The sequence below is a fragment of the Rhodobium gokarnense genome (genome assembly GCF_025961475.1).
Classification (GTDB): domain Bacteria; phylum Pseudomonadota; class Alphaproteobacteria; order Rhizobiales; family Rhodobiaceae; genus Rhodobium; species Rhodobium gokarnense.
Genome location: NZ_JAOQNS010000012.1, coordinates 170368 through 210968, shown reverse-complemented (window position 1 = coordinate 210968; position 40601 = coordinate 170368). Strand labels below are relative to the sequence as shown.

The 40601-nt window shown below is 64.4% G+C and carries 39 protein-coding genes, 1 tRNA gene and 1 pseudogene (1 of these 41 running past the window's edge); 14 read left to right on the top strand and 27 right to left on the bottom strand.

Annotated elements, in window-relative coordinates:
- From M2319_RS19245 to M2319_RS19235, 3 genes are all read right to left on the bottom strand, one after another.
- The coding region (locus M2319_RS19245) for a leucine-rich repeat domain-containing protein (RefSeq protein WP_264603083.1) at positions 1-604 on the bottom strand (604 nt) is incomplete at its 3' end.
- Between the two features lie 205 nt (positions 605-809).
- Positions 810-1463 (bottom strand): LysE family translocator, encoded by a 654-nt coding sequence (locus M2319_RS19240; RefSeq protein WP_264603082.1) that lies wholly within the window; start codon positions 1461-1463, stop codon positions 810-812.
- Between the two features lie 164 nt (positions 1464-1627).
- The gene (locus M2319_RS19235) at positions 1628-3019 is read right to left on the bottom strand and encodes an FAD-dependent oxidoreductase (protein ID WP_264603081.1); all 1392 of its coding nucleotides are present in this window, start codon (positions 3017-3019) and stop codon (positions 1628-1630) included.
- A gap of 282 nt (positions 3020-3301) precedes the next feature.
- On the opposite strand from M2319_RS19235, the gene M2319_RS19230 reads away from it, so the two are divergent.
- Positions 3302-4969, top strand: coding sequence for an MCP four helix bundle domain-containing protein (locus tag M2319_RS19230; RefSeq protein ID WP_264603080.1), 1668 nt, complete (start codon positions 3302-3304; stop codon positions 4967-4969).
- A gap of 70 nt (positions 4970-5039) precedes the next feature.
- On the opposite strand, the gene M2319_RS19225 is transcribed toward M2319_RS19230, so the two are convergent.
- Positions 5040-7103: an ATP-dependent helicase gene (locus tag M2319_RS19225; protein WP_264603079.1), complete on the bottom strand. Its 2064-nt coding sequence runs from the start codon at positions 7101-7103 to the stop codon at positions 5040-5042.
- Positions 7104-7241: 138 nt separating this feature from the next.
- Between M2319_RS19225 and M2319_RS19220 the strand changes: the two genes are divergently transcribed.
- Entirely contained in the window at positions 7242-8258 is a 1017-nt protein-coding gene (locus M2319_RS19220) for a hypothetical protein (protein WP_264603078.1), read from the top strand.
- Positions 8259-8398: 140 nt separating this feature from the next.
- On the opposite strand, the gene M2319_RS19215 is transcribed toward M2319_RS19220, so the two are convergent.
- The 6 genes from M2319_RS19215 to mobA all read right to left on the bottom strand — a co-directional run bounded on the left by M2319_RS19215 (position 8399) and on the right by mobA (position 14968).
- Entirely contained in the window at positions 8399-10438 is a 2040-nt protein-coding gene (locus M2319_RS19215; protein WP_264603077.1) for an ATP-binding protein, read from the bottom strand.
- A 65-nt stretch (positions 10439-10503) separates the two neighbouring features.
- Positions 10504-11493 (bottom strand): NAD(P)-dependent oxidoreductase, encoded by a 990-nt coding sequence (locus M2319_RS19210; protein WP_264603076.1) that lies wholly within the window; start codon positions 11491-11493, stop codon positions 10504-10506.
- Between the two features lie 27 nt (positions 11494-11520).
- On the bottom strand, positions 11521-12282 hold the full coding sequence (locus M2319_RS19205; RefSeq protein WP_264603075.1) for a transporter substrate-binding domain-containing protein: 762 nt from the start codon (positions 12280-12282) through the stop codon (positions 11521-11523).
- Between the two features lie 115 nt (positions 12283-12397).
- Positions 12398-13699, bottom strand: coding sequence for a molybdopterin molybdotransferase MoeA (locus tag M2319_RS19200; RefSeq protein ID WP_264603074.1), 1302 nt, complete (start codon positions 13697-13699; stop codon positions 12398-12400).
- A complete protein-coding gene (gene mobB / locus M2319_RS19195; RefSeq protein ID WP_264603073.1) occupies positions 13686-14249 on the bottom strand; it encodes a molybdopterin-guanine dinucleotide biosynthesis protein B in 564 nt (187 codons plus the stop codon). The genes M2319_RS19200 and mobB overlap by 14 nt, the downstream gene beginning before the upstream one ends.
- Positions 14246-14968, bottom strand: coding sequence for a molybdenum cofactor guanylyltransferase MobA (mobA, locus tag M2319_RS19190; RefSeq protein WP_264603072.1), 723 nt, complete (start codon positions 14966-14968; stop codon positions 14246-14248). Before mobA ends, mobB begins: the two co-directional genes overlap by 4 nt.
- Before the next feature lie 304 nt (positions 14969-15272).
- Between mobA and apbC the strand changes: the two genes are divergently transcribed.
- On the top strand, positions 15273-16397 hold the full coding sequence (gene apbC, locus M2319_RS19185; protein ID WP_264603071.1) for an iron-sulfur cluster carrier protein ApbC: 1125 nt from the start codon (positions 15273-15275) through the stop codon (positions 16395-16397).
- A 294-nt stretch (positions 16398-16691) separates the two neighbouring features.
- Here the strand turns inward: apbC and M2319_RS19180 are convergent, their stop codons facing one another.
- The 3 genes from M2319_RS19180 to moaA form a co-directional block, all read right to left on the bottom strand.
- Positions 16692-17909: a multidrug effflux MFS transporter gene (locus M2319_RS19180; RefSeq protein ID WP_264603070.1), complete on the bottom strand. Its 1218-nt coding sequence runs from the start codon at positions 17907-17909 to the stop codon at positions 16692-16694.
- A gap of 142 nt (positions 17910-18051) precedes the next feature.
- Complete coding sequence (locus M2319_RS23230; protein WP_264603069.1) at positions 18052-19008, bottom strand: DMT family transporter; 957 nt, start codon at positions 19006-19008, stop codon at positions 18052-18054.
- Between the two features lie 92 nt (positions 19009-19100).
- Entirely contained in the window at positions 19101-20129 is a 1029-nt protein-coding gene (gene moaA / locus M2319_RS19170; RefSeq protein WP_264603068.1) for a GTP 3',8-cyclase MoaA, read from the bottom strand.
- Positions 20130-20356: 227 nt separating this feature from the next.
- Between moaA and M2319_RS19165 the strand changes: the two genes are divergently transcribed.
- Entirely contained in the window at positions 20357-20725 is a 369-nt protein-coding gene (locus M2319_RS19165; RefSeq protein ID WP_264603067.1) for a DUF971 domain-containing protein, read from the top strand.
- Between the two features lie 297 nt (positions 20726-21022).
- Here the strand turns inward: M2319_RS19165 and M2319_RS19160 are convergent, their stop codons facing one another.
- The 6 genes from M2319_RS19160 to M2319_RS19135 form a co-directional block, all read right to left on the bottom strand.
- The gene (locus M2319_RS19160; RefSeq protein WP_264603066.1) at positions 21023-22096 is read right to left on the bottom strand and encodes a hypothetical protein; all 1074 of its coding nucleotides are present in this window, start codon (positions 22094-22096) and stop codon (positions 21023-21025) included.
- 112 nt (positions 22097-22208) lie between these two features.
- Positions 22209-22817, bottom strand: a complete 609-nt coding sequence (locus M2319_RS19155; protein ID WP_264603065.1) for a L,D-transpeptidase — start codon at positions 22815-22817, stop codon at positions 22209-22211.
- A gap of 308 nt (positions 22818-23125) precedes the next feature.
- Positions 23126-24745: a fumarate hydratase gene (locus M2319_RS19150; RefSeq protein ID WP_264603095.1), complete on the bottom strand. Its 1620-nt coding sequence runs from the start codon at positions 24743-24745 to the stop codon at positions 23126-23128.
- A gap of 249 nt (positions 24746-24994) precedes the next feature.
- The gene (locus M2319_RS19145; protein ID WP_264603064.1) at positions 24995-25585 is read right to left on the bottom strand and encodes a YceI family protein; all 591 of its coding nucleotides are present in this window, start codon (positions 25583-25585) and stop codon (positions 24995-24997) included.
- Positions 25586-25613: 28 nt separating this feature from the next.
- Complete coding sequence (locus M2319_RS19140; protein WP_264603063.1) at positions 25614-26201, bottom strand: cytochrome b; 588 nt, start codon at positions 26199-26201, stop codon at positions 25614-25616.
- Positions 26202-26326: 125 nt separating this feature from the next.
- Positions 26327-26914, bottom strand: a complete 588-nt coding sequence (locus tag M2319_RS19135; RefSeq protein WP_264603062.1) for a YceI family protein — start codon at positions 26912-26914, stop codon at positions 26327-26329.
- A gap of 275 nt (positions 26915-27189) precedes the next feature.
- On the opposite strand from M2319_RS19135, the gene M2319_RS19130 reads away from it, so the two are divergent.
- Positions 27190-27822 carry a LysE family translocator gene (locus M2319_RS19130; RefSeq protein WP_264603061.1) on the top strand — a complete coding sequence of 211 codons (633 nt, stop codon included), beginning with the start codon at positions 27190-27192 and terminating at the stop codon, positions 27820-27822.
- Positions 27823-27837: 15 nt separating this feature from the next.
- Here the strand turns inward: M2319_RS19130 and M2319_RS19125 are convergent, their stop codons facing one another.
- The 4 genes from M2319_RS19125 to M2319_RS19110 all read right to left on the bottom strand — a co-directional run bounded on the left by M2319_RS19125 (position 27838) and on the right by M2319_RS19110 (position 30447).
- The gene (locus M2319_RS19125; RefSeq protein WP_264603060.1) at positions 27838-28467 is read right to left on the bottom strand and encodes a LysE family translocator; all 630 of its coding nucleotides are present in this window, start codon (positions 28465-28467) and stop codon (positions 27838-27840) included.
- A complete protein-coding gene (locus M2319_RS19120) occupies positions 28467-28778 on the bottom strand; it encodes a cupin domain-containing protein (RefSeq protein WP_264603059.1) in 312 nt (103 codons plus the stop codon). The genes M2319_RS19125 and M2319_RS19120 overlap by 1 nt, the downstream gene beginning before the upstream one ends.
- Before the next feature lie 17 nt (positions 28779-28795).
- The gene (locus tag M2319_RS19115; RefSeq protein ID WP_264603058.1) at positions 28796-29353 is read right to left on the bottom strand and encodes a Spy/CpxP family protein refolding chaperone; all 558 of its coding nucleotides are present in this window, start codon (positions 29351-29353) and stop codon (positions 28796-28798) included.
- Between the two features lie 125 nt (positions 29354-29478).
- Positions 29479-30447: an SLAC1 anion channel family protein gene (locus tag M2319_RS19110; protein ID WP_264603057.1), complete on the bottom strand. Its 969-nt coding sequence runs from the start codon at positions 30445-30447 to the stop codon at positions 29479-29481.
- A 260-nt stretch (positions 30448-30707) separates the two neighbouring features.
- Here M2319_RS19110 and M2319_RS19105 point away from each other — a divergent pair, with 260 nt between their 5' ends.
- Both M2319_RS19105 and M2319_RS19100 read left to right on the top strand, forming a co-directional pair.
- Positions 30708-31220, top strand: a complete 513-nt coding sequence (locus M2319_RS19105) for an Rrf2 family transcriptional regulator (RefSeq protein ID WP_264603056.1) — start codon at positions 30708-30710, stop codon at positions 31218-31220.
- Between the two features lie 562 nt (positions 31221-31782).
- Entirely contained in the window at positions 31783-32061 is a 279-nt protein-coding gene (locus M2319_RS19100) for a hypothetical protein (protein ID WP_264603055.1), read from the top strand.
- Positions 32062-32188: 127 nt separating this feature from the next.
- Here the strand turns inward: M2319_RS19100 and M2319_RS19095 are convergent, their stop codons facing one another.
- A complete protein-coding gene (locus tag M2319_RS19095) occupies positions 32189-32566 on the bottom strand; it encodes a hypothetical protein (protein WP_264603054.1) in 378 nt (125 codons plus the stop codon).
- 151 nt (positions 32567-32717) lie between these two features.
- Here M2319_RS19095 and M2319_RS19090 point away from each other — a divergent pair, with 151 nt between their 5' ends.
- A complete protein-coding gene (locus M2319_RS19090; protein WP_264603053.1) occupies positions 32718-33089 on the top strand; it encodes a DoxX family protein in 372 nt (123 codons plus the stop codon).
- A 230-nt stretch (positions 33090-33319) separates the two neighbouring features.
- Here M2319_RS19090 and M2319_RS19085 read toward each other — a convergent pair.
- Both M2319_RS19085 and gph read right to left on the bottom strand, forming a co-directional pair.
- Positions 33320-33394: transfer RNA gene (locus M2319_RS19085), tRNA-Val, on the bottom strand.
- 87 nt (positions 33395-33481) lie between these two features.
- Positions 33482-34168 (bottom strand): phosphoglycolate phosphatase, encoded by a 687-nt coding sequence (gene gph / locus M2319_RS19080; RefSeq protein ID WP_264603052.1) that lies wholly within the window; start codon positions 34166-34168, stop codon positions 33482-33484.
- Between the two features lie 349 nt (positions 34169-34517).
- Between gph and M2319_RS19075 the strand changes: the two genes are divergently transcribed.
- From M2319_RS19075 to M2319_RS19055, 5 genes and pseudogenes are all read left to right on the top strand, one after another.
- A complete protein-coding gene (locus M2319_RS19075; protein WP_319801800.1) occupies positions 34518-35960 on the top strand; it encodes an NAD-dependent succinate-semialdehyde dehydrogenase in 1443 nt (480 codons plus the stop codon).
- A 142-nt stretch (positions 35961-36102) separates the two neighbouring features.
- Positions 36103-36792: a ribose-5-phosphate isomerase RpiA gene (rpiA, locus tag M2319_RS19070; RefSeq protein WP_264603051.1), complete on the top strand. Its 690-nt coding sequence runs from the start codon at positions 36103-36105 to the stop codon at positions 36790-36792.
- Positions 36793-36836: 44 nt separating this feature from the next.
- Positions 36837-37373: a DUF2059 domain-containing protein gene (locus M2319_RS19065; RefSeq protein WP_264603050.1), complete on the top strand. Its 537-nt coding sequence runs from the start codon at positions 36837-36839 to the stop codon at positions 37371-37373.
- An 88-nt stretch (positions 37374-37461) separates the two neighbouring features.
- A pseudogene (gene gor, locus M2319_RS19060) lies at positions 37462-38826 on the top strand (glutathione-disulfide reductase); the annotation flags it as partial.
- Positions 38803-39399 (top strand): GNAT family N-acetyltransferase, encoded by a 597-nt coding sequence (locus tag M2319_RS19055; protein ID WP_319801801.1) that lies wholly within the window; start codon positions 38803-38805, stop codon positions 39397-39399. The pseudogene gor and the gene M2319_RS19055, both read left to right, overlap by 24 nt.
- A 165-nt stretch (positions 39400-39564) precedes the next feature.
- On the opposite strand, the gene M2319_RS19050 is transcribed toward M2319_RS19055, so the two are convergent.
- Positions 39565-40155: a gamma-glutamylcyclotransferase family protein gene (locus M2319_RS19050; RefSeq protein ID WP_264603049.1), complete on the bottom strand. Its 591-nt coding sequence runs from the start codon at positions 40153-40155 to the stop codon at positions 39565-39567.
- 134 nt (positions 40156-40289) lie between these two features.
- On the opposite strand from M2319_RS19050, the gene M2319_RS19045 reads away from it, so the two are divergent.
- A protein-coding gene (locus M2319_RS19045; RefSeq protein ID WP_264603048.1) for an aminotransferase class V-fold PLP-dependent enzyme crosses the window boundary here: on the top strand, positions 40290-40601 show its beginning. 864 nt of this gene lie beyond the right edge of the window; the window shows 312 of its 1176 coding nt (coding positions 1-312); its start codon is at positions 40290-40292; the stop codon falls past the right edge of the window.

Here is a 40601-nt window from a genome sequence, read left to right as displayed (position 1 = left end):
CGAGGGGCGCCAGGTCGCTGACCTGTGTGCGGCCGCAATCGACCGTTTGGAGGTTTTGGAGGCCGGCGAGGGGCGCCAGGTCGCTGACCTGTGTGTTGCTGCAATCGATCTCTTGGAGGTTTTGGAGGCCGGCGAGGGGCGCCAGGTCGCTGACCTGAGTGCGGCTGCAATCGACCGTTTGGAGGTTTTGGAGGCCGGCGAGGGGCGCCAGGTCGCTGACCTGTGTGCCGCTGCAATCGACCGTTTGGAGGTTTTGGAGGCCGGCGAGGGGCGCCAGGTCGCTGACCTGTGTGCCGCTGCAATTGATCGCTTCGAGCTGCGCCAGTGCGATCGGTATTGCGTCGGGCAACGCGCGTAACGCGTTGCAGCTTTTTTTGTCTTCTTCGTAAAGCGCAAAATACGGTTTTCTGCGGGCTGCCTCCGACAAGCCAAGGTAAAGACGTTTCACCCAACAGAGCTGCTGAAGGGCTTCCAAGAGCGCGTCTGGAAGAGACTCGAGCGCAAGACCGCCGAGATCCAGTTCTTCTGCGTGTTCGTCGCGGCAAAGCGCGATACGTCGCAGCGCTTCCTCCAGGCCCCCCTGTTCCGCTTCCCCCAGCGCCATTGCGCCCCTTTCATCTGCCGGGACCTGCCCGAACGACAACCACAGCCTTTATCGCCGACCGACACCTTAAACTGACGGTAGCTGTCTGCGTCAAGCGAGGGGAAGTCGGCTTCGGCCGTCTCAGTATGACCTGCCGCGCGGCCGATCCGCGCGGCGCGACCGGTACCCCGCCCCTGGCGGGACAGTGCTCCACCGGCAAACGCCGCTAGACGGTCGAGGCGGTCTGCCGGCTGAACAGCACCCGCATGGCCAGCCCCGCGAACACCCCGGCGACGATGCGCCGCTGCCAGCGCAGGACGCTCGGGTTATGCGCCAGCCAGGCCGAGGTCTTGCCGGCGAACAGGCACAGGGTGGAGATCACGGTGAAGTTCATCGCGTTGATGATCGCGATCAGGAGGAGGCTCTGAACGAAGACGCTGCCCCTGGCCGGATCAAGGAACTGCGGGAAGAGCACGATATAGAAGAACACCGCTTTCGGGCTCAAAAGGGCGTTGAGCGCCCCTTCCACGATGAAGCGAAGGCCGCTCTTGCCCGGTCGGGCGATGGTGCCGGGGCATTCCGCCGGCAGTCCGCCGGTTTCATGAAGCGATTTCCACGCCAGCCAGAGCAGATAGCCGGCGCCGACGACGCGCAGCACGTCATAGGCGATCGGGAAATACTGGAACAGCTTGGAAAGCCCCAGCCCGGCGGCGCCGGCATGGACGACGAGGCCGATGCAAACGCCGACGGCGCTCATCACCCCGGCGGACGGGCCGCCGATGATCGCCTTTGAGACGCAGAAAATCATGTTCGGTCCGGGCGTGAAGACGAACACTGCCACAGTGGCGATGAACAGGGTGAGGGTGACCGGATCGAGCATCGGCGTTTTCTGCTTCTCGGGAAAAGGACCCTTGGTGCAATCTCTCGGGCGTCGCGGCGGGCGGGCGACATCAGCTTCCGGCTTCTAGCAAACGGAGCGCAGCCTGGTAAGGGGGAGGGCGCGCCTTGAGCGATGCGCGCTCGAACCGATGTCGACGCGCCGCATCACCGGTAGCGCACGCCCTGCCGATCCAGCTCCTTCTGCACCGCCCCGATATCGACGGCATCGAGCTCGCAGCCGGCCTTGATCGACAGCGCGGCGGCAATGCCCGCGCCCTGGCCGGTGACGGCGCAGGCGGCCATGTTGCGGGTCGCGGCGTGGGCGATCCGGTCGCCGCCGATGGCGCGGCCGGCAACGAGCAGCCCGCGCACGGTCTTCGGCAGGAGGGACCGATAGGGGATGTGCAGGTAGCGCCCGGTGGTCGGCAGGACGAGGAGGCCGTAGCCGTCGATGAATTCCGGATAGATGCCGATGGAATCCTCGAACCGGCCCTCGTTGCGCGTGTCGTCCTCGGTGAGGTTGTAGACCGCATCGATCTTGCGGGTGTCCCGGATGCCGAGCGTCATGCCGAAATTGCGCAGCCGCGCGCCCGCGCAGCCCGGCGTGAAGCGGCGCAGCGCGTCGATCGCCAGCATCGCCTGGCGTCGCCCCTCGATCTCGAAGCGCGTCAGGTCGTCCGGGTCGGTGCCGTCGCAGCCGGCCATGTGGAGGAGGTTCATATAGGTGAGTTCGCCGCTGTCGTGGATCGCGCCCCAAGTGCCGGCGATGGTCGTCAGGTCCGGCGGGATCAGCCCGGCGTCGATCGCTTGGCGGAACGGCTTTTTCAGGAACGGCGAGAACATCTCGTCCTCCTTGCCGGAGGTCTCCATGTCCCACTCACCGCCGCCGCGCCAGTCGGCATAGCGCTGCGGGTCGGCTGCGACGCCGGCAAGGAAGGCGGCCTTGTCGACGCCGGCAAGATGGAACATCACCGAGGCGGCCAGCATCTCCTCCTTGGGCGTCATATGCGTCGGCGCACCGGCCCGCGCGGCGATGTCGGCATCGCCCGTCGCATCGATCACCCGGCGGGCGCGGATCGCCTCCCGCCCGGCCTTCGATTCCACGATAATGCCGGCGATACGATCGCCCTCCAGGATCGGCGCGACGAACATCCGGTGCAGCATCGGGTGGATGCCGGCCTCCTCGACCAGCACGTCCGCCACCCGCTTGAACCCCTCCGCGTCGATCTCGAAGGAATCCGACTGGGACTCCGGCACGGCCGCGCCCATCTCAAAGGCCCGCGTCTCGAACTCCCGCCCGATCCCGTTCGCCTCAACGGTCGCCTCGTGCCGATACCAGCCGATGCCCTCAACCCCGACGACGGTCAGATTCCCCCCGAAACACCCGAACCGCTCCACCAGCGTCACTCCAACCCCCGCCCGCGCCGCGGCCAGCGCCGCCGCAAGCCCGCCGGGGCCGGAGCCGACGACGAGGACGTCCGTTTCGTGGATGACGTCGATGTGGCGTTCGGGTTCTAGGATGGTGTTGGGGGGGGTGTTTTTGGAGTGTGCGGTCACAGAGTTCTCCCCAGCGCAAAGGCCGAGCTGTGGCGTGTTCGCTTAGTCGGGTCAAGGGGAGGGGAGGCGGAGGCCGTACCAATCGACAATCGAAGGCATCAGGCGTTTATTTGCGATTGCGGCCGCTAACAGTGTGTCCCAGTTGATTACCACAAATCTAATCGATAAATTGTTCTTATTCGTCTTCGCCGACAGCGTTTCAAAGAATTATTGGATTCAAGTTGGTTGCAAGACAAAAGGCGATTTGGGCATATGACAACAAATTGTCGATGAGGTATTTCCATGGCTGCCGAATCCAATGATGAAACTGAGGCGGAAATGCAATGGCGTCTAAACGTTTTAAAGCTGATGGCAGAAGAGGGGAAAATTCACATTTCTGAACATCTTTGGCAAGAGACCAAAGAAAGCTTGGAAAAAATCAGATATCGCCCCAATGGAACCATCGATTTAGATACCGTCGACGGACGAATTCGTTCGATGGCGCTTATGGCAGCGCATGTTCATGAAAGGGAGCAAGCCAAGCAAGCGATATCTTTATTTGATATTTCTTCCTATTATTTTGAAACTATTGAAAAAAATTTAGGATTTTTGAAAAAAGAAGCTGATGATCGTGGGTTGAATGCTTATGAATTTGCAAGCTTAGCGATTCGCAGTCAAGAATTTGTCGATGATGTTTCAGATAATGCGCCAAGGATAATAGAGTTTCTGGAGAGTTTCTGGAAAGACGTAGCTGATTCAGCGTACTACCACCTCCAAGACCTTCGGGGAACAAAAGGTGTTTTTGGGGGCGATTTATTCCCTAGTCATAAACATAATATATCGAGTAGTCTAAGTTTATATATCGATACGATTGTTCTTTCAGACCCGTTTTTACACAGCCGCCCTATTTTTCAGCACGCCGAGCCTGCAAATAAGGCATTCTTATTAGTGAAGCATGCGCTCAATGTGCTTCAGTATAAGAATCTTGCGGAAGCTGACGTCGGTGTCCCCATCGTAACGCTGGTTCCATTTAAGTCCACTATTGATGCGGATGAGAATGAATTTTTACAAAGCGTTGCTGCCGCCGACGCTCTCAAACACGCATCAAGGTTGTTTGGGAGAACTTTCACCGAAGAAACCGAGCTGTGGGAGTTTGTAGAGCCCTTAAATACGCCGGATCAAGTCGTTAGTTCGCTCGTGGAGCCCAGCCGGCTTCTCTTTGATACCGAATGGACCGAAGACTTGGAGAGCCAAATCAGGCGGTCTATCGAGACTGACTGGTCGGGCACGTTTGGAAGTGCCTTAGATGCCGGTGCGATGGTCGCGATCCAGTGTTTTGGAAGAATGGGTCAGGCTACCGATTTGCTTTTCAAGAGCAGATATCTTGGTGGCGTACCAATTGTTGATGCTCCGACGTCGTGGGAATACTTCAATTGGAAACTGGAATACAATTCTGCCGTAGAGCCAGAAAGTGATGTTCATCTACACATGGTCAAGGGCCTGCAACATGCGTCGACTTCGGACGAAAAGTGGCTTGGCAACATTCCTCCTGAGGCGATAATTGAGATGCGTCGGAGTGGTGCATTTCAAGAAATCCGGTCGGTTCTTTCTCAAGGCGTAGATGAGCTTTCTCAAGCCAATCCGAATAATTTTTTTAGGGCAAGCGATCAGATTGTTGAGAATATTAGAGATGCATTTGAAAAGCACACAAAAGAAGTACAGTCGCTTCGGCGTAAAACGGTAAAGTTCGCGGGACACGATATTGGGACAATGCTCGTCGCAGGTGCTATTGACATTGCGTCGATTGTCACTGGCACGCCGACGTTCGGCGCTGCCAGCTTCTGCGTCAATCAATTCATCGATGTGCCGAAGTTACGCCAGATTCCAGCCCGTTTCAGAGAGTTGAAGGGTGCGCACAAAGAATTAAAAAAATCACCTATAGGCTTATTGTTTAGACATAGGTCGGGTTAGATCAAAGTGCGAGGCCAACATAGTCGGGGTTTTATTTAACGAACGATCGCCACTATGTCCTATTTCTTTCCTACCCCCACATCCCGCGCATCCTCCCCTTCAAATCCACCCGCACCGCCCCTCGCGGCGCCGTCTCCCCCGCCGTCTCCGCCCTCGGCCAGGCCCCCTGCTCGAACCGCCCCAGAATCCCCTCCGGGATGAACCGCGTCCTTGACGCATAGACGTGGCGGTCGCCGCGTTGGCCCTGGACGTAGAAGCGTTGGGGGGTGATGAGGGCCAAAGAATCCTTGGCGCGGGTCATGGCCACATAGAGGAGGCGGCGTTCTTCTTCGATGTCGTCGCGCTCGCCGACGGCAAGGTCCGAGGGGATGCAGCCGTCGACGGCGTTGAGGACGAAGACGTTGGACCATTCCTGGCCCTTGGCCGAATGGATCGTGGAAAGGATCAAAAAATCCTCGTCGAGGAGCGGCGGGCCGGCCTCGTCGCTGGTGGCCGACGGCGGATCGAGGGTGAGGTCGGTGAGGAAGCGCTCGCGCGAGGGATAGTTGCCGGCGATCTGTTCGAGCTGGGAAAGGTCCGCCCGGCGCATCCGCGCGTCCTCGTGGAGGCGCTCCAGATGCGGCTCGTACCACAGGCGCACGGCTTCCAGGTCCGCCGGCCAGCCGGGTTTTGCGCGCAAGCGTGAGAAGAGCTCGGCAAAGGCCGGCCAGTCGGCCTGCGCCCTCTTCGGCGGGCGAAAGAGCTGCAGGCCGAGGGCGGGGTCCTCGAGCTGGCCCATGGCCTCCAGCGCGGCGCCGGCGCTCGTCGGGCCGATGCCGGGAAGGAGCTGGAAGGCGCGGAACGCGGCGACCCGGTCGCGCGGGTTTTCTGCGAGGCGCAGGACCGCGAGCACGTCCTTGACATGGGCGGCATCGAGGAATTTGAGGCCGCCGAACTTCACGAACGGGATGTTGCGTCTTGTCAGCTCGATCTCCAGCGCGCCGGAATGGTGCGAGGCGCGAAAGAGCACGGCCTGGTGCTTCAGGGCGGTGCCTTCCTCGTGCGCCGCAAGCACGCTCTCGCAGACGAAATCGGCCTGGCCCGCGTCGTCCTTGACCGTGACGATGCGCGGCTTGGCGAGAGAGGTCCGGCTCGACCAGAGGTTCTTGGTGAAGCGCTCCGGGGCCTCGGCGATGACGGCGTTGGCGGCCTCCAGGATCGCGTCGGTCGAGCGATAATTACGGTCGAGCGTGACGATGTCCGCGCGCGGCGAAAAGAGGTCAGGAAAATCGAGGATGTTGCGCACTTCCGCGGCCCGGAACCCGTAGATCGACTGGGCGTCGTCGCCGACGACGGTGACGCCCCGCCCGTCCGGCTTCAGCCGGGTCAGGATCCGCGCCTGCAAGCGGTTGGTGTCCTGGTATTCGTCGACCAGCACATGGTCGAAGCGCCCGCCGATTTCTTCCGCCAGCGCCGGCTCCGCGCACATCTCGCCCCACCACAGCAAGAGGTCGTCATAGTCCAGCACGTTCTCCGCCTGCTTGGCCGCCACATAGGCGCCGAAGAGGGCTTTCAGCTCCTCCGCAAAGCCCGCGCACCAGGGAAAGTGCTTGTCGAGCACGGCTTGCAGCTCGGCCTCGGCGTTCACCGTGCGCGAATAGATCTGCAGGCAGGTGTTTTTTTTCGGAAACCGGGTCGCGGATTGGGAAAGGCCGAGCTCGTGGCGGACGAGGTTCATCAGGTCCGCCGAATCCTCCCGGTCGTGGATCGAAAAGTTGGGGTCGAGGCCGACCGCAGGGGCGTATTCGCGCAGGAGCCGGGCGCCGATCGAATGGAAGGTGCCGGCGAAGGTGAGGCCCTCGGTGAGGACGGTTGCCTTCGGTCCCATGACCTCGCCGGCGATGCGCTCCACCCGGCGCGTCATTTCCGCCGCCGCGCGGCGCGAGAAAGTCATCAGCAGGATGCGGCGCGGATCGGCGCCGGCAACGATGAGGTTCGCGACCCGGTGGGCGAGTGTGTTGGTCTTGCCGGTGCCGGCGCCGGCGATGATCAGCAGGGGCCCGGCGATTTTTCCCCCACCATGCTCCACGGCCTGGCGCTGTTCGGCGTTGAGGCCGGCGAGGGGATCGGCGGGCGAATCGGTCGGGGCATCCATGGCCTCACGAAACGTTGTTTTGGTTTTGTTCGCAAGGGTGGGAACCGGTTGACCGATTTCAGTGAAAGGGGCCGGGGAGGGGACTAGCGTTCCGGCTGTCCCAACCAAGACCGTGTCCCGTTCGCGAAGGAATTCGCCATGTCGTCCCCTATTGCCCGTCGCCTCTGGCCGGCGCTTCTCCTCGCCCTCCTCGTCGGCGCCTGCGACCGGGAGCCGCCGAAGCACTGGATGACGGACACCAAGGTGCCGTTCGTCGACTACGGCCTCTTCTGGATGGACAACGACCGGCTGCTGTTCCAGCGCATGGAGTACGACGCCAAGCGGGCCGACAAGGACAACCCCTGGGCTGCCTTCACCTTTCCGCTGACCGTCTGGTCGGACAGCGGCGAGAAGACTCTGGCGACAAGCGACCTCACCAAGCCCTGCTATGCGGGCGGCATGATTTCTTATCGGGTCGAGCCGGACGGCGAAGAGGGAACGTTCTTCTTCGGCAAGCCGGGAGCGATGGCCGAGACGCCGCTTTCGGCAGAAGAGGAGGGGCAGGTCTTCAACCCCTTCACCTGCGGCTTTGAAAAAAGGCCGGAAGGCCTCGACGAGCACATCCTGGTGCCCCTGAGACCCGGCGACGGCATCGTTAACCTGGGGCGCCGGCGCACGGCCGATCCGGGCCGGCTGATGACGCCGGACGGGCAGGCGATCCCCCTGCCGTTCAGCCAGGGCAACGTGAAGCCGGAGGGCATTTCCGTCGACGGCGATAGTTATCTCGTGTTCGCCCGCACCAAACGCGGCGCGGAGTGCCGCCATGTCTGGCGGCTTGTGCCGGGCAAGGGCGCGGTGGAAGAAATATGCCTGCCGGAAATGAAGTCCTCGCGCGTGGTGAAGACCGCGCTCGGCTGGGCCCTCGACAAGCGCGAATACGACCGCGACGGCGGCATCGGCGATTCCGGCATTTTTCTGGTCCCGCCGGGTGGCGACCCCATAAAACTCGCCGCCGGCTTCACCGAAAACCTCGCCGTCTCCCCCAACGGCTGCCGCCTCGCCTTCGGCCAGGCCAAAGACCTCAACACCTCGTGCATGGACGGCACCTACAAGCAGAAGACGGTGAAGGTGATCGATCTGTGTGGGTTGAAGGGGGAGATTTTGGCGGGGGAGTGAGGGGTTGAGTTCTACTCTGCGGGCGTATATTAGCCGGTGTTCAACGCTCGGCGTCATGCTTGGCAGCTAGAGAGCAAATGCCAAAAGACTGAAGTCCGGTGAGTAACAGACCCGTTCTGAGCAATCCCGTCGGCCGGCGCCTAATCTGCGGCGGCTTCTTCTTCCGCATCAAGCGCAGAGATGCGTTCTTTGACTTCATCGCTTAGATAATCCGCATTGATCGTGCGAAGGTATCGCAGCGCTTCCTCGTCGTTCGCCTGATATTCAAGGCGCCGCTTGTAGAAGGTAAGCCGACCTTCCGCCTCTTGGATGATCTCGCCCCAAGTCCTCGCCCAAACCCTGATCTTGATCGGATCGTCCAATTCGAGCACCAAACCGTGAGGCTTGCCGGCCTGACGTGCCTCAAGCTCGGCGTCTTTCGTGAAGCGATTGGCAACAGCGACGAAATCCCATTCGACGTTCGAATGGTGGAATCGATCATCGAAGGCCACCGCTTTCGCGTATTTCTTAACCTGGTTGATTACCTCCTCGTTGAGCCTTTGGCTCGGTCTTTTCAATTCGACTACAAGGTGCTTGCGCTCGTCATCCGTGGGTGTAGGCACTCGGCAGGAGAGCATCAGGTCGACGATCGCCGCCTTTCCGTTCACATCCAGTACGGGGGCGTTGGGCGCAAGGTGCTCCCGCTGAGTACCTTCATCACTGTCGCTACCTAGGAGTTCGATATGGCTGCGAAGAACGGCCGATAAATCCTCGTCGTCATTCATCAAGTTGAATTGCTCACCAAAAATCCAAGTTTCCTGCGCGATTACGCGGTGAAGCTGTGAGCGTTCTAGCAATTGGCGTTTTGAGTTCGCCTCGAATATCAAAATTTGCAGTGCTCGCAGAAATTCTAACCGGTCGGTTACAGCCTTCGCTGCATTAATGACGGCCGTCAGTGAGGTCTTCCGTAGGAGATCGGCCAACTCTTCCTGCTTGCCTTTTGGCAGGTCAACGACTTTTTCCAAAATGGATGGTAAGGCGCCGGGCCCGGTCTCTATGGCTGCCTTGACGAGTTGGAGGATAAGTTTTTGCTGTTTGGACGGGGTCTTCTCGAACTCGGGGCTGTAATCGGCCAAATTCAGGGCGACGACATCGAAAATCTGCCTTTCATTGACTTCGATTAGATCAGAGGCTTTGCCTTCATAAGGGTAGATTTTAGAGTCTTTCCACTCTTGAATCTTACTGCGCGAGCGCTCTGCTTCCCGTTCGCGAAAGTGCTCCCTCAACTTCACCTTGGAGGCTTCAACGAGAGCCATCGACGGTGGATCAAGCTCAACTAATCCTTCAGTGTTGTCGTCTGCAAGATGCTGAAACTGGTCGGCGGTCAGATAGGCTGTGAAGTCGAATCCGCGCGCGTGGATGCCCGGTGCCATCGAATGGAAACTAAAACGGCCTGGTAGGCAAAGCATCAGTTTTCGTTCGACCCTTTTCTGCCACTCGATAATATCCAGAGTCGCCTTGTATTCATGGCCGTCTTCACTAAAGGTCGTGACGTCGTAATGCGTCACGTCTTTGATGGCTTCGGCAGTCTCAATCTGCTCGCCATCATAGATAATCCGAAAATTGGGGTCTTCATATAGTTTCAGGGCGAATACGTCGCGCAGATGCTCAGTAAAACCATCTTTGGCCCAAATCTCAAAATCGCGAATTACACTCTCAATCTCGACTGTGCAGCCAGTATTTTGAGTTGAGACGGAATCTGAAATTGAGAAGCGCTTCAAATCGGACTTGTCGCCGCTGATGGAGAATTTCTTTCCTGCGTGGCGCGAAACCCACGTCACGCGCTCTCCGAGAGCAAAAGCCTTGAAGCGGCCTTGACCCTTTTCGCCGTGGATCCATCGGCCACGATCAGTCTTAACTGCGAGCTTTTTCCAAGAACCGCCGAGAGATTGGAACAACGTATTCACTTCATCACTCGGAATGCCCGTGCCGTTGTCGACAATACGGATCAAGCCAAGTTTTGTTAGTTGACCTCCTTCAAGTTCAACTCTTACTTCTTGTGCATCAGCGTCATAAGCATTCCAAATCAGTTCTGAAATAGCCGCAATCGGCTTTGCGGTAGTAAGCCGCTGAATATGATCGTTTTCAACTTTCACTTCAATTTGCTGCACGGGAAGAGCCTCAGTGAGCGTTGAATTCACCAACTATTCTTATGTGTAGTAAACATTTTTAGGTCGACGGGTACCGAGTCAATAGAAACTCGTCCTCACCCCTTCTCCGCATTCTCCAGCCGGGCAATCAGGCTCGACGTATCCCAGCGCTTCCCGCCCATGGCTTGCACCTCAGCGTAGAACTGATCGACGAGGGCCGCCACTGGCAGTCTTGCACCGTTGTTGCGGGCTTCCGAGAGGCAGATTGAAAGGTCCTTGCGCATCCAGTCGACGGCGAAGCCGTAGTCGAACTTGCCGTCCAGCATGGTCTTCCAGCGGTTTTCCATCTGCCAGGACTGGGCCGCGCCCTTGGAGATGACGTCGATGACGGCGGCGACGTCGAGGCCGGCGGTCTTGGCGAAGTGGATGCCTTCCGAGAGCCCCTGGACGAGGCCGGCGATGCAGATCTGGTTGACCATCTTGGTGAGCTGGCCGCTACCGGCCGGGCCCATCAGGCCGACCATCTTGGCGTAGCAGTCGATCACCGGCCTGGCCTTGTCGAAAACGGCCTGGTCGCCGCCGACCATGACGGTGAGGGCGCCGTTCTCCGCGCCGGCCTGGCCGCCGGAGACGGGCGCATCGAGCGAGGCAAAGCCGCGCTCGCGGGCCACGGCGTCGAGCTCGCGGGCGATCTCCGCGCTCGCCGTCGTGTTGTCGATGAAGATCGCGCCGTCCTTCATGGCGGAAAAGGCGCCGTCCGGCCCGAGCGTCACCTGGCGGATGTCGTCGTCATTGCCGACGCAGGCAAAGACGAAGTCGCAGCCCTTGGCGGCCGCGGCTGGCGTCGGCGCATGGGCGCCGCCATGCTCGGCCACCCATTTTTCGGCCTTTTCGCTGGTGCGGTTGTAGACGGTGACGTCGTGGCCGCCACGCGCCTTGATGTGGCCCGCCATCGGGTATCCCATGACGCCAAGGCCGATGAATGCAACTTTCGCCATTTTGCCGCTCCGCGCTTCCTGTCGTGGCTGATAGGCGGGTCGGCGGCCGCCGCCCGCAAGGGTTTCTCCCGTTCTAGCCCATCGCGCCGACGCTGTCAGCGGGCGCACGGCGCGGTGTTGCGGCCGGGGGTGGGGTCAGTAGATCGAAAACGGAAAATACTTGGCGTTGATGATCTCGTAGATGCCGTCGGCCCGCATGGCGTCGATCGCTCCGTCGATCTTCTTCTTCAGGTCCTCGTCCTCCTTGCGCAGGCCGACGCCGATGCCCTGGCTGATGGTCATCTCCGGGCCGGCGATCTTGCAGCAGCGGCCGTCGTCGTGCTTGGCGAGCCAGTAGGTCGCCGCCAGCTTGTCGACGAAGACCGCGTCGATCCTGCCGGCTGCAAGGTCGAGGAACGCCTCTTCCTCCGTTGGGTAGGGGCGGACGGTCGTGCTCCAGTAGGTCTCTTCCAGAAAGCTCCGGTGGATCGTCCCTTCCTGCGCGCCGATGATGCGGTGATCGAGGGCGGTCCGGGAAAACACCGTGATCGCAGACGCCTTGGCCAGGACGAAGACGGATGCCGTGCGGTAGTAGCGCTTGGAAAAGGCGATCCGCTTGCGGCGCTCCTCGGTGATCGCCAGCGAGGAGATGATGGTGTCGAAGGCGCCGGCGGTCAGCCCGTCGATGATGTCCGGCCAGTCGCGGACGACGAAGGTGCACTCGGCCTTGAGCTTGGCGCAGATGACCCGCGCCACATCGACATCGAAGCCGCGCAGCTCGCCGAGCGCGTCGAAATAGTTGAACGGCGGATGGGCGCCCTCGATGCCGATCCGCAATGTCTTCCAGTCCTTTGCCGTCGCCGGCAGTGAGGCTGCCAGGACGACAATGGCCGCCAGGGCGGCGCTCAGCAGTCGCATCGTCTGTCCTTTGGCTCTAGCGCCGCCGGCGGGCCGCCGGGGACTCCCGCGATATGCGTTCCGGCCCCAGTATTGCAATTCATGGTTTCAAGTTGCTGAACATCAAATGTCATGGCTAAAGCGTGCGTTCGGCGATGCCGTAGGCGGAAAACGGGACGAACTCGACCACATCGCCCGCTGCGACCGCGGTCGTGTCCTCGGCCAGGAGGATGAGCCCGTCGGCCTCGCGCAGCGAGGAGATCAGCGCCGAACCGTCGCGGGCGAACTTCTTCACCACCATATGGCCGTCGGCGTCGCGGTTGAGGATGCCGCGCAGGAACTCGCGCCGCCCGGGCTTCTTGGCGAAATCGAAGGCGGCGGGAATGCGATAGGGGATCGGCGTCTGGAACCCGGCGCCGCCCATCGCGGACAGCACCGGCATGGCGTAGTTGAGGAAACAGACGAAGGCGGCGACCGGGTTGCCCGGCAGGCCGACGGCGATGCAGTCGCCGATCTGGCCGAAGCTGACCGGCCGTCCCGGCTTGATGGCGAGCTGCCAGAGATGCCGCGAGCCGAGGGCTGCGACCGCATCGGCAAGGTGGTCTTCGCCGCCATGGCTGACGCCGCCGGAAGTGATGAGGACGTCGTGGGAGCTTGCCGCCTCGGCGAGGCGTTCCCGGATGAGGATGGGGTCGTCGGCGAGGACGCCGAGGTCGCTGACGGCGACATTGGCGGCGGCAAGGAGTTCTGAGAGCAGGTAATGGTTGGCGTCGAACACCTGGCCGGGCGCGATCGGATTGCCCGGTCGGACGATTTCGTCGCCGGTGGAGACGAGCGCGGCGCGCAGCCGGCGATAGACCGTTACCTCGGCCTTGCCGGTGGACGCGATGGCGCCGACGTCCTGGGGCCGGAGCCTCAACCCCGGCGTCAGAAGCGCCGACCCGGCGGCAACGTCCTCGCCGGCCCGGCGCCGGTTGGCGCCCTGTTTCAGGCCGGGCGGGACGTTGACGACCGGCGGCTCGCCGTCGTCGATCCGGCAGTCCTCCTGCATGGCGACCGTATCGGCCCCCGGCGGCATCACCGCGCCGGTGAAGATCTGCGCCGCCGTTCCTTGTGCGAGCGGGGCACCTGCCGGATGGCCGGCGGCGATCCGCATGGAGACGGGAAGGCGCCCTTCCGACGCGACATAGTCGGCATGGCTGAAGGCGTAACCGTCGACCGCCGTGTTGTCGGCGAGCGGCACGTCGCGCGGCGCGACGATCTCCTCGGCGAGCACCCGCCCGCCGGCGGCGGCGAGCGGCACGGTCTCGCTGTCGACGACCGGACCGACCTGCGCCTCCAGCAGCGCCAGGGCTTCGCCGTGGGTCAGGCACTCCCGGTCGGTCGCGAAACAGTCGTCCTTGAGCCTGCTATCGGGCAGCCTGTTATTGGGCGGCATCTTTGTCCTCGGGCGCGATCGTGCGCAGCGCGAAGGTCTCGACGATGAAATCGGTGATCTCGGAGATGGAATCGAGGTCAAACACCGGCTTGTCGGTCTCCTCGACCGGGTGGTCCGAGGCGATCGCGATCACCGTGGGGTCGGTCAGCGCCAGCGGATCGTGCTTTCGCGCGTCGCTACGCCGGACCTCGATCTTGGGAAAATCCTCGCGCTTGTAACCTTCCACGACGATGATGTCGCGCGGCGCCATCCGCGGCAGGAAGTCGGCAAGGCCCGGCTCGTCCTCGCCGTCGCGGTTCTCGTGCATCAGCACCCAGCGATAGCCGGAAACGAGCGCCACCTCGACGGCGCCGGCCTCGCGGTGCTTGTAGGAGTCGGTGCCTTCATGGTCGACGTCGAAGGCATGGTGGGCGTGCTTGACGGTGGAGACCGTGTAGCCGCGCCTGGTCAGTTCGGCGACGACGCGCGCCACCAGGGTGGTCTTGCCGGAGTTCTTCCAGCCGGTCACGCCGACCACCGGCGTGTCGCCGGCCCCATAGAGTTTCGTCATGCTGTCAGTCCTTCCAGGACGGCTTCAGCCGTCTCTTTGTCTTCCGGTGCATTGATGTTGAAAAACGGATCGATTTCGATGCCGTCGATGAGAGGACCGGAAAAGCGTACCTCGACTTTCGTATGATGCGCTACCCAATCCTGCACTTTTCGGCTCTTTTCGGCCGTCAGCCAGGCCTGGAGGTCGTCGGCCAGACCGAGCGGCCAGAGCCCGAACACCGGCTGCAGCCGCTCGCCGGAAACGGCAAGGCCGATGAGATTCTCCGCATAGCCGGCAGCGCCGACGAGGCGGGCAACGAGGTCTTTGGGAAAGAACGGCGTATCGCCCGCCGCCGTCACCAGGAAGGAGGCCTTGGGGGCGGCCTCGCGGGCCCACAGCATGCCGGCCAGGATGCCGGCGAGTGGTCCCACAAAACCCTCGACGGGATCGGCGATGACCGGCAGATCAAAGTCCGCGAACCGGGCCGGATCGCCATTGGCGTTAAGCGCCAGCGCGCCGACCTGGGGCGCGAGCCGCTCCACCACATGGGCGAGAATCGGGCGGCCGCCGAGGTCGAGGAGCCCCTTGTCGCCGCCGCCCATGCGCCGGGACTTGCCGCCGGCCAGCACGCAGCCGGCAACGATCGGCGCATAGCGGGCCGGATCGTTGAGGAGGGTCTCGTCGAGGCCGGTGATCGGGCCGCGCGACGGGTCAGGGGAGGGATCGCGGCCGGACGTCATCTGCTCGCCTCCCGCCGCCATCGGCCGGCAGCCCTGTCCCGCGACAGGGAAGCGATTTCGGCCACCACGCTGGACAACATGTGATCGGGCATCATGTGGTTATGAGAAGTCTTCCGCCCTGCGGCAAGTGTGCCCCGCGACAAACGTGAAAATTCGGTATTGCGAACTTCACAATTTGAGCCCGGGGATTTACCCAAGGCAGAAGGCCGGCGCATTGACGCTGCGGGCGCGGGAATTACATTACCGGTTTCGAATATAAGCCGGCGCTGGTGCGGCGGGAAAAAGGGACAAAGGGACGGCAAGAATGAGTGAAGTCACCAAGGAAGTGATTCTGGAACGCTTGCAGAAGGTGCGCGGACCGGACGGCAACAGCGATCTCGTAGAGCTCGGGCTGGTGTCCGACATCTTCGTCTCCGGCGGCCGGGTCGCCTTTTCCATCACGGTCGATGCCGACAAGGCCAACGATCTGGAGCCGATGCGCAAGGCCGCCGAGGAGGTGGTGTCGCGGATTCCGGGCGTCGAGAGCGTCATGGTCGCGCTGACGGCGGAGAGGAAGCCCGGCAGCGGCGGGGCCGCGCCGCAGCAGGCACGCCCGGCAGCGCCCGGTTCCGATCCGGCAAAGCCCGGCGTCGACGGCGTCAAGACGATCATCGCGGTCGCCTCCGGCAAGGGCGGCGTCGGCAAGTCGACGACGGCGATCAACCTCGCCCTCGGCCTGCAGGCGAACGGCCTCAAGGTCGGCGTGCTCGATGCCGACATCTACGGCCCGTCGCTGCCGCGGCTCCTCAAGATCGAGCGCATGCCGGAGCCGCCCGCCGAGGGCAAGCTGAAGGCCTTCGAGGGTTACGGCCTCAAGGTCATGTCCATGGGCTTCCTCGTCGAAGAAGACACGCCGATGATCTGGCGCGGGCCGATGGTGATGTCGGCGCTGACCCAGATGCTGCGCGAGGTCGACTGGGGCGAGCTCGACGTCATGGTCGTCGACATGCCGCCGGGCACGGGCGACGCCCAGCTCACCATGGCCCAGCAGGTGCCGCTCGCCGGCGCCGTCATCGTCTCCACGCCCCAGGACCTGGCCCTGATCGACGCCCGCAAGGGCCTTGCCATGTTCAAGAAGGTGTCCGTGCCGGTGCTCGGCATCATCGAGAACATGAGCTACTTCCTGTGCCCGTCCTGCGGGACGCGGTCCGACATCTTCGGCCATGGCGGCGCCCGGGCGGAGGCCGAAAAGCTCGGCGCGCCGTTCCTCGGCGAGGTGCCGCTGCACATGGAGATCCGCGAGACGTCCGATGCCGGCACGCCGGTCGTCGTCTCCGCGCCGGACGGCCCGCACGCCAGGATCTTCAAGGACATCGCCGCCAAGGTGTGGGAGCAGGTAACGACCCGTGAGGGCCGCCAGCGCGCCGCCCCGAAGATCGTCATGGACTGACGAAAACCGTTCAACGGCAATCATTTGACGACGGCTGCGGAATCCCTTCCGCAGCCGTTTTCTTTTGTCCGGGTTTTGGACCGGGATCAGCCGTTTCCGGAGCCGAAGAGGCAATGCAGCGATGCCGGGCGGCGCCGGGCAAAAACCACTTCCCGTTCAGCAGATTACCGCACGGAACGGAATCGATTTCTTCGCACCTGGATCGTGTTCAACCGATGCGTCAAGCGCCGGAAGGCTCTCTGCAAGAGGTGCAAAAACCGCCAGTAAGACGGATGGTTGTGTCAGTTCATTGACTCAATCGCTGCGATGGAGAAAGCGCGTGGCCATGCCGCAGACAAGGGCAGCCGAGGCGAAGGAGGTCGCCGCAACGGCCAGCGGTAGCGCAATGATCTCGCCGCTCTCCGTCGTGATCAGCGTCGTGATCATGTAGCTGGCGATGGCGCCGCCGCCGATCTGCAGGCTGCCGGCAAGGCCGGAGGCGGCACCCGCCCGGTCCGGCCGGACGCTGACCGCGCCCGACATGGTCGCCGGGATCACCATGCCGTTGGCCATGCCAATGAACAGCATGGGCCCGAACATGGCGATCGGGTGGAAGAAGTTGGCGAGAAATCCGGCAAGCATGACGAGGGCCGCGATGAGGGCGAACACCGTGCCGATGCCGATCAGGCGCCGCGTGCCGATCCGCGAGGCGTAGCGCCCGGAGAACATGTTTCCGGTCATGTAGCCGACGCCGATGAGCGCGAAATAGAACCCGTACTGGCTCGGCGTCAGGTGCATGACGTGCGAGGAGATGAACGGCGCGGCGCCGAGGAAGCCGAAGAAGACGGCCGTCGTCATCATCAGGGTCAGCGAATGGGCCCAGAAGAGCGGATAGCGGGCAAGGATCGCAAAGCCGTCGAACATGCGGCCAAAGCCGCTGGAGCGGCCGCGATTGGCGTTTGTCTCCGACAGGTTGAACCAGGCGGCGATGAGGACGGCGACACCGAGCGCGGCAACGAAGAAGAAGCTGGAGCGCCAGCCGAAGAACTGGTCCAGTACGCCGCCGATGGCGGGCGCAAAGAGCGGCGCGATCGCCATGCCCGCGGTGACGTAGCCGATCATCGAGGCGGCCTTTTCCTGCTCGAACAGGTCGCGGACGATGGAGCGGGCAAGCACGATGCCGGAGCAGCCGCCGGCGGCCTGCAGGATGCGCCCGGCGATCAGCACCTCGACGGAACCGGCCATCGCGCAGATCAGGCTGGAGACGATGAAGAGGGCCATGCCGGCGAGCACCACCGGGCGCCGGCCGAACATGTCGGAGAGCGGGCCGAGGATGAGCTGGGACACCGCCACGGCGCCGAGATAGAGCGACAGGGTGAGCTGTACGACCTCTGCGGACGTGTCGAGCGCGACGATCATCCCCGGCATCGACGGCACGAAGATGTTGAGGGCCAGCGGATTGATCCAGGAGACCGCGATCAGGATGGCGAGCGACGGCGGGCGAATCGAAGTGTCGGCAACGGCGGGCGGCATGGGGGGCTTTCAAAATGAGGGGAGGCAGGCCGCGACGGGGGAAGCTGCGGCACCTTGCCGCTAACATATTCCCCGGCGGCCGCAGAAGGCAACTGCCGTCGACAAGGGTAAGCCGTCGGTGGGGGCAAGCCGTCGATGGGGGTCAGCCGTTGGCGAGCGGCGGGCCTGCCCCCGGCGGGCGCGGAGACGGCGCTGCCTCGGGATCGGTCCGGCGCACGAGCCGCTCCCGGTGGAAGGTGTAGATGCCGGTGGCGATGACGATGGCGGCGCCGACGACCATCGGCAGGTCCGGCACGTCGCCCCAGATCGCATAGCCGAGAATGCCGGCATAAAGCACGATGGCGTAGCGGAACGGCGAGACGAAGCCGATATCGGCAACGCGCATGGCGACGATGATGAAGAAGTAGCCGATGATGATGAAGACCGCCGCGGCAAAGAGGAAGAACACCTCGGCAGCGGTCGGCATCACCCAGGTCTCCAGAGCGCCCATGGCAAGGCCGAGCACGGTGATGGTGAAGGTCGTCATCATGGTGATCGTCAGCGTCGGGATGTCGGCGGAGATCAGCCGGGTGGAGAGATCGCGGATGACGATGAAGACGACCGCGGCGAGCGCCACCAGCGCCCAGGCGTCGAAGCCGGAAAAACCCGGCCGGACGATGAGGAGGATGCCGCAAAAGCCGATGGTCACCGCCGTCCAGCGTCGCCAGCCGACGGCTTCCTTTAGAAAGACGGCCGAGGCCGCGGTGACCGCCAGCGGCGCGATCTGCAGGATCACGGTCGCCTCGGCGATCGGCATGTGAAAGAGCGCGGCAAGGAACAGCACCGTGGCGCCGACCTCGCCGAAGATGCGCGTCGCAAAGGCCGCCGACCGCGGCACCCGCACCCGCCGGTAGAAACCGGTGGCGACGAGGATCGCGACGATCATCGCCGAGGCGAAGATGCCCCTGACGAAGATGATCTCGCCGGTCGGCAGGTGGTCCGACACTGTCTTGGTGAAGGCGTCGTTGACCGTGTAGCCGAGCCCGGAGACCAGCATGGCCAGGGCGCCGGCCATGTTGCGGCCGACGGCTGTCTCTTGAAGGCGGGCAAAGTCGAACACGGCGGTAACGGACCCACGTCGGTTGGCGGGCGATGCGCCGGTTCAACCTTAAAGATCGGGGAAAGCCCGGGAAAGCGCTCCCGCGGCGGCAATCAGCCGCCGGTCACCGACATGTGGCGGATGACGTTGGGCCCGGCGTTCTGCCGGTCGATGACGAAGTCGTGGCCCTCGGGCTTGCGCGAGATCGCATCGTCGATGGCCCGCGAAAGGAGCTCGTCGCCCTCCGAGGCGCGCAACGGCTCGCGCAAATCCGCGCAGTCGTTCTGGCCGAGGCAGAGATAGACCATGCCCGTGCAGGTGACCCGGACCCGGTTGCAGCTTTCGCAGAAATTATGGGTCATCGGCGTGATGAAGCCGAGCCGGCCGCCGGTTTCCGCGACGGAGACATAGCGCGCCGGGCCGCCGGTCGAATAGGCGGATTCGGTGAGCGTCAGGCGCTCCTCGAGCATCGCGCGCACGTCCGACAGCGGCAGGTAGCGGTCGCAGCGGTCGTCGTCGATCTCGCCGAGCGGCATCGTCTCGATCAGCGTCATGTCGTAGCCACGGCCATGGGCAAAGCGCAGCATCGGCTCGATTTCGGCCTCGTTGAAGTCGCGCAGCGCCACCATGTTGAGCTTGATGGCGATGCCGGCGCGGTCCGCCGCCTCAAGGCCGTCCAGCACCTTGGAAAGGTCGCCGCGGCGGGTGATGGAGCGGAACTTGTCCGCATCCAGCGTGTCGAGCGAGACGTTGATGCGCCTGACGCCGCAATCGGCGAGTTCGCCGGCAAAGCGGGCAAGCTGCGAGCCGTTGGTGGTCAGCGTCACCTCGTCGAGGGTACCGGCATCGAGGTGCCGGCCGAGCGAGCGGAACAGCTCCATGATGCCCTTGCGGACCAGCGGCTCGCCGCCGGTGATGCGGATGCGCTTGACGCCCTTGCGGATGAAGGCGCTGCACAGGCGCTCAAGCTCTTCCAGCGTCAGCACCTCGCGCTTCGGCAGGAAGGTCATGTTCTCCGCCATGCAGTAGACGCAGCGGAAATCGCAGCGGTCGGTGACGGAGACCCTCAGATAGGTGACGTCGCGCCCGAACGGGTCGGTCAGCTTTGCGCCGGTGGGGACGAGGTCGGGATCGAAAGGCATTCGATACTCCTGCGGCCGGAGGGGTTTCTTGCGGCGCAGCTTTCGGCGCCGGGGCGGTTTCTCTGTCGACGGCAACGCGGCAGGGCGCGTGCGCCCTGACGATGTGGCGCGGTTGCGCCCCTTTGACCACCCTTCGGCGCACACATATATACGCTCCGGCTTGCCATGCGAAGTCAAAAGCCTATGACCGGTATAACGAATTGAAAAACCGCGGGAGAGCAAAGATCGTGACGACAGATGACCATCCCTGGCCGACGGAAATCCGGCTCAGCAAGGACCGGCGCACCCTGACGGTGGGCTTCGACAGCGGCGAGACCTTCGCCCTTCCGGCCGAGTTCCTGCGCATCGCATCGCCCTCCGCGGAAGTGCAGGGCCACTCGCCCGACCAGCGCAAGACCGTGCCGGGCAAGCGCAACGTGGAGATCCTGTCGCTGGAACAGGTCGGCAACTACGCCGTCAAGATCACCTTCGACGACCTGCACGACACGGGCCTCTACACCTACGACTATCTCTGGGACGTCGGAAACCGCCAGGACGCGCTGTGGCAGCGCTATTTGGGCGAGCTCGAAGCCCAGGGCCTTTCGCGGGAGCCGTAAGCGCGGTGCGTTTGGCCGGGGGCAGACGGCATTCTGGGCCTTGGTATTACGCGGCATGTGGAGTGCTTTGGCTAGCCAAAAACTCAGCCGTCACCCCGGACTTGATCCGGGGCCCATTGCCCCTGTCAGCGCGGTATGCCGGACGTTGGCGGAACGAGGACGTCGCTCTGCGAGAGGCCACAGCACGCCCGATGCGGGCCACTTTGTCGAGCCGGGCATTGGCTCCCGGCTCTCCGCTTCGCTCCGGCCGGGATGACGAAGGGGGATGTCCGGCGGAAAACGTGACGGCGACGATCGCTACCCCCGCCCGAACAGCCGAGACAGGAATGACGGCCGCGACCCGCCCGCGACGGTGAGGTCGCCGGTAAGGAGCGCATCGGCGAGCCCGTCGATGAGGGCGTCTTCGGGGCTCGTCGCCGCATCGCGGTTGGCCGTGAAGGTGAAATAGGAGGCGGGCACGGGGATGCGCTCATGGAGCGCCTCGATCTCCGGCCGGCAGGCTTCCGCGATGCGTGCGGCAAGGGCGGGCGTCACCAGCTTCAGCCTGCTGTCGGTCCAGCCGCGCCGCGTGGCGAGGCGCAGGAGGGCCGGCTCGATTTCGTCGCGATAGCGCGCCGGATCCATGCCGGTGGCCTTCGCCCGCGCCGCACAGGCGACCCGGAGCGCGATCAGCCGCTCGTCGGCCGACGCGTTGATGACCTTGGCATCCGGCAGGCGCGGCGCCCCGTTCGCCAAAAGCGCCTCCGCGCCGATCTCCCTCAGGAACACCTCAAGAAGGGTGTCCCGAATCTCCTCGTAGAACAGCACCCGGACGTTCTCCGCGCCGAACGTCTTGGACCACTGGCGATGCAGCCGGTCGAAGCGGAGCCGGTTGTCCTTCGTCACCCGGTGCTCCACGAAGGCGGCAAAGTCGTCGTCGCGCTCGCTCTTGGTGATCTGGGAATACATCGACTGGATGAGGTCGATGGGATGGCGCAGGCACAGGAGGACGGTGACCTCCATGCCGTCCAGCAGCTCGCGAAAGCGCGCGATGTGCCGCGGCAGAGACAGGTCGAAGCACTCCGACGTCAACAGCAGGGTGGTGGCGTTCGAGGCGGCAAAGGCCGGCAGCACGTGGTCCCAGAGCATGCCGTTCGGCTCGAACTGCCTGGTCTTGCGCACCTCGCGGGCGAGATTGTGGGCCGCAACGACCCGGCTTCCGGACGGCGAGGGGCAGAAGAAGCCGAGATCCTCAAGCGCCTCGATGTTCTCAAAGAGGCAGCGCTGCAGATAGGTGGTGCCGGTCTTGTGCAGGCCGATATGGAGGATCGCCCGCCGTCCAGCCGGAATCCGGCCAACTCCGCCGCCTGCCGCCGTGATGTCTGCCGTCATGCCGTCTCGTACGCTACCCTGCCCGGCGCCAGGCGCCGGGACCGACAAAAAGAAAGGCCGATGCTTAACCAAGCACCGGCCTTCTTGTCCACACAAGCGTTCGGAAAACGCCTCAGCGCTTGACGACGACCCGGTCGCCGACCTTCACCCGCTTGTAGAGGTCGATGACGTCCTCGTTGGCGAGGCGGATGCAGCCGGAGGAGACCGCCTGGCCGATCGTCCAGGGCTCGTTGGAGCCGTGGATGCGGTAGATGGTCGAGCCGATATACATGGCGCGCGCGCCGAGCGGGTTGTTCGGGCCGCCCGGCATGTAGCGCGGCAGGCCCGGCTGGCGCTTGCGCATCGCCGGCGGCGGCGTCCAGCCCGGCCACTCGGCCTTGCGGGTGACGCGGTGCGTGCCGGACCACTGGAAGCCCGGACGGCCGACGCCGATGCCGTACTTCATCGCCTTGCCGTCGGACATGACGTAGTAGAGGCGGCGCTCATTGGTGTCGATGATGATGGTGCCCGGCCGGTGGCCGCCGTCATAGGACACTTCGGTCCGCCGGATCGGCGACTTGCCGCTGCCGCGCCCGAAATAGGCGGGAACCTTGATGATGCCGTCTTCGCGCATCTTCAGGGTGCCGTCCGGCCGCACCGTGTAGGCGTCGGCGATGGTCGAATAGGTCGTCGCGCCGAAAACGAGCGCCAAAGCGGCTGCCGCCAGAGTGAATTTTCGCATCTGAAGCCCTTCAGTCCGTCAGTTTGAATCCCGGCCGCAGCGGCCTTGCCGGCGCGAAGCGGTACAGCGCGGCATTCTGATAATGCGGCGATTCCATGGCAACTGACTTTTCTGCGATCAGGCCGGCGTTTGCGAATTTTGGATGCTGTGTTGTCGACAGGACACGGTGACGCACGCCTTCGGGCGCCCGCACGCGCCTCGCGTAACCGCCATGGCAAGGTTCTGTTAACGATTGCGGGAAGAAAGCGGGTATCCGGCGCCTGGTCGAGGCGCCGGACGTCAACTTCGGTGCAATGATTCGGCGCCGCTCAGCCGAGATTGAGTTCCTTGAAGAAGTCGTTGCCCTTGTCGTCGATGACGATGAAGGCGGGGAAGTCTTCCACCTCGATGCGCCAGATCGCCTCCATGCCGAGTTCCGGATATTCCACCACCTCGACCTTCTTGATGCAGTCCTGGGCGAGGCGGGCGGCGGGGCCGCCGATCGAACCGAGATAGAAGCCGCCGTGCTTTTCGCAGGCATCGCGGACCTGCGGCGACCGGTTGCCCTTGGCGAGCATCACCATGGATCCGCCGAGGGCCTGGAACGGGTCCACATAGGCGTCCATGCGCCCGGCCGTCGTCGGGCCGAACGAACCCGAGGCATAGCCCTCCGGCGTCTTGGCCGGGCCGGCATAGTAGATCGGGTGGTTCTTGAAATAGTCGGGCAGGTCCTCGCCGGCCTCGATGCGGGCCCTCAGCTTGGAATGGGCGAGGTCGCGCGCGACGATCACTGGGCCGGTCAGCGACAGCCGGGTCTTGATCGGATGGCGCGACAGTTCGGCGAGGATCTCCGGCATCGGCTTCGTGAGGTCGATCTTGACCACGTCGCCGCCGAGATGGCTTTCGTCGACCTCCGGCATGTACTTCGCCGGCTCGGTCTCAAGCTGCTCCAGGAAGATGCCGTCGGAGGTGATCTTGCCGAGCGCCTGGCGGTCGGCGGAGCAGGAAACGCCGATGCCGATCGGCAGCGAGGCGCCGTGCCGCGGCAGCCGGATCACGCGCACGTCGTGGCAGAAGTACTTGCCGCCGAACTGGGCGCCGACGCCGGTCTTGCGGGTCAGTATCTGGACCTTCTCCTCCCACTCGATATCGCGGAAGGCATGGCCGGCCTCCGAGCCGGAAGTCGGCAGGTTGTCGAGATAATGGCAGGAGGCGAGCTTCACCGTCTTCAGGTTCATCTCCGCCGAGGTGCCGCCGATGACGACGGCGAGGTGATAGGGCGGGCAGGCCGCCGTGCCGAGCGTCAGGATCTTTTCCGCGATGAAGGAGAGCAGCCGGTCCTCGGTGAGGAGCGACGGGGTTCCCTGGAACAGGAACGTCTTGTTCGCCGAGCCGCCGCCCTTGGCGACGAACAGGAATTTGTAGGCGTCCTCGCCCTCCGCATAGAGCTCGATCTGCGCCGGCAGATTGTTGGCCGTGTTCTTCTCCTGGAACATGGAGAGCGGCGCGAGCTGCGAATAGCGCAGGTTCTTCTTCAGATACGCATCGCGCGTTCCTTGCGCGAGCGCCGCCTCGTCGCTGCCGTCGGTCCAGATGAGCCGGCCCTTCTTGCCCATGACGATGGCGGTGCCGGTGTCCTGGCACATCGGCAGCACGCCGCCGGCCGAGATGCAGGCGTTCTTCAAAAGGTCGTAGGCAACGAAGCGGTCGTTGTCCGTCGCCTCCGGGTCGTCGAGGATCGCGGCGAGCTGCTTCAGGTGGCCCGGCCGGAGGTAGTGGTTGATGTCCTTGAACGCCTCTTCGGCCAGCAGCCTCAGGCCTTCCGGGTCGACCTTGAGGATCGTGTTGCCCTCGAACTGCGAGGTCGAGACATAGTCGCCGGTGAGCTTGCGGTAGGGTGTCTCGTCGGCGCCGAGCGGCAAAAGGGGCGTATGGTCGAAGGCGGGCATCCGGGTCTCCGGTTCGTCGATCAGCTCGCGGCCCATCTTCTTGTAGGGGGAGAGGTCTGCGTTGGGGCTTTCGGGGGCGCTATCAGGATCGGACATTGGAATATCTCCCAGGGAATTCTTGTCCCGGTCTGGCGGGGAGGGGATGTCCGGTATGTAGACCAGCGATGGCGCCGCGCCAACCCATGCGCCGCTGCGCATGGGTCTAAATGCGGTGGAACTCGAAACGGGGAGGTCCGACGGCGGCGGCCGCTACTTGGTGGCGGTGAGCGAGACGGTGACGACGACATCGTCGCCGATCATCTCCACCGGGACGCCGGTGCCGATGCCGAAGTCGGTGCGCTTGACGGTGGTCTCGCCGGACATCTTGGCGGTGTTGCCGTCGATGGTCAGCGTGAAGGGCAGGGTGACAGGCTTGGCGATGTCGCGGATCGTCAGCTCGCCCTTGGCCACGTAGCTGTCGTCGCCGGTCTTTGAAAAGTTCGACGCCGTGAAGGTCGCCATCGGATGGGCCTTGGCGTTGAACCAGTTCGGCGTCGGCAGGTTGGCGTCCTTCTGCGCATCGCCGGTCTCGATCTGGGTGGTGTCGAAGACGACGTCGACATTGCCGGCGTTCATGTCGTTCGGATCGAAGGTGATGTCGGCCTGGAATGCCTTGAAGGTGCCTTTGAACGGCTCGCCCGCCTGGGTCGCGGTGAAGCCGACCGTGCTCTTTGCGGGGTCGACGATCCAGCCATCGGCCGCAAGGGCAGGGCCGGCAAGGGCGGCGCCGAACGAGCCGGCAACGAGGACCGCGGCGGCAAGGCGCCTGACGCGGGACAGCGGGAAGGAGGAAGGGATCATGGGAATTCCGTCGTTTTTCTGGTCTGGGTCAGCGGATACCGTAGCGCCCGGGGCCGGTCGACACCATCCGGGTGAGGATGTCGTCGCGGTCGACGAAATGGTGCTTGAGCGCAGCGGCGATGTGCAGGACGACGACGACGATGAGGAGATAGGCGAGCAGCTCGTGCACCTCCTTCAGGGTCGCTTCGGCCGCTGCCGGCTCGCCGAGGAAGCCCGGCACCGGCAGGTGCGGCACCTGGAAGAGATTGAAATAGAGCGTCGGGATGCCGAGCGTTGAGGCCGACACCATCAGCCAGCCGGACAGCGGCATGGCGATGAGGAGGAAATAGAGAGCCACGTGCGTGAGATGCGCGCCGACCTTCTGCCAGTCGGGCAGGGTGGCGGGTAGCCGCGGCGTCGGGTTGGAGAAGCGCCAAACGAGCCGGATGACGACGAGGCCGAGCAGCGTCAGCCCGAAAGACTTGTGGAGCTGGTAGAGCTGGAACTTGTTGGGATCGGAGAGTTCCAGACCGCTCATATACATGCCGACCACGATCATGGCGACGATCATCGCCGCGATCAGCCAGTGGAGCGCGATGGCCACAAGGCCGTAACCGGATGTCGTGTTGCGCAGCATGGTCGAAAGCCTCGGTTCCAAGACGAAAGGGTCGGACGGCGCCACCCGTTCCTGGGGGAAGGAGAGGAGGGCAGCGCCGCCCGTCTGTCAATCTTTACGGCATCGCGGCCGATGTTCGATGACAGTTATTTCTGCGCGGCTTCCAGGTCGATGACGATGTCGACCTCGTCGCTGACCGCCGGCACGAAGGTGGTCATGCCCCATTCGGAGCGCTTGATGGTGCCGGTCGCATGGAAGCCGACGGCCTTGGCGCCGCTCATCGGGTGTGCGCCGAGCTTGGGCACCGTGACGTCAAGGGTCACCGGCTTGGTGACGCCGAGCATGGTCAGGTCGCCGGTCATCTTCAGCATGTCATCGCCGGTCTTTTCCACGGACGTCGACTTGAAGGTCATCTCCGGAAATTCGGCGACGTTGAAGAAGTCCTTGCTCTTCAGGTGCTCGTTACGCTTGTCGTAAAAGGTGTCGAGGCTGTCGGTAGCGATGGTCACGTCGACGGCCGAATTCGCCGGCTCCTCTTCGTCGATCGTCAGCGTGCCGTCGAAGGTGTTGAAGCGGCCATGGGCGGTGGAAAAACCGAGATGGTTGATGGTGAACGTGATGTTGGCGTGGGTCTTGTCGAAGGCGTAGTCGACCGGCTCGGCGAACGCGGTGGTGGCGAACGCGCCGGAAAGGGCGAGGGCGGTAACGGCGGCAAGGGCGGTGTTGCGGATCATGCGGGGTACCTCCTGGAAGGGAACGGTTGCGTGTCTGCGGTAGGTGGCACCCTTGCGGTCCGCCATCAATAAGACCGGCGTGGATTGACTGTTCAATTTCATGAAACAATAACAGTCGATCACGAATTCGTGTGCTTGGCTTTGTTAACAATTAGCCGGTGTTTGCCGGCGCCCGGAGATTGGGCTAGGCAAGCACGATCTGTCCGGATACCCGCCCGGGCGCGGCCGCGCCCAACCCCGCCGGCCCAGCCGCGTTCCGGCCCAAGGAGCCCCCGATGTTCGATTACACGCTGTTGCATTGGTCGGCATTTCTGACCGCCGCGGTTCTGCTCAACCTGTCGCCGGGACCCGACTTCGCCTTCATCCTGGGCCAGACCGCGCGAGGCGGGTGCAAGGGCGGATTTGCGGCCATGTTCGGCATCTGGACCGGGGCTTTCGGGCATGTGCTAATGGCCGCGCTCGGCCTTTCGGCGGTGCTCGCCACCTCGGCGATGGCGTTCACCGTGGTGAAGTGGGCCGGGGCCGCCTATCTCGTCTGGCTCGGCATCGCGGCACTGCGCTCCTCCGGTGGCGGCTTCGTTGCCGAATCCGCCACGGAAAAGCCGATCGCCGCGATCTACCGGCAAGGTGTTCTGGTCTCCTTGCTCAATCCCAAGGTCGGCATTTTCTTTCTGGCGTTCCTGCCGCAATTCGTCGTCGACGGCAGCGGCCCGGCCTCAGCCCAGCTCTTCCTGCACGGAATGTTGATCATCGTGATTGCCGCCTTCATCGAGCCGCCGCTGGTATTGGCAGGAGCGCGCCTGGTGCGTGCCCTGCGGAACAACGACCGCATCGGCCTGTGGCTCGACCGCGGCCTCGGCGCCCTGTTCCTGGCGCTCGGCGTCAAGCTGGCGCTGAGCGAACGGTGAGGTGACGGACGCGCCTCAGCGGCTCGCCAGCAGGCGCGCGCCGAACAGGCAGAAGACGGCGCCGAAGGCGATCTCGAGCTGGTTGGCGAAGCCGCGATAGCCGGCGCGCAGGCGCGGCAGCGAGAACATCAGCGCATAGACGGCATAGACGGCGAACGAGATTGCCATCGAGACGCCGGCGAACAGCACGGCGACGGCAAGCGGCATGCCCGGCACGACGACGAGGGCCGCGATCGACGTCCACAGCAGCATCGCCTTCGGATTGGTGGCGACGACGACGAAGCCGCGCAGGAACGATTTTCCCATGCCGGCCGAAGCCGCGCCGTTGCGCATCAGGGCCGCGTTGCCGGCAAGGCCGGCCCGGATCGCCCGGGCCCCGACGAAAACGAGATAAAGCCCGCCGGCGATACGCAGGACGTCGGTTGACCAGGGATAGGCGGAAAAGACGAGGGTGAGGCCAAGGACGGCGGCAAGCGCCCAGAAGAAGGTGCCGGCGGCAACGCCCGCGGCAACGGCAAGGGCAAAGCGGCGCCCGCTGCCGAGCGCACTGGAGGCAACGGCCAGAAGATTGGGGCCCGGCGCCGCGGCCGCGGCGAGCAGCGCGACCCAGCCGACGACAAGACCTTCCAGGGGAAACGCGGACATCAGACGCTGCCTTTCTTTTCTATGACGAGAATGCGCGAGGGCTCCAGCGGATGGGCGACATGCTCGGTGCCGACGCCGGCATGGAAGATGTCGCCGGCGGTCATGCGGACGGATTTCTCCACGCCGCCCTCGCGCAGCTTCATGTCGACCGTGCCGGAAAGCACCACGAAAACCTCCTCGCCGTCATTGACGTGCCAGCGATAGGGCGCGTCGGTCCAGTGGACGCGCACCGTCGCCCCCTCGATCTCGGCAACGTCCAGCGCGTCCCACGCCGTGGTCCCCGAAAAGTCGCGCCAGTCGATGAGGCTCATGGAAGGCTCCGTGCCCGTCACTGGTGCGGGTGGTGCATGTCGTGGGCGCTGCCGGCATAGCCGCGCAGCGTGTTGTAGAGGTGGCGCTGGTGCGGCGTCAAAAGCGGCGTTGCCGCAAGGTGCGCCTCCATGTGGACGACGCGCAGCCTGCTGCGCGCTTCTTCGGCCGCCGCGACCCGCGCCCGCAACGTCTCCGCGTCGATGGTGCCGGCCCGGAACGCCTCGTCGAGGGCCGTTTCCGCAGCGATCAGGTCCGGCCCGAGGCGCTGCGCATCGGCCTGCATCCTATCGAACAGCGCCGTGATCTCGTCGCGCTGCTCCGGGCTAAGCGCCAGCTCGTCGGCCATGTCGAGGATGTGGCGCGGGCCGGGATAGCCGTTGAATTCGGCCGGCCGCGCCAGCCCCCAGCCGGCGCCGGCCTTGAGCGCCTCGATGTCCTCGGCCGAGAGCGTGCTGACGGCCCGGTCCTGCTGGCCGGCATAGTGCGCGTGCGGCAGGCCGGAATTGGCGAGCGCGGCCGGCACGCTCATCAACAGCCCGAAAATCGCCGCGGTCGCCCGTGTCAGAATACCCATGCCTTGCCTCCATCCATGATGTCGTCCGGCACCAGAAGATGTGGCGCGACGCGAAACCGGAAAGGCCCCAGCCTATCACGAACGGTCCACGCGCCGGAACGGCATCGGGGAAGGGGAGCGGACCGCTATTCCGGCTGGCAGATCTCGCCGCCGGCGATGGCCTTCGTGGTGCGGTAGAGCAGGATCAGGATGATCGCCGACAGGATGGCGAAAAGGGCAAAGCCGAGCCCGGTGTGGAATCCCGACCGCGTTCCCGCGGCATAGACCCAGGTGGCGATGGTGATCGCCGCCATCGGGAAGGAATAGGCCCACCACGACATGGCGAAGGGCAGGCGCGCCAGCCGGTCGAGCTGCATGGTGACGAGCAGCGTGAAGAACAGGCCGGCGTAATAGAGGATGCGCGCAAAGGCATCGATCGGCCCGCCGGTCAGCTTCATATAGGCAAGGAAGGCGACGGCCGGCGGCGCGATCAGGATGACCAGCGTCGGGTAGAGCCGCTCCGGCAGCGGGTGGTGGAAGATCAGCCGGTTGAAGACGAGCACCAGGAGGATGACCCAGAAGACGAGCCCGATGGCAAAGAAGAACCAGCAGATTTCCGTATAGCCGAATTCGGTGCCGGCGACCGGCACGATGACGTTGCCGACGGCGGGAATGAACCAGGCCGGGTTGATGTGCGGCGTCTCGAAGGAGCGGTGGCCGATCCAGGTCGAGATCACGGCAAGCGTCGCCCCGAGATGGCCGGCGGTGCCGATGAACCAGAGGATGCGCGCGACGTCCGCCTGGTAGGGGCGGAGCGCCGTCGCCAGCAGGATCAGCCCGATGGTGATCGCCGGGAAAAAGGCGATGCGCACCGGATGGTTCCATTCCGCGATGACCGCGGCCCGGTGCCGCAAAAGCTTGGTCAGATAGAACGCGCCGATGATGATGAAGGCGGCGACGGAGACGACGACAAAGCCGAGGCTCCAGACATGGTGCACGCCGAGGGTCGCCTCCATGCGCTCCACCGCAAGGGTGAGGCCGGACAGGCCCATGACCACGGCGAAAAAGGAAACCGGGAAATGTATCAATCGCGCACCGTTATTCACCGCTTCCATCCGGGTCACTCCATGTGTCGGGCCATGTTTCGGAGATGGCGACTCGGGTCCATTCGAGGTCGCTAATATGCGTCGTTTACAGGGGCCCTATGATCGAAATCAATGCTAATTAGCAATTTCCAACCCAGTTTATTGCGACCTTACGTCCCGTTTTTCCGGATTCTGCGCCCAAACTGCCAAACGCGTTTGACACCGGCTAAAGCGGCGCCGTTAATGCTCATTTATACAACCATCGGAATGGGTTCAGGAGTCCAGAACCAGTGCGCCTCACACATCATTCGAACTATGCGATGCGGCTCTTGATGTTCTGCGCGCTGTCCGATCGGCCGGTGTCGCGCATCGCCGACATCGCCAAGGCCTACCGGATCTCGGAAAACCACCTGACCAAGATCGCGCAATGCCTGTCGCATATTGGCGTCATCGAGACGGTCCGCGGCCGCAATGGCGGTGTCCGGCTGTCGGCGGCGCCCGAGGACATCAATGTCGGCGCCGTGATCCGCGTGACGGAAGAGAATCTGTGCCTCGTGGAGTGTTTCGACGACGGCACCAACACCTGTCCGATCGCCGGGTGCTGCCGCCTGAAGGCGATCCTGCAGCGCGGGCTCGATGCCTTCCTGTCGGTGCTCGACGGCTATACGCTCGCCGACCTCATCGCCTCGCCGGGTCCGCTGCGCTCCGGCCTCGGCCTGGAGGAGGACGCTGCCGAGGGCGCGCCCGTCGTGCCCGGCCGCGGCGACAGCGCAAAGGCCATCCGCCAGGCCGCCGCGACCTGAGTCGCGCGCTCCAAAAACGCCTCGGGAATGTCGCGGAAGCGGCCGGTTTTCCGTCAAGAACGGTGCAACCGCAGGGCGGTCATGTGCCCTTCCTGCAACGGGTGATCGCGTATAGATTGTATTCCCCCGGAAATACGAGCGGTTCGCGCAACCTGGGCTTAACATTGTTGCAGAAATACACTATTCTTATTTGAGTAATCGCTTATATTAGAATCCATCAAGTGGCGTAGCGGATCGATGGCCGGAGCGTTCCTTCCGCGGAAGGTTGGGTTCCGAGGAAGCCGGCGGCGATCCTCCTGGATGTCCTGATGCAGCTGTCCCGAGGCCTATCGGGGTTCCTCTCTGTTTGTCGACGGTCGCAGCCTCCCTTCTTCTGCGAGCGGCCGGACTAACTCCTCCGCGGAAGCCACCGGCTTCCGCGGATTTTTCTTTTCCTTGCGACGAACCCTCAAAACCGTGACGGCCGTCACAGTCGGCGCCGGCGCCTATCCGCATATTGGGGACAACGAGGCGACGCCGATGGGGCAGGTCCTCGAGGGAACAGCGACGAAAGGAAACTCCGATGTTCAAGAAGACCACCCTGGCCATCATCGCCCTGACCATCGCCGGCTCTGCGGCCGTTGCCACCTCCGCCTCCGCCGGTAGGCGCGACACCGGCGCCGACCGCGCCATGCTGGAAGAACTCGACCGCGACGAAGCCCGCGGCGGTCCCTGGGTCGAAGGCGCCCGCGCCCCCGGCATGGTGCGCTACCGGGTCTGCCAGAACCTGCCGACGACCGTTTACGACGCGGACCTCGACGAACGGGTCGTCGTCGTCAAGAAACAGTGCTGGTGGCAGTAGCCGCAAGCACCGCCCGGACGGCGCCGGCATGCACCGGTCGCCGCATGTCTGGGGCAACGGGGGGTTCCGCGGTCCGCGGAGCCCCTTTTCTGTTCCTGGCCCGATGCCCGTTACGGCCCGGTGCGCGTCAGGGATTGAGCACCTGGGTCTTGGTGCGTCCGCCGCCGCAGACATAGCAGCAGCGCTGGCATCCCCTGGCATTGTCCTTGCCGACGCCCCAATAGGTCGAACTGCGGTTGCGCACCCAGGCGCCGTAGCAGATGGATTCGCCGCGCCGGCAGTTGAGCGAATAGGTGTGGATGTCCCAGTCGCGGATCAGATAGACCTCGCCGTCGCCCGGCCAGGCCGTGTTGCGGTCCTGGGAATAGAACTCCACGGCCACGGTGTTCGGATGCTCGCTGCGCACCCGCCATGTCAGCGTCTCGGCCGCCGCCGACGCGACGTCGGACACCATCAAGAGCGCGGCGCACAGCACCGCAAACGTCACAAGAAACCTCGTCCTCATGGTCGGTTTCCCCCCGGTTGGTTTTTTTGTTTGTCTTGTCCGGGAAGATTAATTCAAAAAACCGAATGAGTGCTAGGGGAATCGTTGCGATGCCGGTGAGGCTTCCTGCATGGGACTTGCCGGGGCGGCTCGACGCTGCAGATAGGGGACAATGAACAGCTTTCTCAGCATCTCCGGCCGCGTCCTGATCGCTCTTTTATTCCTTGGCGGCGCGGTCCAGAAGGTCCTCGACCCGGCTCCCGTGCAGCAGATGATCGCCGGCATCGGCCTGCCAACGTGGCTGGTCTGGCCGGTCGCGCTGTTCAATCTCATTGCCGCGATCTGCCTCGTCTCCGGGCCGCAGATCCGGCTCTGGGCGCTGGCGCTCGCCGCCTACTGCCTGTTCACGAGCTGGTTCCACTGGCAGCTCCGCGCCGATCCCTGGCAGGTCACGATCATGGTCAAGAACTGGGCGATCGCCGGCGGGCTGTTGGCGATCGCAGCGCAAAACCCTCGTGCGCTGTGGCGCGGATGGAAGCGCTGAACGAGCACCAATACCTGACGTAAGAGAAGCCGGCCAGGAACCGTGATGGGCTACAATGGTGCGATGGGCAATGGATCGCGGCTCTCCGCTTCGCTACGGCCGGGATGACGTCGGAGTCTCATGCAGGCCCTGCCGAGCCCAAAGGGCTCGCAAGCGCGACCGCGCGCCCGAGCCGGTGCGAGGCCCCGCGGAGGTCGTGAGCGAAGCGAATTGACCGTGAGCGAAAACAATGGTGGGCGGTACTGGGATTGAACCAGTGACCCCTCGCGTGTGAAGCGAGTGCTCTCCCGCTGAGCTAACCGCCCGATTGGGTGCGCGGATTTAAGGGTTGGCCCCCGGGGAAGTCAAGCCTTTGCAGTGCACGCCGGCCGAATGGTCGCCCCGCTGCCGCCTCAGCCGGCCGTCATTGCCGCGCGCAGTTCCGAAACGGCTCCGGCAAGCTCGTCGAAATGGGAGATGATCCGGTCGGGCCCAAGCTCGGAAACTGGAATGTCGGTATAGCCGAAGTCGACGGCGACGACAGGCACGGAGGCGTTCTTCGCCGCGTTGATGTCAGCGGCCGAGTCGCCGACCATGATGGCGTTGGTCGCCTCGCCGCCGGCCGCGTCGATGGTCTTGATGAGGTGCTGCGGATCGGGCTTGCGCACGCCGAAGGTATCCGGGCCGCCGATCGCGTCGAACAGCCGCGTCAGGTCGAGCTCGTCGAGCAGCCGCCGGGTGAGGGCCTCCAGCTTGTTGGTGCACACGGCCAGCTTCCAGCCTTCCGCGCGAAACCCTTCAAGCGCCGCGACGACGCCGGGGAAGGGGTGGCTTTCGACCGCGATATGTTCCGCATAGTGCTCCAGAAAGGCCTCGAACAGGGTTTCGAGCCGCTCGCCTTCCAGCGTCTCGCCATGGGCGGCAAAGCCGCGCTGCAGCATGATCTTGGCGCCCTGGCCAACCATGCCGCGCACCTGCTGGAGGCTGACGGGGGCGAGCCCCTCGCGGTCGAGGATGACGTTGAGGGTCCCCATCAGGTCGGGGGCGGTCTCGATCAGCGTGCCGTCGAGATCGATGGCAAGGACGGGCGGTTTCGGCATTTTTTCTGTCTCTGTTCTCGGCGGCCTTGAGAGGAAGCTTTGGATGGGACGCGGCCAGCGGGCCGGTCCTTGCGATCCGGGAATGGTTTATACAATGGGGCCCCGGCGTCGCTCCGGCAACCCTTGCCACGCCCGTTCGGAACCTATCGACGCCGTTCTGACTTTCCACTATCGTGCCGCCGATCATGACGGCATGCGGTCCCCGACGGGCGCGCCGCACGCCGCCGCTTTCCGCTTCTCCGGGATCGTCCCGGACCGAACCGCCGATCGTCCCGCCGGCAGCCACCATTGCGCGCCGCCGGTGTTCCGGGCCTCGGCGGCCAAACAGTCATTCAAGGAGGAAATCGAGATGCGGCTTTCAGATCCGTCGCTGCTGAAGGAGCAGTGCTACGTCAACGGTCAGTGGGTCGGCGAGCCGGCGATGGCCGTCACCGATCCGGCAACCGGCGCCGAACTCGCCAAGGTGCCCGAGTTTGGCGCCGAGGAGACCCGCGAGGCGATCGACAAGGCGAAAGCCGCGTTCCCGGCCTGGGCCAAGAAGACCGCCAAGGAGCGCTCCGCGGTCCTGCGCCGCTGGTTCGACCTGATGCTGGAGAACAAGGACGACCTTGCGCTCCTGATGACGAGTGAGCAGGGCAAGCCGCTCACCGAGGCCGCCGGCGAGATCGTCTATGCCGCCTCGTTCATCGAGTTCTTCGCCGAAGAGGCCAAGCGCATCTACGGCGAGACCATCCCGTCCTTCCGTTCTGATGCCCGCATCGTCTGCATCCGCCAGCCGATCGGCGTCGTCGCCGCGATCACGCCGTGGAATTTCCCGGCCGCGATGATCACCCGCAAGGCCGCCCCGGCGCTCGCCGCCGGCTGCCCGATCGTCGTCAAGCCGGCGAGCGAGACGCCGCTCTCCGCGCTGGCGCTGGCCGAACTCGCCGAGCGCGCCGGCATCCCCGCCGGCATCTTCAATGTCGTCACCGGCAAGGCCTCCAAGATCGGCGGCGAGATGACCTCCAACCCGGACGTCAAGGCGATCACCTTCACCGGCTCGACCGAGATCGGCCGGCTCTTGATGGAGCAGGCCGCCTCGACCATCAAGAAAGTCGGGCTGGAGCTCGGCGGCAACGCCCCCTTCATCGTCTTCGACGACGCCGATCTCGACGCCGCCGTGGAAGGCGCGCTCGCCTCGAAATACCGCAACATGGGCCAGACCTGCGTCTGCGCCAACCGCCTCTACGTCCAGGACGCCGTCTACGACGCCTTTGCCGAAAAGCTGTCGGCCAAGGTCAAGGAAATGAAGGTCGGCACCGGCACCGAGGAAGGCGTCGTCCAGGGCCCGCTGATCAACATGGCGGCCGTGGAAAAGGTCGAGGAGCACATCGCCGACGCGCTCGGCAAGGGCGCCAAGGTGGTCACCGGCGGCGAACGCCATGCCCTCGGCGGCACCTTCTTCCAGCCGACCGTGCTGACCGGCGTCACGCCCTCCATGATGGTCGCCCGCGAGGAGACCTTCGGCCCCGTCGCGCCGCTGTTCCGCTTCTCCGAGGAGGACGAGGTCGTCGCCATGGCCAACGATACCGAGTTCGGCCTGGCGGCCTATTTCTTCGCCCGGGACATCGGCCGCGTCTGGCGCGTCGGCGAGGGTCTGGATTACGGCATGGTCGGCATCAACACCGGCATCATCTCCACCGAGGTGGCCCCGTTCGGCGGCGTCAAGCAGTCGGGCATCGGCCGCGAAGGCTCCTCGCACGGCGTCGAGGAGTTCGTGGAGATCAAATACATGCTGATGGCGGGCCTCTGATCCGCCTGCAGGCACTGTAATACCGGCCGGCCGGCGCAGCATCCGCGCCGGCCGCATCCCTTCGCGATAACTTGGCGCCCGGCGCCGGCCATGCTAATCAGCGGCCGACGGGGAACGGCACATTCGGGAGCGTGTGATCCTAATGAGCGACGAATTCAAGCGCGCCGCTGCTCAAGCTGCGCTCGCCGAAGTGCAGTCCGGCATGCGGCTCGGCCTCGGCACCGGCTCGACGGCCGACCATTTCACCCGGCTGATCGGCGAAAAGGTCGCCGCCGGCCTCGACATTCTGGCGGTGCCGACCTCGGAACGCACGGCCGAGCTTGCCGGCGAACTCGGCATTCCGCTCTCCACCCTCGACGAGACGCCCGAACTCGACCTGACCGTCGACGGCGCCGACGAACTCGATCGCTATCTGCGCCTGGTCAAGGGCGGCGGCGGGGCGCTCCTGCGTGAAAAGATCGTCGCCACGGCCTCCGCCCGCATGGTGGTGATCGCCGACAGCTCCAAGCTGGTGCGCATGATCGGTGCCTTCCCGCTGCCGATCGAGGTCGTGCCCTTCGGGCTGGAGTCGACGCGGCGGTCGATCATGTCGAACGCCTCGGCTCTCGGCCTCACCGGCGAGATCGTCCTGCGCGGCGGCAAGGAGGCCCCTTTCATCACCGATGGCGGGCATTACATCCTCGATGCATCTTTTCGCCAGATTGCCGCGCCAGAAGCGTTGAGCGAATCGCTCGGCGCCATTCCGGGCGTGGTCGAGCACGGGCTGTTCATCGGCATTGCGGACGCCGCCTATGTGGCGGGTCCCGATGGCACCGAATGCCTGAAAGCCTGAGAGATCCACATGACGGCACGCACCGTCACCGAACGGAGATAGACATGACCCTTTCCAAAACTGTCGGCACCGCCGCGCTGGCGCTGGCCGTCATGCTCGTCGTCGGTGCCCTGCGCCTGACGCCGGCGGCCGCCCAGGACGAAACCTTTGCTCCCGAGCACCTGAAGGCCGCGGAAGCCGCGGTCGAGGCGACCCGCTCCAACTACGGCTTCGACGAGATCCTGCCGATCGTCGCCGACCAGACCAAGCAGCAGCTCGTGCGCCAGAATCCGGAGTTCGCCCGCGAGATCGACGCCATGGTCAACGATGTCGCGCTCTCCATGGCCGGCAAGCGCGTCGAACTCGACAAGATGATCGAGGAGATCTGGGCCCGCCGCTTCACCAAGGAAGAGCTGGAAGAGATCACCAAATTCTACACCTCGCCGGTCGGCGCCAAGCTGGCCGAGAAGTCGGCCGAGCTGTCGACCCTGTCGATCGGCGCGGCCCGGGAATACCGCAACCAGCTCGGCATCGACATGCTGGAAAAGGCCCAGAAGGAAATGGAAAAGATCGCCGCGTCCGCGCCTGAAAAGTCCGAATAGGCGCCGCTAGGGCGCGTCCCCGTTTTCAGTAGGTTTTGCGTAATGCGTGCCGGACCGGTCTTCCGGTCCGGCCAGTAAGGAGGCCCCCATGGGCGGCTACGACTACGATCTTTTCGTCATCGGGGCCGGATCGGGCGGCGTGCGGGCCGCGCGGATCGCTGCGGGATACGGGGCCAAAGTCGCCATCGCCGAGGAGTACCGGGTCGGCGGCACCTGCGTCATCCGCGGCTGCGTGCCGAAGAAGCTGTTCGTCTATGCCTCCAAATTCGCCGAGGAATTCGAGGACGCCGCCGGCTTCGGCTGGTCGGTCGGCGCGACGGCCTTTGACTGGAAGACGCTGATCGCCAACAAGGACCGCGAGATCGACCGGCTCAACAAGGTCTATCTCGCCAACCTGGAACGCTCCGGCGTCGAAATCGTCTTGAGCCGGGCGGTCGTCGCCGGCCCGAACGAGGTCCGGCTCCTGGCCGACGACCGCACGGTTTCCGCCAAGTACATCCTGATTGCGACCGGCGCGGCGCCCTTCCTCGACAGTTCTGTCTCCGGCATAGAGCACGCCATCACCTCCAACGAGGCCTTCCATCTGGAGGACTTCCCCGAGCGGGTAACGGTGGTCGGCGGCGGCTACATCGCCGTGGAGTTCGCCGGCATCTTCGCCGGCCTCGGCGCCAAGACGACGCTGCTCTATCGCGGCGAGGAGATCCTGCGCGGCTTCGACATGGACCTGCGCACGCTGCTCCACGAAGAGATGGAAAAGAAGGGCATCGACGTCATCACCGGCGACCGCTTCACCGCCATCGAGAAGGGCGGGAGCGGGCTGGTCGGCCAGACGGAAGCCGGCCGCACCATCGAGGCGGACCAGATCATGTACGCCATCGGCCGGCGCCCGGCGACGGCCGGGCTCGGCCTTGAAGAGGCCGGTGTCGAACTGACCAGGAACGGCGCCGTCGTCGTCGATGCCCAGTCGAAGTCGTCCGTTGCCTCGATCTACGCCGTCGGCGATGCCACCGACCGGGTCAACCTGACCCCGGTGGCGATCCGCGAGGGCCATGCCTTCGCCGACACCGTGTTCGGCGCCAAGAACGTCACCGTCGACCACTCCAATATCGCGACGGCCGTGTTCTCCCAGCCGGAGATCGGCACCGTCGGGCTCTCGGAGGACGAAGCCTGCGACCGCTTCGACGCCGTCGACATCTATCGCGCCCGCTTCCGCGCCATGAAGCACACGCTCACCGGCCGCGACGAGCGGATGCTGATGAAGGTCATCGTCGACGCCGCCAGCGACACCGTGCTTGGCGTCCACGTCATGGGCCCGGACGCCGGCGAGATGGCCCAGCTTCTCGGCATTGCCATCAAGATGGGCGCCACCAAGGCCGATTTCGACCGCACCGTCGCCGTCCACCCGACGGCGGCCGAGGAACTCGTCACCATGCGCGAGCCGAGCGAGCGCTACCGTGCGTCGCAGGCCCACGCGGCTGCCGCAGGCGTCGGCGAAGCGGTCGCGGGATCGGCCGGCGCCGGCGAGGCGGTGAAGGCGGCGACCGGCATTGACGTGCGCGAGGCGCGCGAGACCGATTTCGCGATCCTCGCCAAGATCGGCATGCATTCCTGGCAGGCCTCGATCGGCTCGCAGCTCGCCGGCGACGCCTGGAGGCGGCTGCGCGACGAAAGGCCGTTCGAGCACCTCCTGGCATCGGCCGGCGGCCCGGTGCTGGTCGCGACCCTCGACGGCGAGCCGGTGGGCTTTGCCATCGTTGCCGCACGGCAAGGGGATATCAGCGAGATCTGGGTGGCGCCGAGCGCCTGGGCGAACGGTGCCGGCGAGGCGCTGCTGGCAGCGCTCGAGGAAGGCGTTGCCGCGACCGGCGCCAAACACGTCGACCTCGATCTCTTCGCCGGCAACCGCCGCGCGCTGCGGTTCTTCCGCACCCGCGGTTTTTCCGACCGCTCGCGCGAAAAGCGCTTCGACGATCTGGCCGGCACCGAGATCGACACCATCCGCCTCAGGAAGCCGCTGGCGAAATAGCGGTCGACCATTTCGGTCTGCGTTGGTTGTCGCAGGGCTGCATTTTTAACCCGAGCGGCACTGGTAGTAGACGGCTGCACTGGATTGTTTCGCTCCGCTCGCAATGACAATAACCGATGTCATTGCGAGGAGGCCGAAAGGCCGACGCGGCAATCCAGTTCCTTTTCAGTCGATCCAGCGCGCGCCGGCTTCGGCAAGGACGTGGTCGAAGAGGGCTTCCTCCTCGGCCGTGATCCGCACGGCGCGGCGGTAGCGCGGCGCGGCACGGTCGCGCCGGATCGGTATGTGCCAGCCGGCGGTGGTCTCCACGAAATGGCGCACGCCGAGGACGCCCCAGCGCTCGAAATAGCCGCGCAGCACGCAATCCACATAGCTCTGGATCACGGGATGCTCCTCGTCGCCCCAGCGTTCGTGCTCCGGCTTCACCCGGTAGACGATGCGCATCTCGGGCACCTCGGCGGCATCGCCGTCTGGCGCGAAGGCCTCAAGGTCGAGATCGTGCCGGTCGTAGCGCCACTCGCGTTCGTCGAGGTCGGCAAGCTCGGAGCGCGGATAAAGGATCAGCGTGCCGCGGATCGTCGAGCCTTCCTCCGGTTCCGCGGTGAGGCCGCAGGTATGGCCGATCGGCGTCTTGCCGGCGATCCGCCAGGCGCGCCGAAAGCCGGAAAGCGTGCCGGGCATGCTGGTCGTCCCGGCCGGCAGGGTCGCCTGGTTGACGAGGGAGCCGTAGCCGAAGACGGCGATCATGTAGGTCATGGTCAGGATGCTCTTGGGGAAGGGGAACTGCGGACAGACGCCTCACCGTAACGAAGCGGCGCGCAGCATCAAGGGTGTTGACCCGCTCTCGGAATCGACTAACGGAAGGTGGCGACTGACGGGGAGGGAAGACCATGCCGGAACTCGACATTGATCGCCTGCGCGCCGAGACGCCGGGCGCGGAGATGGTGCTGCATTTCAACAATGCCGGATCGGCCCTGCCGACCTGCGCCGTCGTCGAGGCCATCAAGACGCATATCGACCTGGAAGCCATGATTGGCGGCTATGAGGCGGCGGGCGCGGCGGCGGCCAAGGTGGCGGACTTCTATCCGGCGATCGCCGACCTCATCGGCGGCGAGCCGGGCGAGGTGGCCTTCGTCGAGAACGCCACCCGCGCCTGGGACATGGCGTTCTACGCCGTCCCGTTCCGCGAGGGCGACCGGATC

Coding starts and splice junctions, on each gene's coding strand:
- M2319_RS19240 (WP_264603082.1), bottom strand. CDS start 1,463: ATGCTCGATCCGGTCACCCTCACCCTGTTCATCGCCACTGTGGCAGTG.
- M2319_RS19230 (WP_264603080.1), top strand. CDS start 3,302: ATGGCTGCCGAATCCAATGATGAAACTGAGGCGGAAATGCAATGGCGT.
- M2319_RS19225 (WP_264603079.1), bottom strand. CDS start 7,103: ATGGATGCCCCGACCGATTCGCCCGCCGATCCCCTCGCCGGCCTCAAC.
- M2319_RS19220 (WP_264603078.1), top strand. CDS start 7,242: ATGTCGTCCCCTATTGCCCGTCGCCTCTGGCCGGCGCTTCTCCTCGCC.
- M2319_RS19205 (WP_264603075.1), bottom strand. CDS start 12,282: ATGCGACTGCTGAGCGCCGCCCTGGCGGCCATTGTCGTCCTGGCAGCC.
- M2319_RS19200 (WP_264603074.1), bottom strand. CDS start 13,699: ATGCCGCCCAATAACAGGCTGCCCGATAGCAGGCTCAAGGACGACTGT.
- mobB (WP_264603073.1), bottom strand. CDS start 14,249: ATGACGAAACTCTATGGGGCCGGCGACACGCCGGTGGTCGGCGTGACC.
- mobA (WP_264603072.1), bottom strand. CDS start 14,968: ATGACGTCCGGCCGCGATCCCTCCCCTGACCCGTCGCGCGGCCCGATC.
- apbC (WP_264603071.1), top strand. CDS start 15,273: ATGAGTGAAGTCACCAAGGAAGTGATTCTGGAACGCTTGCAGAAGGTG.
- M2319_RS19180 (WP_264603070.1), bottom strand. CDS start 17,909: ATGCCGCCCGCCGTTGCCGACACTTCGATTCGCCCGCCGTCGCTCGCC.
- moaA (WP_264603068.1), bottom strand. CDS start 20,129: ATGCCTTTCGATCCCGACCTCGTCCCCACCGGCGCAAAGCTGACCGAC.
- M2319_RS19160 (WP_264603066.1), bottom strand. CDS start 22,096: ATGACGGCAGACATCACGGCGGCAGGCGGCGGAGTTGGCCGGATTCCG.
- M2319_RS19155 (WP_264603065.1), bottom strand. CDS start 22,817: ATGCGAAAATTCACTCTGGCGGCAGCCGCTTTGGCGCTCGTTTTCGGC.
- M2319_RS19150 (WP_264603095.1), bottom strand. CDS start 24,745: ATGCCCGCCTTCGACCATACGCCCCTTTTGCCGCTCGGCGCCGACGAG.
- M2319_RS19145 (WP_264603064.1), bottom strand. CDS start 25,585: ATGATCCCTTCCTCCTTCCCGCTGTCCCGCGTCAGGCGCCTTGCCGCC.
- M2319_RS19140 (WP_264603063.1), bottom strand. CDS start 26,201: ATGCTGCGCAACACGACATCCGGTTACGGCCTTGTGGCCATCGCGCTC.
- M2319_RS19135 (WP_264603062.1), bottom strand. CDS start 26,914: ATGATCCGCAACACCGCCCTTGCCGCCGTTACCGCCCTCGCCCTTTCC.
- M2319_RS19130 (WP_264603061.1), top strand. CDS start 27,190: ATGTTCGATTACACGCTGTTGCATTGGTCGGCATTTCTGACCGCCGCG.
- M2319_RS19125 (WP_264603060.1), bottom strand. CDS start 28,467: ATGTCCGCGTTTCCCCTGGAAGGTCTTGTCGTCGGCTGGGTCGCGCTG.
- M2319_RS19120 (WP_264603059.1), bottom strand. CDS start 28,778: ATGAGCCTCATCGACTGGCGCGACTTTTCGGGGACCACGGCGTGGGAC.
- M2319_RS19115 (WP_264603058.1), bottom strand. CDS start 29,353: ATGGGTATTCTGACACGGGCGACCGCGGCGATTTTCGGGCTGTTGATG.
- M2319_RS19110 (WP_264603057.1), bottom strand. CDS start 30,447: ATGGAAGCGGTGAATAACGGTGCGCGATTGATACATTTCCCGGTTTCC.
- M2319_RS19100 (WP_264603055.1), top strand. CDS start 31,783: ATGTTCAAGAAGACCACCCTGGCCATCATCGCCCTGACCATCGCCGGC.
- M2319_RS19095 (WP_264603054.1), bottom strand. CDS start 32,566: ATGAGGACGAGGTTTCTTGTGACGTTTGCGGTGCTGTGCGCCGCGCTC.
- M2319_RS19090 (WP_264603053.1), top strand. CDS start 32,718: ATGAACAGCTTTCTCAGCATCTCCGGCCGCGTCCTGATCGCTCTTTTA.
- gph (WP_264603052.1), bottom strand. CDS start 34,168: ATGCCGAAACCGCCCGTCCTTGCCATCGATCTCGACGGCACGCTGATC.
- M2319_RS19075 (WP_319801800.1), top strand. CDS start 34,518: ATGCGGCTTTCAGATCCGTCGCTGCTGAAGGAGCAGTGCTACGTCAAC.
- rpiA (WP_264603051.1), top strand. CDS start 36,103: ATGAGCGACGAATTCAAGCGCGCCGCTGCTCAAGCTGCGCTCGCCGAA.
- M2319_RS19065 (WP_264603050.1), top strand. CDS start 36,837: ATGACCCTTTCCAAAACTGTCGGCACCGCCGCGCTGGCGCTGGCCGTC.
- M2319_RS19055 (WP_319801801.1), top strand. CDS start 38,803: ATGCGCGAGCCGAGCGAGCGCTACCGTGCGTCGCAGGCCCACGCGGCT.
- M2319_RS19050 (WP_264603049.1), bottom strand. CDS start 40,155: ATGACCTACATGATCGCCGTCTTCGGCTACGGCTCCCTCGTCAACCAG.